The following is a 41,150-nucleotide window of genomic DNA, read 5'->3' as shown; positions in this document are numbered from 1 at the left end:
TCCCTCGTGCGCCCCGGGCCACGGCCGGCGCAGGCATTCTGATGGCATCGCCGCCGCCATTTTGGATGGTCAAATGGCAGCAGCGTAGGAGATCGTTCCACGATTTCGGCGTGGACCTGAGTTTTTACACAGCCTGGGTCGTGAGCGGGCGCGACGGCAACGTCTGCTCAAGTACGCTGCCGTCCGAAAGCGGACCGGCGGAAGTCCACCCAAGGCAGCCCTTCAAACGGCCAAGCGGGTTGAATTCAGGCCCTTGGGGCGCTGCGCGGTCCTCAGCGCTTGGCGGCGGCCGCCGGGGCGGGGCGCGCGGCCGCTCCCGCCTCCATCCAGTGGCAGACCGTGGTCGTCGGCAAGGCGGCGCATTCGTAGCTCCGGTCGCCCAGGGTCACCCGGTCGACCAAGCCGGTGATGTCGCTGCGGGTCACCAGGGTGCAGCCGAGGTGGTCCGCCTTGGGATCGGCCAGCACGGACGCGGCCGCGGCGGCGCCGTCGTGCAGCAGCATCCGGTAATTGGCCAGGGACGGGCAGCCGATCACCTGACCGGCGCCCTTCCGGTCCGGACCGGTCTTGTCGTGGGCGGCCCGGTCCTGGCCGGGCCGGGCCGGCGCCTTGGCCGCCGGCTGTCCCAGCGCCGGCATGGCCGAGAGGCCGAGCGCGAGGGTGGCGACGCGGAGGAGCATGCGTGTCATCCGCCGCCCCTAGCATGAGGCCCGGGTGGTTTCGTACCCGCCGCGTCGCCGCGCCTTGCGGTGCGGTTGCGGTCCGCCGAGAAACCGTCGAAGAAGCCGTCGATGGAATCGCCGGCGCGGGGCGTCTCGCGTGCGCCGCGGACGAACGTTTGAGGAGTGGTCATGGCGACGGCGATCGATAGCGACCAGAAGCTGCATTTGGTCTTCGGTGGTGAGTTGCAGGATCTCGACGGCGTCCAGTTCCGGGACATCAAGGGCCTCGACATCGTCGGCATCTTCCCGGACTACGCCTCCGCGCAGGCCGCCTGGCGGGCCAAGGCCCAGGCCACCGTCGACAGCGCGCAGACCCGCTACTTCGTGGTCCACCTGCACCGGCTGCTGGAGCCGCCGGCCATCTGAGCGCCCTGCCCGGACCGGCCGTTCCGGGCGCGCGCCTGTGCGGCGCGCCCGTGAAGGCATTGTGACACCTCCGGCCCGCTGCTAAGAGCCTCGCCCGTCATCAGATCGATCCGGCCCGGTGCGGGCCGGTATTCGGAGCGCGGCGCGAAGCTCGGCCGCGAGTGGGCGGACGTCATGAAATCCTCGATCAAGATCATCGCCGGCAACGCGAGCCGGCCCTTGGCCGAGGCGATCGCCGCCTATCTCGAATTGCCCCTGGCCAAGTGCATGGTCCGGCGCTTCGCCGACATGGAGATCTTCGTCGAGCTCCAGGAGAACGTGCGCGGCGAGGACGTGTTCATCGTCCAGTCGACCTCGTTCCCGGCCAACGACCACCTGATGGAATTGCTGATCATGATCGACGCCGCGCGCCGGTCCTCGGCCCGGCGCATCACGGCGGTGATCCCGTATTTCGGCTACGCCCGGCAGGACCGGCGCACCTCGGGCCGGACCCCGATCTCGGCCAAGCTGGTGGCGAACCTGATCACCGAGGCCGGGGCCGACCGGGTCCTGACCCTCGACCTCCATGCCGGCCAGATCCAGGGCTTCTTCGACATCCCCACCGACAACCTGTTCGCTGCCCCCGTGATGGTGCGCGACATCAAGGAGCGGCTGCCGAGCGCCGACCGCATGGTGGTTTCCCCCGATGTCGGCGGCGTCGTGCGCGCCCGGGCCATCGCCAAGCGGATCGACTGCCCGCTGGCCATCGTCGACAAGCGCCGCGAGCGGCCAGGCGAATCCGAGGTGATGAACATCATCGGCGAGGTCGAGGGCCGCTCCTGCATCCTGGTCGACGACATCGTCGATTCCGGCGGCACCCTGGTCAACGCCGCGGAGGCCTTGCTCAAGGCCGGCGCCAAGGACGTCTCGGCCTACATCACGCACGGCGTGCTCTCGGGGGGCGCGGTCTCGCGCATCGCCGCCTCGCGGATGAAGGAGCTGGTGATCACCGATTCGATCCAGCCGACCCAGGCCGTCAAGCTCGCCCGCAACATCCGGGTGGCGACCATCGCGCCGCTGCTGGGCGAGGCGATCGGCCGGACCGCCACGGAATCCAGCGTCTCCAGCCTGTTCGACTGACCACGGCGTGGAAGAATTCGCCGCAGTGCCGGCGGCGACATCCGGCGCTATCTCGCCGGCGCGGACGCATCGCCGATCCGGGAGGAGCGGGCACTGGGTCGGACGGCACTCATCGGCATCCACGGGCTCGCCAACAAGCCGCCCCGGGATGAGAAGGCGGCCTGGTGGCGGGCGGCGATCCTGGAGGGCCTCGCCCGCAATCTCGGGAGCGCGGCGCCCGAGGTGCCGTTCACGTTCGTCTACTGGGCGGACCTGCGCTACCCCGAGCCCCTGGCCGGCGACCGCAATCGCGAGCCCTACAGCGCCGATCCCGGTACCGGCCCGTTCCCGTCCCCGGCGCAGGATCCCGCGTCCGGCGAGCCAACCCTCACCGACCGGATCTACCGCGGCCTCTCGCATCTGCAGGAGGCCACCGGGCTCACCCCGGTCGACGACCTGATCCTGGAATACCGCCTCGACGACCTCTGGGGCTATCACGAGGACGCGGCGTTCCGGAACGCGGCCCGGGCACGCCTGCGCGAGGCCCTGGCCGAGGCGGCGGACCGCGCCGTGCTGATCGCCGCGCACTCGATGGGCGGGCTGATCGCCTACGACGTGCTGCGGGCCGCCGAGCGGGACGGAACCGCCCTGCCCCGCTGCACCCTGGTCACCCTCGGCTCGCCGCTGGGGCTCGCCGAACTGAAGCTGAAGCTCGCCGCCGAGCACGGCGACCTGCGCGTGCCGGACGCCGTCACGGCCTGGACCAACCTGATGGACCGCCAGGACATCGCCACGGTGGGCGACGACCTCGCCGCGATCTACCCGCCGAACGCCGCCGGGGTGCGGATCCGCGACGTACCGGTGATCAACGCCTACCGGCGGCCGGACGACACCGAGAACCGGCACAAATCCTACGGCTACCTGCGCACCCCGGAATTCTCGAACGCGGTGGCGGCGTTCCTGGCCGCCGAGACTTGAAAATCCCGGATTCAAAAGGTCGAGACCTTTTGCGGGTGCAGGGTGGAACCCTGCTGTCGGGCTTTGCCCGATACATCAGGGGCCAAGTCCTAGAGGTCCTGCCCCGAACCCCGCCAAAGGGCTGAGCCCCTTGGAAACCCGGTTTCGGCGCTCAGGCAGCCTTCACCTCGGCCAGGAACGCCTTGACCGCCTGGTCGAGGTCGTCCGAGCCGCGGGTGAGGTCGCGGGCGGCGGCCAGGACCTGCTCGGAGGCGAGCCCGGTCTCATCGGCGCCCTGGCGCAGGTCGGCGATGCTGCCCGACACCGCCTGCGCCCCCGAGGCGGCGCTCACCACCCCGCGCACGATCTCCTGGATCGCGGCGTTCTGCTGCTCCATGGCGGCCGCGACCCCGACCGCGATGCTGCGCATCTCCGCGATAGTCTGGCCGACCTCGCCGATCGCCGCCACGGCCTGCCGGGTCTCGCCCTGGATCCGGCCGATCTGGGCCGAGATCTCGTCGGTGGCCTTGGCGGTCTGGCCGGCCAGTTCCTTGACCTCGCTTGCCACCACCGCGAAGCCGCGTCCCGCCTCCCCGGCGCGCGCCGCCTCGATGGTGGCGTTCAACGCCAGCAGGTTGGTCTGCGCGGCGATGCCGGAAATGAGGGCGACCACGTCGCCGATCCGCTCGGTGCCGTCAGCCAGCGCCCGCACGGTCGCCTCGCCCTGGCGCGTGGTCTCGGCCGCCCGGCCGGCGATCTCCGAGGTGCGGTGCACCTGCCCGGCGATCTCCTGGACCGAGGCCGACATCTCCTCGGTGGCCGCCGCTGCGGTCTGGACGTCCGCCGAGGTTCCGGCCGCCTGGGCGGTGACCGCGCCGGAGCGCTCGGTGCCGCGGGCGGCCGTGGCGGTCATCGCCTGGGCGGTGACTTCGAGCTCGGAGGCCGCCGCCGCGAGGCCCCGGCTCAGCGCGCCCGCCCGGGTCTCGAAGGCCCGGGTCAGGCGGTCGAGGGCAGCGGCGCGGCGGGCAGCGCCCTCGGCGCCGTCGGCGGCGCGGGCATCCGTCTCGGCCTTGGCGATCAGCGCGTCCTTGAACACCTGCACGGCGCCGGCCATCGCGCCGATCTCGTTGCTGCGCCCGCGCTCCGGCACCGCGGCGCCGGTGTCGCCCGCCGCGAGGCGGTGCATGGCCCGGTTCAGGGCCAGGAGCGGCCGGGTCACCCGCCGGCCGATCAGGGCCGCCAGCAGGCCGATCAGCGCGATCACCACCAGCATCCCGGCCGCCGCCCGCCAGGCCGCGTCCCACAGGATCGCCGCGGTGTCGTCGGCATAGATGCCGGTGCCGATCACCCAGCCCCAGGGGGCGAAGCCGCGCACGTAGGACAGCTTCGGGACCGGCGCGTCGGACCCGGCCTTGGGCCAGTAATAATCGACGAAGCCTTGGCCCTGCCGCTTCACGGTCTCGACGAAGTCCACGAACAAGCGCTTGCCGGTGGGATCCTGGACGCCCGCGAGGTCCTTGCCCTCGAGCTCGGGCTTCATCGGATGGGCGACCATGCGGGGCTGCATGTCGTTGATCCAGAAATATTCCTGGCCGTCGTAGCGGAGCGTCTTCACGGCCCGGATCGCCGCGCCCTGGGCGTCGGCCCGCGACAGCCGCCCGGCCCGCTCCTCGCCCTCGAAATACGCCGCCACGCCGTAGGCCGCGTCCGTCAGGTTGCGGGTCTTGGCCATGCGGTCCTGCTCCACCTGCGATTTCAGGTTGAGCAGGCCGATGCCCGAGACCACCGCGATGCCGATCAGCGCCGTGGCCGTGATGGTGTGGAGCTTCGCCCCGATGCCGATCTTCACGAGTCCGCCCCCGGGACGAAAATTTCACGCGGAGACAGTGTGCAACGTTACCGTTACCGCGCCGTGAAGACTGCCGCGGGCCTTGCGCTTAATGGCCTGAGCCTGTCCACTTGCCGTCAATAAAGGCCGGATCCGGACATGAAGCCGGCGGGGCGACGGGGAGGAACGACATGGTGCGTGCGTCGCGGGCGTTCGCGAGTCCGGGGATCTGCCGCCGCCTCTTCCGGGGCGGGCCCGCCGCGCTGCTGCTGGCCGGCCTGGCGCTCGCCATCCCGTTTGCCGTCCCGGCGAAGGCCGACGATGCCAAGGTCCGGATCAGCCGGCAGCCCGGCTTCGTCTACCTGCCGGCGGTGCTCGCCGAGCAGCACAAGCTGATCGAGAGGCAGGCCAAGGCGGCCGGCCTCGGGGATGTCGCGGTCGAGTGGGTGAACCTGACCAGCGGCGCGGCCGGCAACGACGCGCTCCTGTCGGGCAACATCGACATCGTCGACAGCGGCTCGACCAACATGCTGCTGCTCAACGACCGCACCCGCGGCGACGTGAAGGGCCTGTGCGGGGTCGGCTCGACGCCGATGCTGCTGCTCACCCGCAACCCGGACGTGAAGACGCTCAAGGACTTCTCCGGCAAGGACAAGATCGCCCTGCCCTCCGTGAAGGTCTCGACGCAAGCCGTGCTGCTGCAGATCGCCGCCAGGAAGGCGTTCGGGCCGGACGGGGCGACCCGGCTCGACCCGCTGACCGTCCAGCTCGGCCATCCCGACGCGGTGGCGGCGCTCGCCAGCCCCCAGAACGAGGTCAACAGCCATTTCTCGCTGCCGCCGTTCCAGCAGCGCGAGCTGCAGAACCCGGCGATCCACGCGGTGCTCAACTCATATGAACTCGTCGGCGAGCCGGTGAGCAACGCGATCTTCTACGCCCGCACGGGCTGGTTCACCCGCAACCCCAAGCTCGCCGCCGCCATCGTGGCCGCCATCGACGAGGCGAATGCCGAGATCGCCAAGGATCCCCTCCAGGCGGCCAAGGATTACATCGCCGCCACCAACGACAAGACGCCCCCCGAGACCCTGGTGGCGATCATGAAGGAGCCGGGGACCACCTTCTCCACCACCCCGTACGGGATCATGCTCCAGGCCCGGCACTTCTACGCGATGAAGACCATCAAGGCCGAGCCGAAGGATTGGAAGGACACGTTCTTCCCGATCGTCCACGGGCTGCCGGGGAAGTAGGGGGCTTGCTCTTCCCCGCGCGGCCGTTGTTGCTGGTCCCGGTCCGCGCTATATTGGGGAGTGGGATCGGCGGCGGCTACCGCCGATCCCTGGCATTCACCTGCTTAGGTGTAGCCAAGCCCAGAGAGGAATGGCGAGGCGGAGCCGGAAGCTCCACTCGCCATTCGCTTTTCTGGACCATGCCAGAGAGAGGACCATTCTCTGCACTCCCGGCCGCGTCGGGCCGCGTGCGGCCTTCGCGGGTGAGGCGGTCACGCTCACATCCGGTTTGTAGCCGGGCCCAGGGCGCCGGTTAATCGGCGCCAAGCGCCCGCGAACCGCCGAACCCGCGATTGCGCCCCACCCCGGGCGGCCCTATAGTGAGCCATCCCCATTCGACAGCGTGAGACGGGACTTCCGGATCTGCATCCGGAGCCCGCGGCCCGGTGCCCGGCCCCCGTCCCGCCAGGCCGGAGCACGAGAGCACATGTCCCAGGGTCCGCTGATGCCGAAGGCGACCGCCGTCTGGCTGGTCGAGAACACCTCCCTGGCCTTCGAGCAGATCGCCGACTTCTGCAAGCTGCACCCGCTCGAGGTGAAGGGCATCGCCGACGGCGAGGTCGCGGCCGGCATCAAGGGGCTCGATCCGGTCTCCACCGGCCAGCTCACCCGCGACGAGATCGAGAAGGCCCAGAAGGCGCCGCACTACAAGCTCAAGCCCGCCGTCTCGAAGGTGAAGCTGCCGGAGGTGAAGCGCACCACCAAGGGGCCGCGCTACACCCCGCTGTCGCGCCGCCAGGACCGGCCCAACGCCATCCTGTGGCTGCTGCGCAACCACCCCGAGCTGAAGGATTCGCAGATCATCCGCCTGGTCGGCACCACCAAATCGACGATCCAGCAGATCCGCGAGCGCACCCACTGGAATTCCGGCTCGCTCCAGCCGATGGATCCGGTGACCCTGGGCCTGACCACCCAGATCAACCTCGACTTCGAGGTCCAGCGCGCGGCGGCCGACCGCCCGGCCGCGATGGCGGCCGAATCCGGCGCCTCGCTCCTGCCTACCGAAGTCTCGACGGCGCCCGAGCCCGAGGAGACGGCCGAGCATGGCGGCCGCGAGGAGCGGATCGACGCCGATTCCGTCTTCGCCAAGCTCAAGGGCCGGCATCAGGATGAGGACGACGACGCGTAGCGCGTCGGAATCGAACGGTGGTTTTCGGCCCTCGCCCGTCCCAGGCGAGGGTCGGAGCCGTCAGTCCGGCAGCGGCTTTCCGGTCGTTTCCGGCATGAACCACGGCACGATCAGCCCGATCCCGTAGACGCTCGACATCGTCAGGGCCGCCGCGGCGACGCCGCCCGAAAGGGTGACGATCTGACCGGCGATGATCGGGAAGATCCAGGCGATCAGGCGCGCCCCGTTGAACACGACGCTGGCCGCCGTCGCCCGCACCGCCGGGGTGAACAGCTCCACCAGGTAGATCGCCATCCACGAGAAGGCGAAGCCAAGGGTGAAGAACCCGTTCAGGAAGGCGAGCCCCATGAACGGCACCAGCCCGCCGGTCCAGAGATAGCAGGCGAGCGAGGTGACGATGCAGCCGGCATACGTGATCAGCAGGAAGGCGCGCCGCCCGACCGCATCGGCCACGAATCCGGAGATCAGGTAGGCGGTGATCGCCCCGACATTGTAGATGATGCCCATGCGCGGGCCCCAGACGTTGGCCGGCTCCCCGGCGGCCTTGGCCAGCCCCTCCGTGTAGGCCGGCAGCCAGGACGAGACCGCCCACCAGCCGACCGTGGTCGCGAACGACATCAGGGTGGCGAGCAGGACCCGCCGGCGGCTCTCGCGCTCCCGGAAGATCTCCGTCAGGGAGAACGGACGCCGTCCCTTCGGCTGCGGGCTCGTGGCGTCCTCGGTGGTGGCGGCCCAGCGCTGCTCCCGCAGGGCCTGCATCCACTGCTCGGATTCCTCCAGGGCCCGCCGCAGGTACAGGCAGACGAGGGCCGGAAGCGCGCCCAGCGCGAACATGATCCGCCACGAGTCCGGGCCGAGCGGGTCGAAGGCGGCCAGCAGCGCCCAGACGATCGCGGCCAGCACCGCGCCGCCGCCGAAGCCCGATTGCAGGAATCCGCAGCCCTTCGGCCGGGCCCGGTTCGGCCAGGTCTCGGCGACCAGGGCGATGCCGGTGGACCATTCGGAGCCGATGGCGAGTCCGGTGATGAACCGCAGGATCGCGAGTTGCGCGAAGCTCCCGGCAAACGCCGTCAGGCCCGTGAACAGGGCGTAGCCCAGGATGGACAGCATCATCATGCGCTTGCGGCCGATATAATCGGCCGCGATTCCGCCCATCAGCCCGCCGAGCCCCCAGCCCAGGAGGGTGATCCCGATCGCCGCCCCCACGTAGAAGGCCGGTGCCTGGGCCTGCTCGGGGGTGAGGAGCGATCCGAGGGCCGGGCGCAGCGCGTAGACCAGGGCGACCGCCTCGTAGCCGTCGAAGATCCAGCCGAGGTAGCTGCCCCAGAGGATGCGCCAGTGCCGCCTGGTCAGACCGGCGTACCAGGGAGCGCTGGCCGCATCGGGCCGCCGGACGTCGCCCGCACGCATCGTTCGTGTCCTCCCGCCGGGACCGCATCCCGGGCGGCCCCTGTCCGCTCGGTATACAGGTCGTCCGCGCCGCGTCGGCGCGCGCTGAGGCTCGGACGACACTATTCGCGTCGCGCTGCGCCATATTCGCACCACGCCGTGCGGTCTCCGGGCCGCGCCGCGGCTCAGCGGGCCGCGTCGAAGGCGGCCAGGAAGGCCGTCAGGTTCTCCGGCAGGGCCGCGCAGAGATAGCCGCCCTCCTGCACGATCGCGGTGGGCAGCCCGGCGCGCGCGATCCGCTGCGCGGCCGCCGCGAATCCCGCTCCGGTCACCGTGAGCGCGCCGATCGGGTCGTCCGCGGCGGCGTCGAGGCCCAGGGCCACCACCAGCCCCCGCGGCTTGAACGCCGCGATCGCCGCGAGCCCGGCCTCCAATGCGGCGAGCCACGGGGCGTCGCCGGAGCCCGGCGGCAGCGGCAGGTTGCGGTTGAGGCCGGCGCCCGCCCCCGCCCCGGTCTCGTCGGCATAGCCGGCATAGAACGGGAAATAGTCCGACGGGTCCGCGTGGACCGAGACCGTGAGCACGTCCCCGCGCGTATAAAAGATCCCCTGCGTGCCGTTGCCGTGGTGCACGTCGATGTCGAGAATCGCCACGGGGCCGCCCCCGGTCGCCCGCATCCGCTCCGCGGCGATCGCGCTGTTGTTGAGGAAGCAGAAGCCGCCGGCCGAATCCGCGTAGGCGTGGTGGCCGGGCGGCCGGCACAGGGCGTAGGCGTGGCCGGCCTCCAGGGCCGCGTCGGCGGTCGCGACGGCGCATTGGGCCGCGCCGTAGACCGCCGCCCAGGTCCCGGCCCGGATCGGCGTCGAGGTGTCGGCGGTGTAGAGGCCGACGCGCCCGAGCAGGCCGGCGGGCGTCCGGTGCATCTGCGGCCGGGCGAAGCTGCCGGTGAGGATCTCGTCGGCGACGCCCGGAATCTCCGCCCGGCGCGCCCAGGCCTCGGCCAGGAACGCGACGTAGCCGGGATCGTGCACCGCCCGGATCGGGTCAAGGCCGTGGTCGGCGGGCTCGGCGAGGGCGTGGCCGCCGTCCCGGGCCGCCGCGTACAGGATGGCGTAGCGCGTGGCCTGCTCGGGATGCGGGATCGGCGTGCCGCGCCGCAGGTAGAGCTCGGGATCGTGCCGGGCGGAATCGGCGGTGTGGAAGACGCGCATCGGCGCAGGTTAGGCGTGTCGGCACCGCGCGTCACCCGCCCCCGGATCGAGGCTTGACGTTCGGGTTTCCAAAGCGCTCAGCCCTTTGGCGGGGTTCAGGGCAAGATCTTTCGGATTGGCCCTTGAGACACCAGGGCTCCGCCCTGGACCCGCAAAAGGTCTCGGACCTTTTGAATCCGGGATTGTCACAGATGAGCCGTGATCGGCGCCCTCATCCGTGGCGCCTTCGTCCACGACCCGGCTCGCCAGCACGGGCGTCTCGGCCGCGATCTCGCGGAGCAGGGTCGGCACCCGGGCCCAGGGCTCGGTGACGGCGTGGGCGTCCCGCCGCCCCGCGGCCCGCTCCTGCCCGCCGGCCACGAGGATATCCGGCCAGCGCGCGCAGAACGCCTCCACGCAGGCCGGGTCGAAATGGCGGCCGCTCTCGGCCCGGATGCAGGCGAGGGCCGCCTCGAACGACATCGCCTCCTTGTAGGGCCGCTGCGTGGTCAGGGCGTCGAACACGTCCGCCACCGCGACGATCCGGGCGGACAGGGGGATCTGGGTGCCGGCCAGCCCCTTCGGATAGCCGCTGCCGTCCCATTTCTCGTGATGCGCCTCGGCAATCTCGGCGCCCAGCCGGATCAGCTCGGACGAGCTGCCGCCGAGGATGCGCTGGCCGATGGTCGCGTGGGTCTTGATCACGGCGAACTCGTCCGGGTCGAGCCGGCCGGGCTTCAGCAGGATGCCGTCCGGGATCGCCACCTTGCCGACATCGTGCAGCGGCGCGGCGAGGTACAGGTTGCGGCAGAGTTCCGCGGGCAGGCCGAGGGCCTCGGCCACGATCTGGCTGTAGCGGGCCACCCGCCAGGTGTGGTCGCCGGTGTCGTTGTCGCGATACTCCACCGCCAGCGACAGGCGGAAGATGATCTCCTCCTCGCGCTCGCGCATGTGCCGCAGGGCGGCCTCGACCTCGCCGTCGAGCCAGGCGGCCTGCTCGGCCAGCCGCCGCACCGCCTTGGCGAGGCGGATCAGGTTGCGCAGCCGCACGGTCTGCTCGACGCCCCGCATGGACTTGTCGAGGAAATCGGTCGCCCCCGCCTCCAGGGCGGCGAGCCGCACCGCGTCGGAGATGTCGCTGGTGACCATCGCGATCGGCACCTGGGCGTAGTGCGGGATGGTGCGCATGCGCTGGATGAACGCGATCCCGTCCATGGCGGGCATGTGGTAATCGACCAGCACGAGATCGAAGGCGCGCATCTGCGCCTCCACAAGAGCCGCGGCCGGATCGGCGTAGTCGGTCACGCTGACGTCGGGCTTGGCCTCCAGCATCTGGCGCAGGCGCCGGCGCATGGTCGCGCTGTCGTCAATTAGAAGCGCATCCATCATCGGGTCTCGTCTCGCTTCGCGGGCACGGGCCCGGCGCGGGAAGGGCGGGGGGTCTGCGTCGCGCCGACGGGCGCGGTCACGTTCACGGGAGCCTGACGGCGCCGAGAGCCGCATGTCTCCGAAGATCGGTCGATCGAGCTGAAAGTGGTCATGATCCGATCCGGTGACGATGGCGGGTGAAGGTACCGTCCTAGATGCGGAAGGTCTCGTCGGCGAGGTGATACATTTGGAATATTGCACGTTAAAGGGGAGTAAATGGTCTCCTGCTCGCTCGGAACGGTATTTTCGATCTGTGGAATGCACAGTATCAATTCTGTACTAGAATTCGATTTGGAATTCGTGTGTGTGATTCTGAAAAAATCGATCTTCTTGGCGCCAATATCAATCGTATCGCTCTGTAAGCATGTTTTTCGATGCCTATAGTGATGTTTCTCGGCGTGTTTCGGATCCGGCTATCCGTGGGGCTCAGGGCGACTGCGGGCGACGCATCCGGCCGGAGCCGCTGACAGGCACGTGGCGCGGCGATACCGTCCCGGGCCGTCGCCACGAGGGGACGGATGGACCGGGCGGTGTCGCCTCCGGGAGGGGCCTGCGGCGATGATGCGGTTCGATCTCACCGATCTCGGCCTGTTCCGGCACGTGGTCGAGGCCGGCTCGATCACCCACGGGGCGGCGCGGGCGAACCTCGCCCTGGCGGCCGCCTCGACGCGGATCCGGCTGATGGAGGAGACCCTCGGCGCCGCGCTCCTGACCCGCGGTCGGCAGGGCGTCAGCCCGACCCCGGCCGGGCGCACGCTCCTGGCCCATGCCCGGGAGATCCTGGCCGGCGTCGAGCGCCTGCGCGAGGAGATGGCGGTGTTCTCGGGCGGCGCGGCCGGGCAGATCCGGGTGCTCGCCAACACCAACGCGCTGACCGAATTCCTGCCCGACGCGCTCGCGGCCTTCCTGGCCGGCCATCCCGGGATCGGCGTCGAGATCGAGGAGCGCACCTCCGAGGAGATCGTCGGGCTGGTGGCCGAGGGCGCGGCCGATCTCGGCATCCTGTCCGGGACGGTCGATACCGGCTCGCTCCAGACCTTCCCGTTCCGGGAGGACCGGTTCGTGCTGGTGGCGGCCCGGGACCATCCCCTGGCGGGGCGCGCCGACATCGCCTTCGTCGAGGTGCTCGGCCACGACCTCGTCGGCCTCGACCGGCGCAGCGCCATCAGCCGGTTCCTCGTCGCCCAGGCGGTGCGCGAGGGACGGCCGATGCGCCTGCGGGTGCAGCTGCGCGGCTTCGACGCCGTCTGCCGCCTGGTCGAGGCCCGGGTCGGGCTCGCGGTGCTGCCCGAGAGCGCCGCCGCCCGGGCGGCCCAGGGCCTCGCCATCGCGGTGGTGCCGCTCTCGGATGCCTGGGCGCGGCGCGACCTGACCTTGTGCCTGCGCGACCTCGACGGCTTGCCGCCGTTCATGCGCGCCTTCGTGGCGCAGCTTCGGGCGGCGTGACGCGGCAGATCCGGATTGCGGACCGGGTTCGCGCAAGGTTCAAGAATTCAATCAGAAGATGAAACGGGTCGAGGGCTCCTGCATCGTCCTGTAAGCGTATGTTTCCAGGCACTAAAAAATTACCTACGTGCTTTACGGACTTCAAGGATGCTGCCATTTGTGCGTTTTCATGCGTTCGATTTCTGACGCTACGCGCGGGACGACCTTCCGATGACAGCAATGAGCAGCGAGGCGAAGAACTACGACGTGGCCGTGGTCGGCGCCGGGCTGGCCGGGAGTTGCCTGGCCGGGGCGCTCGCCCGCGCCGGGACCCGGGTCGCGCTGATCGACGCCCAGGCCGAACGCGGTGCGGCGCGGCGCGACTTCCGGGCGGAAAAATTCGGGGCCGAGCAGATGGCCCTGTTCGAGGGCCTCGGCTTCGGCCAGGCGCTCGCCGCCTGCACGACGGCGACCGAGGAGGTCGCGGTGGTCCGCTACGGCCGGCTCGCCTACCGGGAGGCCGCCCGGGAATGGGGCGCGCATTATCCCGTCCTGGTCGGGGCGGCCCGGGCCGCCCTGCCGGAGGGGTTGCTGACCCCGGGTCGGGTCGCCGATTTCGAGCTCGGGCCGGATCGCCAGATGCTCGCCTTGAGCGACGGCCGCCGGATCGAGGCGCGCCTCGTCGTGCTCGCCACCGGGCTCGGCCACGCGCTGCTCGCCAAGGCCGGCATCACCAAGCGGGCGCTCAGCCCGCGCCACTCCCTGGCGGTCGGCTTCGACATGGCGGCGCCGCGGGCCGCCTTCCCGTTCCCCGCGATGACCTACTTCGCCGAGGGCTTCGGCGGCCGCGACGCCTACCTGACCCTGTTCCCGATCGGGGACGTGATGCGGGCCAACCTGTTCTGCTACCGCGACCCCGGCGAGCCCTGGGTCGCGTCCCTGCGCCGGGACCCGGAAGCCGTCCTGCGGGCGATGATGCCCCACCTCGGCCGGCATTGCCCGGACCTGTCGGTGACCGGCCCCCTCGAGGTCCGGCCGATCGATCTCGCCCGGGCCGACGGTGTGGAGCGCGACGGGCTGGTGCTGATCGGCGACGCCTTCCAGACCGCCTGCCCGATCCCCGGCACCGGGATCGGCAAGCTGCTCACCGATGCCGACCGGCTCGCCCGGGTCCACGTGCCGGCCTGGCTCGCCACCCCCGGGATGGGCCGCGACAAAATCGCGGCGTTCTACGCCGATCCGGTCAAGCAGGCCTGCGACGCCCGCAGCCTGCGCGCCAGCGTCTACGCCCGCGGCCTCGCCGTGGAGACGGGGGCGCTCTGGCAGGCCCGGCGCCTGCGCAACCGCGTCGCCCGCACGGCGATCCGCCTGGTCAAGGACGGGCCGCGGGCCGCCGCGGCTCTGGCACCCGGCCTGCTGCCGATCGGACTCTGACGTTCGGCTTCGTCAGGGCTCCGCCCTGACAACCCGCCAAAGGGCTCGCCCTTTGGAAACCCGATCTCGCGCCACGGGTCTTCGTCGCGGCGCGACCATGGGGTAGCGTGGCCTTGATTCCGCCGGGGGGCGGAGGAGGGTTGCGTATGTCGATCGAGACCGTGGATGCCGCCGGAAGCCGGAGGGGCGCCGACCTTCTGCTGGACGTGCTGCGCTCGGAGGGCGTGCGCTACATCTTCGGCAATCCCGGCACCACCGAATTGCCGCTGATCGACGCGCTCACCGAGGCGCAGGACATCGGCTACATCCTCGCCCTGCAGGAGGCGACCGCGGTGGCGATGGCCGACGGCTACGCCCAGGGCGCGCGCCGGCCGGCCTTCCTCAACCTGCACACGGCCGGCGGCCTCGGCCACGGCATGGGCGCGCTGTGGAACGCCCAGGTCAGCGGCACGCCGCTGGTGGTCACGGCCGGGCAGCAGGACCTGCGCCACGCCCTGTCCGACCCGCTGCTGATGGGCGACCTCGTCGCCATCGCCGACCCGGTGGTGAAGTGGGCCCGCGAGGTCACCAGCCCGGACCAGATTCCGGTGCTCCTGCGCCGCGCCTTCCACGATTGCGGGGCCGCCCCGTCCGGCCCGGTCTTCCTGTCCCTGCCGATGGACGTGATGGAGGCGATGACCGCGACCCCGGCGGGCGAGACCTCGACCATCGATCAGCGGGCGGTGGCGGGTTCCCTCGACACGCTGGCCGAAAAACTCGCCGCCATCGCGCCCGGCCGCCTGGCCCTGATCGCCGGCGACGAGATCGACGCCTCGGACGCCTCCGCCCAGGCGGTGGCCCTCGCCGACCTGCTGGCCGCGCCGGTCTACGGCTCGTCCTGGCCGGCCCACATCCCCTTCCCCACCGCCCACCCGCTCTGGGCCGGCAACCTGCCGACCCGGGCCGACGCCATCGCCGACATCCTCGGGCGCTACGACGCGGTGTTCGCGCTCGGCGGCAAGTCGCTGATCACCATCCTCTACTCGGAGGTCTCGGCGGTGCCCGCGGGGACGCAGGTGTTCCAGCTCTCCGCGGATGTCCGCGACCTCGGGCGCACCTACGCCACCAGCCTGTCGACGGTGGGCGACATCCAGGCGTCCCTGAACGCGCTGCTGCCGCTGCTGGCCCCGCGCGTGGCCGACCGCGCCGCCGCCTACGCGGCCGTGCGCGCGCAGGCGGAGACGACCCGGGCCGAGCGGCGGGCCAAGCTCGCCGCCGCGGCCGACGCCGCCTTCGACGACCCGGTGATCGCGCCGCTCGTCGCCGCCCGCGAGGTGGCCCGGGCCGTGGGGGCGCAGACCACGATCATCGACGAGGCGCCGGCGACGCTCACGCACCTGCGGACCTTCCTCGACAGCCCCTCCACCCACCAATACGCGGCGATGCGCGGCGGCGTGCTCGGCTGGGGCATGCCGGCCGCGGTCGGCTTTTCCCTCGGCATCGACCGGGCGCCCGTGGTCTGCGTCGTCGGCGACGGCGCCGCGATGTACTCGCCCCAGGCGCTCTGGACGGCCGCGCACGAGAAACTGCCGGTCACCTTCGTGGTGATCAACAATGCCGAGTACAACATCCTGAAGAACTTCATGAAGGGCCAGGCGCACTACGCCTCGGTGCGGGCCAACCGCTTCATCGCCATGGATCTCACCGACCCGCGCGTCGACTACCTGGCGCTCGCCACCTCCATGGGGGTTCCGTCCCGGCGGGTGACCCGGGCCGCCGACATCGCCCCGGCGATCGAGGCCGGGATCCGGTCCGGCGGCGCCAACCTCGTGGAGGTGGTGGTCCGGGCGAGCTGACCGGGGGGCGCCTGGGGCATCGACGAAGCAGCCGGAATGGCTCCGAGAGCTCGGCAGCCGATTGACATCGCTCGCCGGGCCTCCAATGTCTGTATGTAACGACATACGAGGTTCAGCATGAGCATGCCGACCTTCACCAGCCGCGAATTCAATCGCGAGCCCGGTCGCATCAAGCGCGCCGCGGCGGACGGCCCCGTGATCATCACCGAGCGCGGCCGGCCGATCATGGCCGTCCTTTCCTACGACGCATACGAACGCCTGAAGGCTGCCCCCGGCAACATTCTCGATGCCCTCGACATGGAGGGAGTCGGCGCTATCGACATCGACTTCACCCGGCCAGCCACGTTCCCACGCCCGGCCACTTTCGACTGATGTACCTCCTCGACACCAACGTCCTGTCCGAGCTTCGCAAGCGGAGCAGCGGCAGGATCGATCCTCAGGTGGAGAGATGGGCTACAAAGGTCGATCCCAGCAGCCTGCATGTATCCGTCATCACGGTCATGGAACTCGAACTCGGTATTGCTCAGCTGGATCGCCGCGATCCCCGCCAAGCCGCCGCTTTGCGGCTTTGGCTGCACGATCGCGTCTTGCCGGCCTTCGCCGGACGCATCCTGCCGATCGACGCCGCTATCGCGTTGCGCTGCGCCCATCTTCACGTTCCTGATCCCAGGAGTGAGCGCGACGCTTGGATCGCAGCGACCGGCCTCGCTCACAACCTGACGATCGTCACCCGCAACAGCGCCGATTTCGCCGCGACCGGCGCAACGCTGCTCAACCCCTGGCGTGAGGGCAGTCCCCTCTGACGGAAGGGGCAACAGGCTCGGCGCGGATGTTCCTATTCCAATCCCGGCACCGGCACTCCGAAGGCGGCGGCCAGCAGCACCAGGTTGAGGCCGAGCACCAAAGCCGCCCCGGCCACGGCCGCCGCCTGGGTCAGCGGGCCGTTGGCGAAGGCCCCCATCACGCTGCGGCGGCGGGTGAACACCACCAGGCCCACCATCGGCACCGGCAGGGCGAGCGACAGCACCACCTGGGACAGGACCAGGGCCCGGGTCGGGTCGACGCCGATCGCCACAACCACGAAGGCCGGCAGCATGGTCGCGAGCCGGCGGACGAGGAGCGGGATGCGCCAGCCGGTGAAGCCCTGCATCACCATCTGGCCGGCGAGCGTCCCCACCACCGAGGACGAGATCCCGGAGGCGAGCAGCGACACCAGGAAGGCGGCCCCGGCCGCCGGCCCGAGCAGCGGGGTCAGGGTGCGGTAGGCCTGGTCGATCTCGGCGACCGCGCTGTGGCCGGCATGGAAGGCCGCCGCCGCCATGATCACCATGGCGATGTTGACGAGGCCGGCCAGCAGCAGCGCCACCACCACCTCGCGGTTCGAGTAGCGCACCAGCAGGCGCCGGTCCGAATCGGTCCGGGGGCTGCCCCGCCCCTGGGTCAGACCCGAATGCAGGAACAGCGCGTGCGGCATCACCGTGGCGCCGATGATCCCGACCGCGATGGTCAGCGCCTGCGCGTCCGGGATCTTTGGGGTGACGAGGCCCTTGGCGGCGTCCGCCCAATCCACCGGGGCGATGGCGAGCTCGACCGCATAGCAGAGGCCGATCGTGCCGACCATGACGCCGATGGCGATCTCCAGCGGCCGGAACCCCTCGTGCTCCAAGAGCAGGATCGCGTAGGTGACGATCGCGGTGACCGCCATGCCGGCCATCAGCGGCATGCCGGTGAGCAGGGACAGCCCGATCGCGCCCCCCAGAAACTCCGCGAGGTCGGTGGCCATGGCGGCGACCTCGCTGATGCCCCAGGCCGCGAACCGCCCGCTCCGGGGAACCGCATCGCGAAAATGCTCGGCGAGGTTCTTGCCGGTGACGATGCCGAGCTTGGCCGAGAGCGCCTGGAACAGCATCGCGGTGAGGTTCGCCAGCAGCACCACCCAGAGCAGGCCGTAGCCGTAGCGGGCGCCCGCCTGGATGTTGGTGGCGAAGTTGCCGGGGTCCATGTAGGCGATCGACGCCGTCACGGCGGGGCCGACGAACAGCAGGAACCGGCCCCGGCCGCCCGGCCGCCCGTCGAGGCTGTCGCGGATGGCCTGCTCCGTGCGCCGGCTCATCGCCCCCGGTGCACGACCGCGGGCCGCGCCTCCCCCGGGCGTCTGGCCCTCCGGGACCGTCGCCGCGTCCGGCGTTGCCATGCCTCACCCTTTTCTCAAAGATATAGCTTGGGCTATATTCAGGGCGCCGGCCGTGTGTTTCAAGAGGGGTCGCAAGGGGCATCGCGGGACTCCCCTCTCGGGGGCGGACTTTGCTAAACAGGGGTCGGGCGGCGCCGGGGGGCGGCGAGAGGGAGAGCCGATGCAGGAACCGTCCGAGCCGCTTGCCTCCGAGACTCAAGGCTTGCCCGAGACCGTGCTGGTCGATCCCGAGCGGCACGTGGAGAGCTTCCGCCAGGCCCGCGAGGCCCGGCGCTCCGAACTCGTGGAAGATTACGTCGAGCTGATCGACGACCTGATCGGTGACGGCGGCGAGGCGCGCCAGGTCGACATCGCCGCGCGCCTCGGCGTGGCCCAGCCCACCGTCGCCAAGATGCTCAAGCGCCTGTGCGAGGACGGCTTCGTCCAGCAGCGGCCCTATCGCGGCGTGTTCCTGACCGAGGCCGGCCGCCGGCTCGCCACCCAGGCGCGGGAGCGCCACCGCATCGTCGAGCGCTTCCTGTGCACCCTCGGCGTCAGCCCCGAGACCGCCCGGCGGGACGCCGAGGGGATCGAGCACCATGTCAGCGCCGAGACCCTGGCGGCGTTTCGCGCCTTCGTGGAGAGCCGGCAGGAGACGTGACCGGCGACCGGGCGCATTGTGTCCGACGCGGGACGGCGTATCGTGTGTGCGATGCGTGCGCCCTTGCCGAAATCGCCCCTGCCACCCATCGGCGGACTTGGTTCCGAGCCGGTCCGCGAGCTCGACCGTGTCCGGATTCTGCGGGCTGTCTCAGGCGACGACGGCGTGACGGTTCCGGCGGGTTCAACCGGCACCGTCGTGGCGATCTATGCCGATGGCGAGGCCTTCGAGGTCGAGTTCACGGACCCGGTCGACACACTTGCGACGGTCGAGGCCGACACCGTTTGCCTCGTCGAGCGGGCGGTCGTGTGACCGAGCCGGACGCTTGGCCATCCCGCTTTCACGTCGCCCCGGCCAAGGTCACCGCCTATCTGCTCAATCCGAACCATCGGGACGGCGCTGCGAAGTGCCGCTTCCTCGCCGCGTTCGGGTTCACGCCCGGCAATCCGGACGTCATGATCGGCGCGCTGCTTGATCATGGCCAGCGGCCGAATTTTCGGGGATTCCTGCCGGGCTATCGGGCTACCAAACTCGACTTCGAGGGGCCGCTTGCCGCCCGCGCCGGCGTGGATCCGCAGGTCAGAACCGTCTGGCAGGTCGATGATACCGATCCGTCCCGGACAGCCCGGTTCATAACCCTGAAGCCGCTTCCACGACCGCGACCCTGACCGTCCGTCGAACGCTTCACACCGTCGGTGCCGCCACCTTCTGGCGCAGCCCCAGGATCACCGCGCGCAGCATCTCCGCCCCCGCCTCGCCGGGATCCGGCAGGGTGCCGGAGCGGGAGGCGTAGATCCGCTCGTGCACGAAGGCGAGCTTGGCGATCACCGTCGGCGTCAGCTTGAACGGGTAGAGCGCCGGCTGGCCCATGCTGTGGGACAGGGAGTTGATCGCGTAGGTCAGCGGCAGCCAGGCCTCGATCAGCCGGTCGAGGTCCTGGGTGTCGTAGGGGTCGAAATCGATCACCGTAGGGGCCGCCGTGGCGTTGCGCAGGCGCGGGCGCACGTGCAGCTCGAAGGTCGAGGCGGTCTCAACCGTATCGACGATGTGCAGGTAATGCGCGAAGGTCTCGGCGAAATCCTCCCACGGATGGGCGGTGGCGTAGGCCGAGACGTAGGATTCCTCCCAGTCGGCCGGGGCGCCGTGGGCGTAATGGTCCTGCAGGGCCCGGACGTAGTTCAGGCTCTCGTCGCCGAACAGCGCCCGGAACGCGCCCATGGTCGGCCCGTTCATCACCAGCAGGTACCAGAAGTAGTGCCCGATCTCGTGCCGGAAGTGGCCGAGCAGGGTGCGGTAATGCTCGCCGAACAGGATCCGGCGCCGCTCGCGCTCGACGTCGTCGGCCTCGGCGATGTTCATGGTGATCAGGCCGTTGATGTGGCCCGTGAGCACCGGCGGCCCGTAGGAAAAGCTCTCGGACGGATCGACCAGGAAATCGAAGGCCAGCCCGTCCGTGTACTGGGCCCGGGTCGCCAGCGGCAGTTCGAGGCGCAGCAGCGAGTAGAACAGCCGGCGCTTGGCCGCCTCGATCTGGCGCCAGCGCGCGAGGTTCCAGGAGTGCGACAGGTCCGGCACGACCCGGTTGTGCCGGCATGCGGTACAGAAGATATCGGGGCTGTTCTCCGGCACCAGCCAGTTGCAGGCGCCCGAGAGGGCGTTGTTGCAGTAGCGGTAGCGTGGGCCGGAATCGGCGTAGGCGTGGAAGGTCTGGGCCCCGCCCATGGCCGGATGGGCCGAGAGGCCCACGGGCTCCAGGGCCGAGACCGCATGGACCGCGCGAGCATAGCCCAGCCTGCGCGCGCAGCTCTCGCAGGCGGTCGCCTCGAAGGTGACCGGCTGGTCGCAGGCTTGGCACTGGAAGAGCTTCATCGCGCGGTCCCGGGCCGGCAGCCGGCCCACCTCCCGATCAAATAGGCGCGAGCGGCAAAGTTCCGGCCAAGGTCGGCGGCGAACCACGGAAGCCGTGGTCGCCGCACGGAAATTGCTTGTGGCCCCATCCTTGGCACATAACCATGCTGGGGCCCGGGACGATCGACCCGTTGTAGCGCCCAGTATCGGCTACGAGACCGCATTCGATCTTCAGACGGAGCCATCGTGTCGATCAAAGCCGCCCTGCACCATGTCACGCATTACCGCTACGACAGGCCGATCAGCCTCGGTCCCCAGGTGGTGCGCCTGCGCCCGGCCCCGCACGCGCGCACCAAGGTGCCGGCCTACGCGCTGACGGTGACGCCCGCCAACCACTTCCTCAACTGGCAGCAGGATCCGAGCGGCAACTGGCTCGCCCGCCTGGTCTTCCCGGAGAAGACCGACGAGCTGAAGATCGAGGTCGACCTCACCGCCGAGATGGCGGTGATCAACCCGTTCGACTTCTTCGTGGAGGATTACGCGCAAGGCCGGAATTTCGCGTACGAGCCCGACCTCTCGGAGGAGCTGGCGCCCTACCTGGCCCCCGTGGACGCGGACGGGCCGGAGATCGAGGCGCTGCTCGCCCGGCTTCCCGAGGAGCAGAGCACGGTCCTGTTCCTGGTGGCGCTCAACGGCCTGATCGCCCGCGAGATCGCCTACGGCGTGCGCCTGGAGCCGGGGGTCCAGACGCCGGCCGAGACGCTGCGGCTCAAGAGCGGCTCCTGCCGGGATTCGGCCTGGCTGCTCGTGCAGGTGCTGCGCCGGATCGGGCTCGCCGCCCGCTTCGTCTCCGGCTACCTCATCCAGCTCGTGCCCGACACCACCGCGGTCGACGGCCCGGCCGGCGCATCGGCGGACTTCACCGACCTGCATGCCTGGGCCGAGGTCTATCTGCCCGGTGCCGGCTGGATCGGCATGGACGCGACCTCCGGCCTGCTCACCGGCGAGGGCCACATCCCGCTCGCCGCGACCCCGCATTACCGCTCGGCCGCGCCGATCTCGGGCGTCGCCGAGCCGGCCAAGACCGAGTTCGGCTTCGCGATGAGCATCACCCGGGTCGCCGAGACGCCCCGGATCACCAAGCCCTATTCCGAGGCGGTCTGGTCGGCCATGGACGCGCTCGGCGAGCGGATCGATGCCGACCTCGTGGCCCAGGACGTCCGGCTGACCATGGGCGGCGAGCCGACCTTCGTGTCGGTGGACGATTTCGAGGCGCCGGAATGGAACATCGCCGCGGTCGGCCCGACCAAGCGGCGGCTGGCCGATACCCTGATCCGGCGCCTGCGCGACCGCTTCGGTCCGGGCGGGCTGCTGCATTACGGCCAGGGCAAGTGGTATCCCGGCGAGAGCCTGCCGCGCTGGGCCTTCGCGCTCTACTGGCGCAAGGACGGCAAGCCGATCTGGACGGATTCGGCGCTGATCGCCCCGGAAGCGGGCGAGGGGGCCGAGGGGACCGCCACCATCGCCCAGGCCAAGGCGCTGGCCGAGACCCTGGCCCGCCGGCTCGGCCTGTCCGACTACGTCTTCCCGGCTTTCGAGGACGGCGAGCTCTGGGAGAAGAAGGCCGCGGAGCTGCCGGTCAACGTCACGCCGGCCGCCGCCAAGTCCGGCTCGGTGGAGTTCGACGCCCGGATCCGGCGCGTCTACGCCCGCGGGCTCGGGGAGCCGGCGGGCTACGTCCTGCCCCTGGCGAGCCTGCCCACCGGCAAGGACGGTGACGCCGACCGGGTCTGGATCTCGGAGAAGTGGGAGCTCCGCCGGGGCCAGGCCTTCCTGGTGCCGGGCGATTCGCCCCTGGGCTTCCGGCTGCCCCTGTCGTCCCTGCCCTACGTGCCGCCGGAGCACTATCCCTATTACCAGCCGCAGGACCCGCTGGAGGCCCGCGGCCCCCTCCCCGACGACCCGATGGCCGAGACCGTCGTCAACGGCGCCGGCGTCACCGGCGTCGCGGTGCGGACCGCGCTCGCCATCGAGCCCCGGGACGGGATCGTGCGGGTGTTCATGCCCCCGACCCAGCGCGCCGACGAGTATCTCGAACTCGCCGCCCATCTCGAGGCCGCCGCCGCTGAACTGAAGCTGCCGATCCACATCGAGGGCTACGAGCCGCCCTACGATGCGCGCATCGGCCTGATCAAGGTCACCCCCGATCCCGGGGTGATCGAGGTCAACGTCCACCCGGCCGCCTCCTGGCGCGAGGCGGTGGCGATCACCACCGACCTCTACGCCGAGGCCCGGCAGACCCGGCTCGGCGCGGAGAAGTTCATGGTCGACGGGCGCCATACCGGCACCGGCGGCGGCAACCACGTGGTCATGGGTGGCGTCACCCCGGACGATTCGCCGTTCCTGCGCCGGCCCGACCTGCTCAAGAGCCTGGTGCTCTACTGGCAGCGCCACCCGGCGCTCTCATACCTGTTCTCCGGCCTCTATATCGGCCCGACCAGCCAGGCCCCGCGCATGGACGAGGCCCGCCATGACGGGCTCTACGAATTGGAGATCGCGCTCGCCCAGATCCCGGCCGCCGACGCGCCCAACATCCCGCGCTGGCTGGTCGACCGGGTGTTCCGCAACATCCTGGTGGACGTCACCGGCAACACCCACCGGGCCGAGATCTGCATCGACAAGCTGTACTCGCCGGACGGTCCCACCGGCCGCCTCGGCCTGCTGGAGTTCCGGGCCTTCGAGATGCCCCCGGACGCCCGCATGAGCCTCGCGCAGCAATTGCTGCTGCGGGCCCTGGTGGCGTGGCTGTGGCGCGAGCCGCAGACCGGCGGTTGTGTCCGCTGGGGCACGACACTCCACGATCGCTTCATGCTGCCGCATTTCCTCTGGGCCGACTTCCTGGGGGTGCTGGAGGATCTCGGGGCGGCGGGCTACGCTTTCGATCCGGTCGCCTTCGAGGCGCAGGCCCAGTTCCGCTTCCCGGTCTTCGGCGTGGTCGAGCAGGGCGGGGTCCGGATGGAACTGCGCCAGGCGCTGGAGCCCTGGCACGTGATGGGCGAGGAAGGGACCAGCGGGGGCACCGTGCGCTTCGTCGACAGCTCGGTCGAGCGGCTTCAGGTCAAGGTCGAGGGCTTCGTGCCCGGGCGGCACGTCATCGCCTGCAACGGCCGGCGGCTGCCCATGACCGGCACCGGCCGCGCCGGCGAGGCCGTGGCCGGCTTGCGCTTCAAGGCTTGGCAGCCGGCCTCCTCCCTGCACCCGACGATTCCGGCCCACTCGCCGCTGACCTTCGACATCCTCGACGCCTGGAGCGGGCGCTCGCTCGGCGGCTGCCGCTACCACGTCGCCCATCCGGGCGGCCGGAACTACGAGACCCACCCGGTCAACGCCTACGAGGCGGAAGGGCGTCGCCTCGCCCGCTTCGAGCCGCTGGGCCACACGCCGGGCCGGATCGAGATGCCCCGCGCCGAGACGAGCGCCGAGTTCCCGCTGACCCTCGACCTGCGCACGCCGGCCCCGACATGACCGGGGCCTGGTGATGGAGGCGGCGCTCGCATCCGGCGCCGTCCGGGCCGAGGCGGCGGAGAGTTCGCGCGAGAGCCCTGGGGAGCGCATCGCGCGCTGGACCGCGGGTTACCGGCCCGTCCCCGGCCGGCCGGACGAGTTCCTGGGTGACGACGGCGCCCCGCGCGGGGCGTGGCCGCGCCTGCTCGACCATCTCGGCGCGCTGACCGAGCCGGAGATCCTGGCCCGCTTCGTCTCGGCGGAGCGGCACATCCGGGATGCCGGCATCTCCTTCCGCATCTCCGGCGACCAGCGCGAGCATCCCTGGCCGCTGGGCTGCCTGCCCCTGGTGGTCGAAGCCGCCGAGTGGCGGGATCTCAGCGCCGGCATCGTCCAGCGCGCCGGGCTGATGGAGGCGATCCTCGCCGACGCCTACGGCGAGGGCCGGCTGGTCGCGGATGGGCTGCTGCCCGCCGCGATCGTGGCCGGGACGCCCGAGTTCCTCCACCCCCTGCACGGGGTCGCGCCTCCCGGCGGCCACTATCTGAAGCTCTACGCCGCCGATATCGGCCGGGGGCCGGACGGGCGCTGGCAGGTCCTGGCCGACCGGACGCAGGCGCCCTCGGGCCTCGGCTGGGCGCTGGAGAACCGCATGGTCCTGGCCCGGACCTTCCCGGACCTGTTCCAGGACCTCCATGTCGAGCGCCTGCCGGCCTTCTTCCAGGCGTTCCGCGAGGGGCTGGCGCTGGGGGCCGAGCGCGCCGATCCGCGCATCTGCCTGCTGACCTCCGGCCCCTACAGCAGCACCTATGTCGAGCAGGCCGCGCTCGCCCGCTATCTCGGCCTGATGCTGGTGGAGGGCGACGACCTGGTCATGCGGGACGGCGCCCTGCATGTCCGCACCGTCTCCGGGCTGAAGCGGGCCGACGCCGTGTGGCGGCGGATCGATGCCGACTATCTCGATCCCCTCGAGCTCAATCCGGCCTCGCGGCTGGGCGTGCCCGGGGTGATCGAGGCCCTGCGCAACGGCTCCGTGGTGATGGCCAACATGCCGGGCTCGGGGCTGATCGAGTCCGCGGCGCTCGCCCCCTATCTCGACGGCATCGCCCGCCGGCTGCTGGGCGAGCCCCTGCGGCTCGGGCATCCCCGGGCTTGGTGGTGCGGCGACCTCGAAGGCCTGGCCCATGCTCAGGCGAATCTCGACAGCCTGACCCTGCGCCCGGCCGCCACGCCCCAGCGCGGGGCGGGCCGCGACGCGATGCTGGCCCCGCACGCCCTGGCGGCCGAGCGGGCGCGGGTCGTGGCGGCCCTGCGCGACCGGCCGTTCGACTACGTCGCCCAGGAGGCCGCGCCGCTCTCGACCATGCCGGGCTGGGAGCGCGGCGAGACCGGCCTCACCCTGGTGCCCCGCCCCTTCGTGGTGCGCGTCTTCGCAACCCGGACGCCGTCCGGCTGGCAGGTGATGCCGGGCGGCTTCTGCCGGGTCTCGGAGGGCGAGGATGTCGACCCGATCGAGATGCGGCTCGGCATCCGCTCGGCCGACCTGTGGGTGCTGTCCGAGAGCCCGGTCGAGGCGCCGCTGATCGGCTCCCACGCGGCCCCGCGGGTGCGCCGGGTCGGCGGCCACCTGCCCTCCCGGGCCGCCGACGGCCTGTTCTGGCTCGGCCGCTACCTCGAACGCGCCGAGGCCGTGATCCGGCTGGTCCTGGCCCATCTGCGCAGCGTCGGCGACGCGGTCGGGGCCGACATCTCCGGGGCCCTCGACACCCCGGCGGCCCTCGCCCTGCGGGCTCTGCTGCACGAATGGGGCGCCACCGGCGCCGCCGACCTGCCCACCGCCCGGCTCGCCCAGGAGGCGCTCACCGGGCGCGAGCGCTCGGGCTCGGCCCGCGCCCACATCGTCTCGGCCCGGCGCAACGCCGCCGCGCTGCGCGCCCGCCTCTCCGGCGAGGCCTGGCGGGTGCTGGCCGATCTGATCGAGCTCCTGTCGCTCGAGACCGAGCGGACCTTCACCGAGTCGCAGCTCGCCGGCCGCGCCGAGCGGGCGCTGAGCCAGCTGGCTGCGCTCTCCGGCCTCACCCACGAGAACATGAGCCGGGCGGAGGGCTGGCACTTCGTCGAGCTCGGCCGTCGCGTCGAGCGGGCGATCAACACCTGCACCTTCGCGCTGTCCTTCGCCAACGACGAGGCGACCCCGGGCTGCCTCGGGGTGATGCTGTCGCTGTGCGATTCGCAGATCAGCTACGGCCGGCGCTACATGCAGGGCGCGGCCCTTGACCCCGTGCGCGACATGGTGCTGCTCGACCCCTACAACCCGCGCTCGATCGCCTTCCAGGCGGAGGCGATCGCCCGGCACCTCGACGACCTTCCGGCCCTGTCGGCCGACGGCATCCCGGAGCCGCACCGCCGCATCGCCTCGCGGATCCTGGCGGAGCTGCGCAGCGGCGAGGCCGCCGATTTCGACGCCGTGCGCCTCACCGCCCTGGAGACCGACCTCGAACGCCTCGCCGACGGCATCGCGGTGCGCTACTTCCCAGCCGGGCCGAACGCGCTGCGCCCGGAAAAGCTGACGGGCCTGGCCTAATGTGGGGCGCCGCGCAATCCGGCCCGGATTCAGGGGCCTGCGTCAGGATCGCCGCAAGTCCGGTGACTCTTTCGGCCTATGATGCGTACGACAGACGTCGAAACGCGCGGCCGCCGGGATGATCTACACGCTGCGCCACCGCACCACCTACCGCTACGGCAAGCCGGTGCGCTTCGCCCGCTGCTCCCTGCGGCTGAAGCCGCAGGACGGCGAGGGCCAGAGCGTGCTGGCGAGCGCCGTGACCATCGACCCGAGCCCGACCACCGCGCTGATGCGGCGCGACTATTTCGGGATCGAGGCGGTGGCGATCACCCTGGATACGCCCCACACCACCTTCAGCGTCGAGGCGCTCTCCACCGTGCGGGTCGAGCGCCGCGCGCCGCCGGAGCCGGAATCCGGCCATCCCTGGGAGCGGGTCCGCGACGCCGTGGTGGCCGCGCGCGATCTCGGCGGCCGGGCGCCGGTCCATTTCCTGTTCCCGAGCGGCCGGGTGCCCCTCGTCCCCGAGGTGACCGACTACGCCCGGGCGAGCTTTTCGCCCGGCCGCAGCGCCTACGGGGCGGCCCACGACCTGATGCTACGCATCGGCGCCGATTTCCGGTTCGACGCTAAGGCCACGAACGTGCGCACGCCGCTCGCCGAATCCTTCGCGCTGCGGGCGGGGGTCTGCCAGGACTTCGCCCACGTGATGATCGCGGGCCTGCGCGGCATGGGCCTGCCGGCGGCCTATGTCAGCGGCTACCTGCGCACCGTGCCGCCGCCGGGCCGGCCGCGCCTGCGCGGGGCGGATGCGAGCCACGCCTGGGTGGCGGTCTGGTGCGGCGAGGGCTGGCTCGGCCTCGACCCGACCAACGGCGTGCCGGTGCGGGACGACCACATCGTGGTGGTGCGAGGCCGCGATTACGGCGACGTGGCGCCGGTGGACGGCATCGTCAGCGGCTCGGGCAAGCAGCGCCTCAAGGTCGAGGTCGACGTCATCCCCGAGACCGAGACGCAGGATTTTTCCCAGCCCGGCCTCGCCCTGGTGGGGTGAAACCACGCCCGGCCGCGTCGCCTCGCGCACCTTCGGCGATCTGTCCGGGCTGCCCGCTTCGCCTTGACGTTTCTTTTCCTGTATCTGTTACATGTAACGGATGGGGCATTGATGGTCACGTCCATCGCGCAGAGAGTCCGGAAGCGTCGGGACGCCCTGCGCGCGGCCGGGCTCCGGCCGGTGCAGATCTGGGTGCCGGACACGAGCCGGCCGGGTTTCGCCGAGGAATGCCGGCGGCAATCGCTGCTGGTGGCGGCGGCCGATGCCTCAGACCCTGAGTTGAGCGCCTTCCTCGACGCCGCCCTCGCGGATCTCGACGACCCGGCCGAGACGTGCGGCGCGGCGATCTCGTCACCGTCGCCAGGGCGGGCGATTTCGGGAAACCGCGTCCGGCCCTCGTGATCCAGTCCGACGCCTTCGCCGAGACCGGCACCGTGACGGTCCTCCTGCTGTCGGCGACTTTGGTGGACGCACCGCTGATCCGGCTGACCGTGCCGCCGACGCCGGGGAACGGCCTGAACAAGCCGTCTCAGATCCAGATCGACAAGAGCATGTCGGTGCGGCGGGAGAAGGTCGGGCCGCCGATCGGCCGCCTCGATGACGCGACCCTGCTCGCGGTGACGCGCTCCCTCGCGCTGTTCCTCGGGCTCGCGTAGTTTTGGCGACCGGATCGACCGGCCCTCACCACATCGTCTTGGCGGCTCGTTCCGGCCATTCCGCGTCGTAGGCCTGGCCGCCGACATCGCCCGCGGTGAGCGCGGCCAGGATCGCCCCGGGGCTCGGCAGGTCCGCCGGATCGACCCGGGCCTCCGGCTCCCACAGCCGGGATCGGACGATCGCCCGGGCGCATTGGAAATACGCTTCCTCGACCGTGATCACGAGGGCCGTGCGCGGTGCGTGGCCGTCCACCCGGAACGAGGCCAGGAGGTCCGGATCGGCCGAGATCACCGCCCTGCCGTTCACCCGGAAGGTCGTGCCCGAGCCCGGGATCAGAAACAGCAGCGCCACCCGCGGATCGCGCACGACGTTGCGCAGAGAGTCGATCCGGTTGTTGCCGCGCCGGTCGGGCAGGATCAGCGTGCGCGGATCGGCGACGCGGACGAAGCCCGGCCGGTCGCCTCGGGGGCTGCAATCGAGCCCTTCGGGACCGGATGTGGCCAGCACCGCGAACGGCGAGGCGGCGATCAGCACCGCGTAATCCGGCGTGATCGTATCCGTGACCTTGGCCACGGAAGCGGGCGCCAGGGACGCGGCGTAGATCGCCTCCAATTGCGCGACGGTCTCGATGATCATCGCGGCCTCACGCGACCTTGGCGGTGCCGGCCGTGAACGCGGCGTGCTCGGCCACCAGGGCGCCCGACAGGGCCGCCGCGATCAGCGCCCGGGTCTCCGCAACCCCGTAGAGGGCCACGAAGGAGCCGAAGCGCGGGCCCCGGGCCTCGCCGAACAGCACGTTGTACAGGCTCGTGAACCACGCCTGCGACACGCCGGGCCGCCCGTCCGGGCTCTTGGCCTTGCCGGACGTGTCGGGGAAGTGGCGCCGCCCGACCTCGTAGACCGCCGCCTGCAGGGCCTCCGGGTCGGTGGAGCCGGCATGGCCCTTGAGCGTCTCCGAGAGATCCGCCAGGGCCGCCCGCTCCTCGGGCGTCGGTTCCCGGTAGGTCTTGGCGGGCCGCACGAAATCCGAAAAATACTTGAGCGCGTGGACTACCAGCCGGTCGAGGCCCGGATGGGTCTGCGGCCCGGTCTGCGGCGCGTAGCGGCGGATGAAGCCCCACAGCACGGCCGGATCCTCGGTGTTGGCCACCGCGGCGAGGTTGAGCAGCATCGCGAAGGTCAGGCTCGCGCCCTCGACCCGCTCGGGCTCCGGCGGGTTGCCGGCATGCAGGTGCCAGACCGGGTTGCCCAGCCGCAGCTTCGCGTCCTGGCCGGCATAGCGGTCGAGGAAGCCGATATACTCGTCGACGTGCCGGGGAATCACGTCGAAGAACAGGCGCTTGGCCTCGCGGGGCTTGTTGTACATGAACAGGGCGAGCGATTCGGGCGTGCCGTATTTCAGCCACTCGTCGATGGTCAGCCCGTTGCCCTTCGACTTCGAGATTTTCTGGCCCTTTTCGTCGAGGAACAGCTCGTAGTTGAACCCTTCCGGCGGCTCGCCGCCGAGCGCCCGGGCGATCTTGCCCGACAGCTTGACCGAATCGATCAGGTCCTTGCCGGCCATCTCGTAATCGACCCCGAGCGCGACCCAGCGCATCGCCCAGTCGGGCTTCCATTGCAGCTTGGCGTGGCCGCCGGTCACCGGGGTCTCGTAGCGCTCGCCGGTGGCGGGATCGCGCCAGACCAGGGTGCCGGTCTCGACCCGCACCTCGTCGATCGGCACCTGCATCACGTGGCCGGTGACCGGGTGGAGCGGCAGGAACGGCGAGTAGGAGGCCGACCGTTCCGCGCGCAGCGACGGCAGCATGATCTCCATCACGGCATCGTAGCGCTCCAGCACGCGCAGAAGCGCCGCGTCGAATCGGCCCGACGTGTAGTAGTCGGTGGCGGAGGCGAATTCGTAGTCGAAGCCGAAGCTGTCCAGGAAGGCGCGCAGCCGAGCGTTGTTGGCCGCCCCGAAGGACGGGTATGCGTTCGAGAACGGGTCCGGGATCCGCGACAGCGGCTTGCCGAGATGGGCGGCCAGCATCTCGCGGTTCGGCACGTTGTCCGGGACCTTGCGCAGCCCGTCCATGTCGTCCGAGAAGGCGAGCAGCCGGGTCGGCACCGCGTCCCGGGTCAGCACCCGGAAGGCGTGACGGACCATGGAGGTGCGGGCGACCTCCCCGAAGGTGCCGATATGCGGCAGCCCCGACGGCCCGTAGCCGGTCTCGAACAGCACCTCGGTCTTCCCGGATTTCTCCAGCCGCGCGACGAGCTTGCGCGCCTCCTCGAACGGCCAGGCGGCGGCGGTGGCGGCGGCCTCGATCAGATCGGGGTCGAGAATCAGGGCAGGTGCGGCTTGCATGATTTCGGGACTGAGGGAACGCTGGAATTGCGCACCCTAGAGCGGTTCGAGCCCCAGCGGAACGGCTGCCGGTGCAATCCGGCGTCCCGGGGCGGTGCGGGCGGCTCGGAGCTTTCAGGGCTGCGGCCGCCGCGCGGTGTGATGGATACCCAGGATGACGATCTCGTTCGCCGCGACCTGATACGTGATCGCGTAGGAGTAGGGACGTGCCATGAGGCGTCGGATGCCGGGCCGGGCCGTGATGGAGCCCGCAAAGGGGTGGTGCAGCAGAAGGTCCATGGCCGCCTGAAGGCGCTGTTGCACCTTGCGCGCGCCCTGCGGGTTCCGGCGGTTAAGATAGGCGAGCACCTTGTCGAGCTGGGATGCCGCAGGTCGGGTCAGGCGCAGCTTCACAGGCCATATTTGGCCCAGATGGCGCGTACCTCCGCTTCGGTCGCGAAATCACCCCGCGCGGCTGCGGCCTCGGATTCGTCGAGTTCCGCCTCCTCTTCCGGGGTGAACTGGTAGAGGGGCGCATCCTCATGGACGAAGGCCAGCATCACACGGGCGATCGCGTCCTGCATCTCCGGGGCGAGGTCCCGCGCCTTGGCCACCGCCTTGTCGAGAAGATCCGTCATGACTCCATCCTGTCGGGGAGACCCAGCGCGGTGCAGGATCCCCGATTCCCTGTCGGCAAGAAAGCCCCTCAGAACGGGCTCACCGGGAAGAACCGCAGGTACAGCTCGGTGTATTTCCCGTCGTCCCAGACCCGCTGCAGCGCGTCGTCCAGCGCCCGGGACAGGGCCGCGTCCTCCTGGCGGGTGATCAGCCCGATACCCTCGCCGAAATAGCGGTTCTCCAGGTAATCGCCGCCGATCAGGGCGCAGCAATTCTCCGCCTCCTGGCCGCCGACATAGAGGGCGAGGTTGAGGCCGTCGGCGAACAGGTAGTCGACCTCGCCGCGCTTGAGCGCGCCCTCGGCGGCCGCGAGGTCGAGGAATTCCTTTGCGACGGCCTTCGGGAAGAAGGCCTTGAGGTAGGCGGCGTGCGCGCTGCCGCCCATCACCCCGACGCTGCGGCCGGCGAGCGTCGAGGCCGAGGGGACCGGCAGGCCCTTGTCGGTGCGGGCGGCGAAGCGCGCCGGCCAGCGGAAATACGGCCGCGTCGCGAGAAACTTCTCGCGCAACGTTGCGGTCAGCGGGATCGCAGCCGCGATCACGTCGCCCTGTCGGCCGTCCAGGGCGTCCAGCAGGGTATCGAAGCGGCGCGCCTGCACCGTGCAGGTGATCGTCAGCTTCTCGCAGACGGCGCGGGCGAGCTCGACCGCGAAGCCGGTGGGATTGCCGTCCGGGCCGGCGAAGTGCAGCGGCGGGAACTCGTCGTCGGTCAGGAATCGGACCGCCCGGCCGGTCTGGGGCGCCTCGACCCGTTCGCCGCGGCTGCGCGGATTACAGAAATCCGGGACCGTCACGGCAGGCGTCGGGGCTTGCGTCACGGTCTGCGGTGCGGCGCTGGCGGGCCCAGATCCGGCCCATAGGATCGTGGCGAGCACGGCCATCCCGAGGGACGATCGAGCCCGTCGCCCGCCCGCTCTTGACGATGGGAAAGCAGCAATGCTCCTTTCGGAGGGCGGGAACAGGGTCTGGCTCACACCCCTCCTCTACCACGTCCTGGGGCCACCGGGGGAGCGCCGACATGTCGGTGCAGCACCTGCCCACGGCCGACATCGCCCACGAGATCTCCCTGCCCCCGGAGATCGCCTTCCTGCTCGCCGAGGGGGTGGACGTTCGCCTGCTGATTCGGGCCGCCCGGGCTGCCGCCGCTGCCGGAACCGACGCGGCGACCGCGCTTCTGAATGCCGGGCTGCTGGACGAGACGGCGTATTACCGTGCCCTCGCCCGAAAACTCGGCGCCCCCTACCTCGACGGGCCGAACGCGTTCGGCCTCGGCCTGCGCTTTCCCGACAGCCTGGTCGCCGGCCTCGCGCCGCTGGCGCCCGGATCGGTCGCGCCCTGCGTGCTTGCGCCCCGCGGCCGGTTGATCGCCGACCTCCTCGATGGGCCGCACCGTGCCGTGATGCCGGCGATCACCAGCCCGACGCATCTGCGCGAGGCGGTGTTCGCGGCGATCCCCGGGGCGGTGGCGGATCACGCCGCGCAGGATCTGCGACGCCACATGCCCGAGCGGGCCGTGCCGCGCGAGCCCGCGAGCCGGTGGCTGCTGCTCCTCGTCCTCGCGTCGATCGCGGCGCTGTGCCTGTTCGCGCTGCTGCCACCGCCGCTTGCCCGTGCCGTGACCCTGGCGGGGCAGGGCCTGTTCCTGGCGATGACGACGTTCCGGCTGGCCGCTTTGATCATCGCCGCGCCCGTGGCGGCCGATGCCGTCGACCTGCTCACCGACGCCGAGCTGCCGGTCTACACGGTGCTGGTCGCCCTCCATCGTGAGGCCGCGGTGGTGCCCCGCCTGATCCGGGGGCTCATGGCCCTCGATTATCCGGCGGCCAAGCTCGACATCAAGCTCCTGATCGAGGCGGACGACCCCGAGACCGCGGCGGCCCTGGCGCGGATCGCCCTGCCCGCCCGGTTCGAGGTGATCACGGTGCCGCCGGGGGCGCCTCGCACCAAGCCGCGGGCGCTCAACGCCGCCCTCCCCCTCGCCCGCGGCGCCCTGCTCACGGTCTACGACGCCGAGGACGTGCCCGATCCCGGCCAGCCGCGGCTGGCCGCGTCGCTGTTCGCGCGGCTGCCCGAACGCACCGCCTGCCTGCAGGGCCGCCTCGTGATCGACAATGCCGGCGATTCCCGCCTGGCCCGGGCCTTCGCGCTCGAATACGCGGGCCTGTTCGATGTGCTGAACCCGGCGCTCGCGCGCCTCGATCTGCCGATCCCGCTGGGCGGTACCTCGATGCACCTGCGCACCCGGGTGCTGCGGGCGCTCCACGGCTGGGATGCGTGGAACGTCACGGAGGATGCCGATCTCGGGATGCGGCTGGCGCTCGCGGGCTACGGGGTCGGCGACCTGCCGAGCGCCACGATCGAGGAGGCGCCGGCCCGGCTCGGCCCCTGGCTGGCCCAGCGCACCCGCTGGCTGAAGGGCCTGATGCAGACCAGCCTCGCCCATGGCCGCCATCCGCTGGCCAATGCCGCCCGCCTCGGCGGCCTGGAGGCGCTGTGCGCGGCGGCGCTGGTGCCCGGCACGGTGGCCTCGGCCCTGGCCTATCCCGTCTGTCTCGCCTGTGCGGCCTGGAATTTCCTGATCCTGGAGGTCCCGGCCGCCCCGTCCTTCCCGGACAACCTCGCCGCGGGGTTCGCCATCACCCTGTTCGGCGTGGGATTCGCCGCCATGGTCCTGCCGGCCCTGATCGGCTGCGCCCGCCGCGGCTGGGGCGACCTTGCGCAGTCGGCCCCCTGGATGCCGCTCTACTTCCTGCTCGTCAGCCTGGCCGCCTGGCTGGCCCTGGCCGAGCTGGTCCATGCCCCGGTGCGCTGGAACAAGACGCAGCACGGCCTGTCCCGCACCTCGCGCAGCGGCCGATTGCCCCGGCGGGGGTCGTAAAGTGCGGATTCGGATGACACAGCCGTTGTCCGCGCGCGGAACTTTGGGAACAGTCGGCCAAGGCGGCTCGTTCGGCCCCTGCGGCACGTCGCTTTGGCGAGCCGGAGACGACTAGGACAACTCTATGGCTACCGGTACCGTGAAGTGGTTCAACGAGACCAAGGGCTACGGCTTCATCCAGCCCGATGATGGCGGCAAGGACGTGTTCGTCCACATCTCGGCGGTCGAGCGCGCAGGGATGCGCAACCTGATTGAGGGGCAGAAGATCTCCTACGACGTCGAGGCCGATCGGCGCAGCGGCAAGGAGAGCGCGGCCAACCTGAAGGCCGACTGAGCTTTCCCGATCCGGGACCGGAGCGTGGGCGCAGGCTTGCGCTTTGGCTAACCGGAGCCGCCTACCATCGGTCTCGCGAGCCAGGTTGCGTATCGGCTCGCGCCGGTGGACTCGACGACCTCCCGCTGGCCCGTGATCGATCGGGCCGCGGGGGGCTCGCGACGCTCGACATGCCCCGCGGCGCCCGGGATCTATGGGCGCGGGTTCATCAAGGTCGCGTTGCACTCATACGCCTTCCAGACCGGCAGCGAGCCCTCCCGGACGAACATGGCGAAGGCCTCGACCGCCTCCCAGCGATCGAAAGCCTGCTCGCTATCCAGGGCGCGGCCGACGATACAGGCCCCTTCGGGCGCGCCTGCACCGGGCGGGCGGCGTTCCAGCCCGAAAACCACGCCCGATCGGTCGGGCCTCAGCGCGTCCGGCAAGGCCGCGATCCGGCGCCAGAGGCAGTGCCACTGGGCGCAGGCCTCGGGGCGCTCCCGATAGATCCCGCAGGCCCGGCCGGTGTTGTGCCGGCACAGGATCCCCGCCGGCTTGTCGAGCGCCTTGATCTCCAGAACCTTGCAACAGGCCGTGCACGATCCGCAGGATCGGCCGGGGACGAGGGCGCCTGCGCCTTGCGGGGCCGTCAAGCGCAGGTAGCCGCAGCTGCGGACGTCATCGCTGATCCTGTGATGGGTCGACGCGCACGGGACCCGGCGGAAGGCCGGCCCGGGACGTTACGGTGTTGCGGCCCGTCGCCCGCGGTGGAGAATCTTGCGGATGCCCGAGAACGCCACCCTCTGGGACCTCGTATCCGACGAACGCATCGCGATCGAGGAGGTCGGCTGCGCGGTCGACATGTACCTCGCCGAACCGACCACGCAGACCCACGCGCTCGGGCCGGATCACGTCCTCGACCTGGCCGCGGCCGTCGCTGCGCATGCCTTCGCACCCGCCACGATGGTCGATGTCGAGGCCGACGAGCCGTCGCGCCGCATGGCCGTGCGATCGGCCCTGCTCATGGCACGTCCCACGGCCCGATGACGCGCCTCAGCGCCCCCTCGCGCTCGACCGCGCCTGCCCCTCTCGGAGCGGCGCAGGCCGTCAGCCCTACTCGTCGTCGTCGTCGTTGACTTCCACGAGATCGGCGGTGTTGTCGTCGTCCTCGTCGACCACGAGCGTATCGTCCTCGACCGTCTCGCCGTCATCCTCGATGTCCAGGGCGTCGTCGCCCTCGGTATCGGTGTCCTTGTCGGCCTCTTCGGCCTCGACCTCGTCGAGCGAGACGAGCTCGGGACCCTCGGCCTCGTCCTCCTCTTCGACCGGCGCCTCCTTGCGGGCCACGACCGGAGGGGCCGCCCGACCGAACGAGGTCGCGACGGCGGTGGGGACGACTTCGCCCGAGTAGGGGGAGACGACGGGATCCTTGTTGAGGTCGTAGAATTTCTTCCCCGTCGTCGGGCAGATCCGCTTTGTACCGAGATCCGGACGCGCCACTGCAACTCTCCTTAAGAACGTGTTCGATGCCGGTTTGCCGGCGTGGTTTCGAGGGGGTGTAGCACAGGAGGGCGTCTGGAGGCCCGCCCCTGCTGAAAGGGTCCCTGGTGCGTCGGACCGGATATCGGAGCCGGCACGATGCGTTAGCTTTTTGATTCCCGTTGTCTTTCCCGAAAGTCGGATGACACCTTTCGGGACGATGCTCTAGTGCCCGCGGCCGGGTCGACGACCGGCGGGACGCGCCTGTCCGGATGCCCGGGCAGCGGTGCCGTATCGGTGCGCTACCCCCAGCCCATGACAGATTGCACCGCGGAATGCCCGCAGGTGACTGGCATCCGCGCGGCAAGGCTGGCATAGGGCACTTATGTCAGACGTACCACACCCCTACTCCATCGAGGTCTCCCCCATCGCCAAGCCGGAGGGCCATTTCCAATGGGCCATCCGCCGGAGCGGCAAGCTGATCGAGCGATCCGACCGTCCGCACCGCAGCGAGGCGAAGGCGTTCGAAAGCGCCATGGAGGCGATCGAGCGCGCCATGAAGCCGGGTGCCGACGGCGGCCGTCGCTGACGCATGAGCCCGGCGGCAGCGCCTCACGATCCCTGATCCGAGGCGCGCCGAATCGGCCGCGACGCCGGCGGCTCGCCCCGTGGCGGGCTCGGCCGGCACACCTGTCCGCCCACGACGGGCGGGCAGCGTGGCGCGCGTGGCCGATCGGAGCGCGATCGGCGGTCGGAGAACCAACGGCGGCCCCGCTCGTTGTCCAACATGCCGCAGCGGAAACACCAGCCTGACTGCTCCTGTGCGACCCTGCGGGAACGGCTCGCGTTCAACATCCTGTTGGACGAGTTCGCGATCGCGGCGCTGTCCGACGCGCTGGCCCTCCTGCACGCCACCGGGGATCCGGGCGTCACGCAGATCGAGCACACGATCCGGACCCACCGCATCGCCATCCTGAAGCAGCGCGTCATCCTGGGCGCCGCGGGCATCGAACTCGAATGACCGCCGCCCCGCCCTTCGTCGTGCGCGCCAGGAAGCCGCACGGGACCGCGACGTACAATTGTCCCACGCCGGAATGGGCGCTCAAGAAGCTCGCCGACTTCCGGGCCGCGGGCCATGACAGCATCACCATCACCGGGCCGGACGGGCAGCCCCTCGCCGAGGCCGACCTCCGCGCCATGGTCGAAGGTCCCGACGGCACGGGCCGCGCTGCCGCCCGCGTCACGGCCGATCTCAAGTCCTGAGCGCGGGGTGACGGCCCGCTTCGCCTGACGCGATCCCGCGTCAGCACTCCGGCAGGTTGACCGCGAGCCCGGCCAGGCTCGTCTCCTTGTACTTGGCGCTCATCTCCTCGCCGGTCTGCCGCATCGCCGCGATGCAATTGTCCAGCGGCATGAAATGCGAGCCGTCGCCGCGCAGAGCCAGCGAGGCCGCCGCCACCGCCTTGGTGGCGCCGATCCCGTTGCGCTCGATGCAGGGCACCTGCACCAGGCCGGCGACGGGATCGCAGGTCATGCCGAGGTGATGCTCCAGGGCGATCTCGGCGGCGTTCTCGACCTGGGCGGGCGTCCCGCCGAGCACGGCGCAGAGACCCGCCGCCGCCATGGCGCTGGCCGAGCCGACCTCCCCCTGGCAGCCGGCCTCGGCCCCGGAGATCGAGGCGTTGTGCTTGATCAGGCCGCCGATCGCCGCGGCCGTCAGCAGGAATTCCGGGATCCGCCCCGGATCGGCGCCGATGCAATGATCGACGTAGTACCGGATCACCGCCGGAACGACCCCGGCGGCGCCGTTGGTCGGAGCGGTCACGACTTTGCCGCCGGCGGCGTTCTCCTCGTTGACCGCCATGGCGTAGACGCTGAGCCAGTCGGTCATGATGTGCGGCTGGGCGGTGTTGGAGCCGTGCTCGCGGTCGAGCTGGTCGCGGATGCGCTTGGCCCGGCGCTTGACCCGCAGGCCGCCGGGCAATTCGCCCTCCCGGGACAGGCCGCGCTCGACGCAGGCGTTCATGGCCCGCCAGATCCGGGCGAGGCCCGCATCGACCTCCGCCTCGGCGCGGCCGACGACCTCGTTGGCGCGCTTCATCGCGGCCACCGACAGGCCGCTCTCGCGGGCCATGCGCAGCATCGCCGCCGAGGTCTCGAACGGATAGGGCCACAGCCGCAGGTCCGCGGCCGCGCTGGGCGGCGGCAGGTCGGCCGCGCGCTGGGCCGCGGTGACGACGAAGCCGCCGCCGATCGAATAATAGGTCTCGGACAGGATCGGCGCGTCGGCCGCATCGAGGGCGGTGATCACCAGCCCATTCGCGTGCCCGGGCAGCGGCGGCCCGTAATCGAACACGATCGCGGTCGCGGGATCGAAGGCGAGGACAGGTAGTTCCGCCGGCGCGAGACGCTTCTCGGCCCGCAACGCCTCGAGCGCGCGCTCGGCGTCGTCCATGGCGATGTCGGCCGGCCGGAAGCCGAGGAGGCCGAGCGCCACCGCCCGGTCGGTGGCATGTCCCCGGCCGGTGAAGGCCAGCGAGCCGTGCAGGCTCACCCGGAGGGCCGCCGCTGCGGTGCGCGCGTCATGCCTGCGCAGGAGATCCAAAAAATCGGCGGCGGCCGTCATCGGACCCATCGTGTGGGACGAGGAGGGGCCGATTCCCGGCTTGAACACGTCGAACACGCTGAGAAACATCGGTCTGCCTGTCCCGGCCGCATGGCCCCGTCACGGCCCGCAGCGCCTCTTCCCCGAAAGCCAACGCCGTGCCATCGGCCCGACGGCCGCCCGGGTTGTCGATGCGGCGTTGGGACTAGCCTCCGTCAAGGTCGTCCGGCACCCAATGGAAGAAACGCGCCAAGCATCGACGGGGGCCCAAGGTCCGGGCCGACGCCTGCCCGGCACGCCGCACCGGAAGCCCGAGGCGAGGTGTCGGGCGCGCGGGTCGGAACCGGGCTTCCGCCGGCGTCCTACGCCTCGTCGGCGGAGGGTTCGATCGGGGCGGGATCGGGATTCCGGGTCGCCGTCGAGCGGTCGGCCGCATCCCGAGCCTCCGGGTCGAACGCCGATCGCGGATAACCGTTCGCGCCGAGGCGCTTCCGACCGGCGCGATCGCTCGCCTTCCGGTCCTTCGGAGAGGGGTGGGCGCTGCCGCTCTGATCCCGGGCCATCGCGAATTCCTGACCTCACGTCCAACCGGTGAAGCGGTCCCGGGTTCGGTGCCGGTGGGAATCGAGTGCGCGCCGCCGAAGCGGGCACCAATTCGACGGCAGCGCACGCATCACGTCGGCGACCGAGAGCCGTCTCCGATCGCGGCGCGGTCGCGACGGCTCTCGGTGTGGCCGGGGCGGAAGGCCCCGGCATGCGGTGGCTTCAGTAGCGACAGACCCGCCGCGGGCCGAACGGCGTCGGGCGGAAGAAGCAGCGGGGGCCGTAGAAGCGCGGCCGGCGGTAGATCGGGCGGCAGCGGCCGTAGGGCCCGGGGGCGAAGCCGGGACCGCACCCGTAAGCGATCGTGGTGATCGGCGCGGTGCCGGTGATGGTGTCGGCGGCCAGCGGGGCAAGGGGCGCGGCGCTGGCGGAGGCCAGGCCGAGACCGCCGGCGACGGCTGCGGCTACCGCGAGCATCTTCACGTGCATCATGGTCAGACCCTCTGTGCAAACCCGCGCCGGATCGGCCCGGCGCGAGGTGCCGGGAGATTGGTCCTGCGGCCTGAATAGCCGGTGACCTTAGCTATTACCGCCCAGAAACAAATCGATCCGCCGCCCGCGGGATCGGGTCATGGTCACGGGCCGTCCGGCTAGCCGCGCTCGGCCCCGGGGCTGGTGCCGCTCCGAGCCGCCTCCTCCGCCTCGGTGCCGGCTCGATCCATCGGCCCGTCCTGGGCCTTGACCGTGCCGGTGGCCGTGTCCAGCGGCGCGTTGGCTAGGCCGCCGCTTTCCGGCTTGCCCCAGGGCATCCGCCGAGCCTGCGTGTCGGTCGGCGCGTCAGCCATGCTGGGGTCCCTGCGCGTCGGGCGAGTCGGCCTTCGGGTTCTCCTCCGAGGAAGCCGGTGTGGTGCCGGCGGCCGGAGGGGCGGGGTGTTGCCCGGCGGCTGCCCGCGCCCGGCGCTGGGCGTCGTATTCGGTCTCGGCGAGGTCTTGCGTGTTGGCCGTCGGTCGGTCGGGCATGCGGAACTCCTTTCGGAGGCAACCGCGCGAGACGCCTTCGGTATCCGGCCGCCATGACCGGGAGCCCGTCAGAGTGCCGGCGCGGGGTGTCCGATGTTCGGCCGCAGCGGGCCGGATGCGCGCAGGAACACCGCGTCAGCGTTCTTGTGTTGACGGCCAAATCTACGGTCGCAAGGCGCAGCGATGTCGGGAACGGCCCGGAAGACCGATCCGAAACTGTGGGACACGATCAAGCACCGGGTCACCGAGTCCGACAAGGGCGGCAAGCCCTGTCAATACGCGCCGGCGGACAGTCCGGCCCGCCGGAGGCCGATCTGGAACACGCGGCTCACATATAGGCCGGCTCATACAAAGACGTCCCGGGAGGTTGTCCCGGGACGCTCCTCGACTAAGCGGCCAGTCTGATCGGGCTGGGGATGCTTAGGTCAAGCGGTATCGGCTGAGTCTGGAAGCACCGCACAGCACGCCCGATCGCCGGGCGACGTCCTCCGCACACGACGGCGCGGAGGGCGGCTTGTGAGCGGTTCTTAGTACGAGCCGAACTTGTAGTTCAGGCCGGCGCGGACGACGGCGAACTCGTCGGCGCGGCGGCCGATCGGGCTGTAATAGGCCGGGACGAGGTTGGCGGCGTTGACCACCAGGGCGCCCTGGTTGCGGTTGTTGCGGTCGAGGTTGACGTACAGGCCTTCGACCTTGAGCGTCACTGCCGAGGAGCGGAAGAAGTTCAGGAACGACTCGGTGGGGAGGGCGTACTCGATGCCG

Annotated in this window: 42 protein-coding genes and 2 pseudogenes; 24 read left to right on the top strand and 20 right to left on the bottom strand. The window is 71.0% G+C overall.

Annotated features, from left to right (window positions below; genetic code table 11):
- Positions 1–272: 272 nt before the first annotated feature.
- Positions 273–680 (bottom strand): hypothetical protein, encoded by a 408-nt coding sequence (locus MKL11_RS01595; RefSeq protein WP_243939645.1) that lies wholly within the window; start codon positions 678–680, stop codon positions 273–275.
- Between the two features lie 171 nt (positions 681–851).
- Between MKL11_RS01595 and MKL11_RS01590 the strand changes: the two genes are divergently transcribed.
- The 3 genes from MKL11_RS01590 to MKL11_RS01580 all read left to right on the top strand — a co-directional run bounded on the left by MKL11_RS01590 (position 852) and on the right by MKL11_RS01580 (position 3,164).
- Positions 852–1,088, top strand: a complete 237-nt coding sequence (locus tag MKL11_RS01590) for a DUF4170 domain-containing protein (protein WP_243939643.1) — start codon at positions 852–854, stop codon at positions 1,086–1,088.
- Between the two features lie 174 nt (positions 1,089–1,262).
- A complete protein-coding gene (locus MKL11_RS01585) occupies positions 1,263–2,207 on the top strand; it encodes a ribose-phosphate pyrophosphokinase (protein WP_058192852.1) in 945 nt (314 codons plus the stop codon).
- Between the two features lie 222 nt (positions 2,208–2,429).
- Positions 2,430–3,164: a hypothetical protein gene (locus MKL11_RS01580; protein ID WP_409565796.1), complete on the top strand. Its 735-nt coding sequence runs from the start codon at positions 2,430–2,432 to the stop codon at positions 3,162–3,164.
- A gap of 151 nt (positions 3,165–3,315) precedes the next feature.
- On the opposite strand, the gene MKL11_RS01575 is transcribed toward MKL11_RS01580, so the two are convergent.
- Complete coding sequence (locus MKL11_RS01575; RefSeq protein ID WP_243939641.1) at positions 3,316–4,992, bottom strand: methyl-accepting chemotaxis protein; 1,677 nt, start codon at positions 4,990–4,992, stop codon at positions 3,316–3,318.
- A gap of 170 nt (positions 4,993–5,162) precedes the next feature.
- On the opposite strand from MKL11_RS01575, the gene MKL11_RS01570 reads away from it, so the two are divergent.
- Together MKL11_RS01570 and MKL11_RS01565 are read left to right on the top strand one after the other, a co-directional pair.
- A complete protein-coding gene (locus tag MKL11_RS01570) occupies positions 5,163–6,218 on the top strand; it encodes an ABC transporter substrate-binding protein (protein ID WP_243939639.1) in 1,056 nt (351 codons plus the stop codon).
- A gap of 466 nt (positions 6,219–6,684) precedes the next feature.
- Positions 6,685–7,386 (top strand): DUF1013 domain-containing protein, encoded by a 702-nt coding sequence (locus MKL11_RS01565; RefSeq protein ID WP_243939637.1) that lies wholly within the window; start codon positions 6,685–6,687, stop codon positions 7,384–7,386.
- A 60-nt stretch (positions 7,387–7,446) separates the two neighbouring features.
- Here MKL11_RS01565 and MKL11_RS01560 read toward each other — a convergent pair whose 3' ends face one another.
- The 3 genes from MKL11_RS01560 to MKL11_RS01550 all read right to left on the bottom strand — a co-directional run bounded on the left by MKL11_RS01560 (position 7,447) and on the right by MKL11_RS01550 (position 11,351).
- Positions 7,447–8,796: an MFS transporter gene (locus MKL11_RS01560; RefSeq protein WP_243939635.1), complete on the bottom strand. Its 1,350-nt coding sequence runs from the start codon at positions 8,794–8,796 to the stop codon at positions 7,447–7,449.
- A gap of 164 nt (positions 8,797–8,960) precedes the next feature.
- Positions 8,961–9,986, bottom strand: a complete 1,026-nt coding sequence (locus MKL11_RS01555) for a histone deacetylase family protein (protein ID WP_243939634.1) — start codon at positions 9,984–9,986, stop codon at positions 8,961–8,963.
- Positions 9,987–9,995: 9 nt separating this feature from the next.
- Positions 9,996–11,351, bottom strand: coding sequence for an HD domain-containing phosphohydrolase (locus tag MKL11_RS01550; protein ID WP_243939653.1), 1,356 nt, complete (start codon positions 11,349–11,351; stop codon positions 9,996–9,998).
- Between the two features lie 600 nt (positions 11,352–11,951).
- Between MKL11_RS01550 and MKL11_RS01545 the strand changes: the two genes are divergently transcribed.
- The 5 genes from MKL11_RS01545 to MKL11_RS01525 all read left to right on the top strand — a co-directional run bounded on the left by MKL11_RS01545 (position 11,952) and on the right by MKL11_RS01525 (position 16,890).
- Positions 11,952–12,839: a LysR substrate-binding domain-containing protein gene (locus tag MKL11_RS01545; protein ID WP_243939633.1), complete on the top strand. Its 888-nt coding sequence runs from the start codon at positions 11,952–11,954 to the stop codon at positions 12,837–12,839.
- Positions 12,840–13,058: 219 nt separating this feature from the next.
- Positions 13,059–14,252 carry an FAD-dependent oxidoreductase gene (locus MKL11_RS01540; protein ID WP_243939632.1) on the top strand — a complete coding sequence of 398 codons (1,194 nt, stop codon included), beginning with the start codon at positions 13,059–13,061 and terminating at the stop codon, positions 14,250–14,252.
- Positions 14,253–14,398: 146 nt separating this feature from the next.
- On the top strand, positions 14,399–16,087 hold the full coding sequence (locus MKL11_RS01535; RefSeq protein ID WP_243939631.1) for a thiamine pyrophosphate-binding protein: 1,689 nt from the start codon (positions 14,399–14,401) through the stop codon (positions 16,085–16,087).
- A gap of 117 nt (positions 16,088–16,204) precedes the next feature.
- Positions 16,205–16,459: a type II toxin-antitoxin system Phd/YefM family antitoxin gene (locus MKL11_RS01530; RefSeq protein ID WP_243939629.1), complete on the top strand. Its 255-nt coding sequence runs from the start codon at positions 16,205–16,207 to the stop codon at positions 16,457–16,459.
- Positions 16,456–16,890, top strand: a complete 435-nt coding sequence (locus MKL11_RS01525) for a type II toxin-antitoxin system VapC family toxin (protein WP_243939651.1) — start codon at positions 16,456–16,458, stop codon at positions 16,888–16,890. The genes MKL11_RS01530 and MKL11_RS01525 overlap by 4 nt, the downstream gene beginning before the upstream one ends.
- Before the next feature lie 32 nt (positions 16,891–16,922).
- Here MKL11_RS01525 and MKL11_RS01520 read toward each other — a convergent pair whose 3' ends face one another.
- Positions 16,923–18,281 carry an Nramp family divalent metal transporter gene (locus tag MKL11_RS01520; protein ID WP_409565795.1) on the bottom strand — a complete coding sequence of 453 codons (1,359 nt, stop codon included), beginning with the start codon at positions 18,279–18,281 and terminating at the stop codon, positions 16,923–16,925.
- Between the two features lie 160 nt (positions 18,282–18,441).
- Between MKL11_RS01520 and mntR the strand changes: the two genes are divergently transcribed.
- From mntR to MKL11_RS01505, 3 genes are read left to right on the top strand one after another with little or no spacing between them, the layout of a single operon-like run.
- The gene (gene mntR / locus MKL11_RS01515) at positions 18,442–18,921 is read left to right on the top strand and encodes a manganese-binding transcriptional regulator MntR (protein ID WP_243939627.1); all 480 of its coding nucleotides are present in this window, start codon (positions 18,442–18,444) and stop codon (positions 18,919–18,921) included.
- A 51-nt stretch (positions 18,922–18,972) separates the two neighbouring features.
- A complete protein-coding gene (locus MKL11_RS32985) occupies positions 18,973–19,233 on the top strand; it encodes a DUF4926 domain-containing protein (RefSeq protein ID WP_279600182.1) in 261 nt (86 codons plus the stop codon).
- Positions 19,230–19,589: a DUF6883 domain-containing protein gene (locus MKL11_RS01505; RefSeq protein WP_243939623.1), complete on the top strand. Its 360-nt coding sequence runs from the start codon at positions 19,230–19,232 to the stop codon at positions 19,587–19,589. Before MKL11_RS32985 ends, MKL11_RS01505 begins: the two co-directional genes overlap by 4 nt.
- 16 nt (positions 19,590–19,605) lie before the next feature.
- Here MKL11_RS01505 and MKL11_RS01500 read toward each other — a convergent pair whose 3' ends face one another.
- Positions 19,606–20,790, bottom strand: coding sequence for a putative zinc-binding metallopeptidase (locus tag MKL11_RS01500; RefSeq protein WP_243939621.1), 1,185 nt, complete (start codon positions 20,788–20,790; stop codon positions 19,606–19,608).
- A gap of 225 nt (positions 20,791–21,015) precedes the next feature.
- On the opposite strand from MKL11_RS01500, the gene MKL11_RS01495 reads away from it, so the two are divergent.
- The 5 genes and pseudogenes from MKL11_RS01495 (at position 21,016) to MKL11_RS01475 (ending at position 28,546) form a co-directional block, all read left to right on the top strand.
- Positions 21,016–24,294, top strand: coding sequence for a DUF2126 domain-containing protein (locus tag MKL11_RS01495; protein ID WP_243939618.1), 3,279 nt, complete (start codon positions 21,016–21,018; stop codon positions 24,292–24,294).
- A 13-nt stretch (positions 24,295–24,307) separates the two neighbouring features.
- Positions 24,308–26,857, top strand: coding sequence for a circularly permuted type 2 ATP-grasp protein (locus MKL11_RS01490; RefSeq protein ID WP_243939647.1), 2,550 nt, complete (start codon positions 24,308–24,310; stop codon positions 26,855–26,857).
- 118 nt (positions 26,858–26,975) lie between these two features.
- Positions 26,976–27,890 carry a transglutaminase family protein gene (locus tag MKL11_RS01485; RefSeq protein WP_243939616.1) on the top strand — a complete coding sequence of 305 codons (915 nt, stop codon included), beginning with the start codon at positions 26,976–26,978 and terminating at the stop codon, positions 27,888–27,890.
- Between the two features lie 111 nt (positions 27,891–28,001).
- Positions 28,002–28,220 (top strand): annotated as a pseudogene (locus MKL11_RS01480) (antitoxin MazE family protein); the annotation flags it as partial.
- Between the two features lie 2 nt (positions 28,221–28,222).
- Positions 28,223–28,546: a type II toxin-antitoxin system PemK/MazF family toxin gene (locus MKL11_RS01475; RefSeq protein ID WP_243939614.1), complete on the top strand. Its 324-nt coding sequence runs from the start codon at positions 28,223–28,225 to the stop codon at positions 28,544–28,546.
- A 25-nt stretch (positions 28,547–28,571) separates the two neighbouring features.
- Here the strand turns inward: MKL11_RS01475 and MKL11_RS01470 are convergent, their stop codons facing one another.
- The 5 genes from MKL11_RS01470 to MKL11_RS01450 form a co-directional block, all read right to left on the bottom strand.
- Positions 28,572–29,183, bottom strand: a complete 612-nt coding sequence (locus MKL11_RS01470) for a pyridoxamine 5'-phosphate oxidase family protein (protein WP_243939612.1) — start codon at positions 29,181–29,183, stop codon at positions 28,572–28,574.
- A gap of 7 nt (positions 29,184–29,190) precedes the next feature.
- Positions 29,191–30,894, bottom strand: coding sequence for a lysine--tRNA ligase (locus MKL11_RS01465; protein ID WP_243939610.1), 1,704 nt, complete (start codon positions 30,892–30,894; stop codon positions 29,191–29,193).
- Positions 30,895–31,008: 114 nt separating this feature from the next.
- Complete coding sequence (locus MKL11_RS01460; RefSeq protein ID WP_243939608.1) at positions 31,009–31,287, bottom strand: type II toxin-antitoxin system RelE/ParE family toxin; 279 nt, start codon at positions 31,285–31,287, stop codon at positions 31,009–31,011.
- Positions 31,284–31,511, bottom strand: a complete 228-nt coding sequence (locus tag MKL11_RS01455; protein ID WP_243939606.1) for a hypothetical protein — start codon at positions 31,509–31,511, stop codon at positions 31,284–31,286. The genes MKL11_RS01460 and MKL11_RS01455 overlap by 4 nt, the downstream gene beginning before the upstream one ends.
- 68 nt (positions 31,512–31,579) lie before the next feature.
- On the bottom strand, positions 31,580–32,431 hold the full coding sequence (locus MKL11_RS01450) for a transporter substrate-binding domain-containing protein (protein ID WP_243939604.1): 852 nt from the start codon (positions 32,429–32,431) through the stop codon (positions 31,580–31,582).
- 137 nt (positions 32,432–32,568) lie between these two features.
- On the opposite strand from MKL11_RS01450, the gene MKL11_RS01445 reads away from it, so the two are divergent.
- Positions 32,569–34,428 carry a glycosyltransferase family 2 protein gene (locus MKL11_RS01445; RefSeq protein ID WP_243939602.1) on the top strand — a complete coding sequence of 620 codons (1,860 nt, stop codon included), beginning with the start codon at positions 32,569–32,571 and terminating at the stop codon, positions 34,426–34,428.
- 124 nt (positions 34,429–34,552) lie between these two features.
- A complete protein-coding gene (locus MKL11_RS01440; RefSeq protein WP_007563113.1) occupies positions 34,553–34,762 on the top strand; it encodes a cold-shock protein in 210 nt (69 codons plus the stop codon).
- 191 nt (positions 34,763–34,953) lie between these two features.
- Here MKL11_RS01440 and MKL11_RS01435 read toward each other — a convergent pair whose 3' ends face one another.
- Complete coding sequence (locus MKL11_RS01435) at positions 34,954–35,394, bottom strand: hypothetical protein (protein WP_243939599.1); 441 nt, start codon at positions 35,392–35,394, stop codon at positions 34,954–34,956.
- Between the two features lie 130 nt (positions 35,395–35,524).
- Here MKL11_RS01435 and MKL11_RS01430 point away from each other — a divergent pair, with 130 nt between their 5' ends.
- The gene (locus MKL11_RS01430; RefSeq protein WP_243939597.1) at positions 35,525–35,788 is read left to right on the top strand and encodes a hypothetical protein; all 264 of its coding nucleotides are present in this window, start codon (positions 35,525–35,527) and stop codon (positions 35,786–35,788) included.
- 66 nt (positions 35,789–35,854) lie between these two features.
- On the opposite strand, the gene MKL11_RS01425 is transcribed toward MKL11_RS01430, so the two are convergent.
- Positions 35,855–36,241 carry a TIGR02300 family protein gene (locus MKL11_RS01425; RefSeq protein ID WP_243939596.1) on the bottom strand — a complete coding sequence of 129 codons (387 nt, stop codon included), beginning with the start codon at positions 36,239–36,241 and terminating at the stop codon, positions 35,855–35,857.
- 364 nt (positions 36,242–36,605) lie between these two features.
- On the opposite strand from MKL11_RS01425, the gene MKL11_RS01420 reads away from it, so the two are divergent.
- From MKL11_RS01420 to MKL11_RS01410, 3 genes are all read left to right on the top strand, one after another.
- Positions 36,606–36,809, top strand: coding sequence for a hypothetical protein (locus MKL11_RS01420; RefSeq protein WP_058192874.1), 204 nt, complete (start codon positions 36,606–36,608; stop codon positions 36,807–36,809).
- A 198-nt stretch (positions 36,810–37,007) separates the two neighbouring features.
- Positions 37,008–37,241: a hypothetical protein gene (locus tag MKL11_RS01415; RefSeq protein ID WP_243939595.1), complete on the top strand. Its 234-nt coding sequence runs from the start codon at positions 37,008–37,010 to the stop codon at positions 37,239–37,241.
- Positions 37,238–37,483, top strand: a complete 246-nt coding sequence (locus MKL11_RS01410) for a hypothetical protein (RefSeq protein ID WP_243939594.1) — start codon at positions 37,238–37,240, stop codon at positions 37,481–37,483. The genes MKL11_RS01415 and MKL11_RS01410 overlap by 4 nt, the downstream gene beginning before the upstream one ends.
- Before the next feature lie 40 nt (positions 37,484–37,523).
- On the opposite strand, the gene MKL11_RS01405 is transcribed toward MKL11_RS01410, so the two are convergent.
- The 6 genes and pseudogenes from MKL11_RS01405 to MKL11_RS01380 all read right to left on the bottom strand — a co-directional run.
- Complete coding sequence (locus MKL11_RS01405) at positions 37,524–38,915, bottom strand: L-serine ammonia-lyase (protein ID WP_243939593.1); 1,392 nt, start codon at positions 38,913–38,915, stop codon at positions 37,524–37,526.
- Between the two features lie 272 nt (positions 38,916–39,187).
- A complete protein-coding gene (locus MKL11_RS01400; protein WP_243939592.1) occupies positions 39,188–39,388 on the bottom strand; it encodes a hypothetical protein in 201 nt (66 codons plus the stop codon).
- 202 nt (positions 39,389–39,590) lie between these two features.
- A complete protein-coding gene (locus MKL11_RS01395; protein ID WP_243939591.1) occupies positions 39,591–39,860 on the bottom strand; it encodes a GCG_CRPN prefix-to-repeats domain-containing protein in 270 nt (89 codons plus the stop codon).
- Positions 39,861–40,018: 158 nt separating this feature from the next.
- Positions 40,019–40,213: a hypothetical protein gene (locus MKL11_RS01390; RefSeq protein WP_243939590.1), complete on the bottom strand. Its 195-nt coding sequence runs from the start codon at positions 40,211–40,213 to the stop codon at positions 40,019–40,021.
- Positions 40,206–40,388 (bottom strand): hypothetical protein, encoded by a 183-nt coding sequence (locus MKL11_RS01385; RefSeq protein WP_243939589.1) that lies wholly within the window; start codon positions 40,386–40,388, stop codon positions 40,206–40,208. Before MKL11_RS01385 ends, MKL11_RS01390 begins: the two co-directional genes overlap by 8 nt.
- Positions 40,389–40,915: 527 nt before the next feature.
- Positions 40,916–41,150: pseudogene (locus MKL11_RS01380) on the bottom strand (porin family protein); the annotation flags it as partial.

The sequence above is a fragment of the Methylobacterium sp. J-077 genome (genome assembly GCF_022829365.1).
Lineage (GTDB): Bacteria > Pseudomonadota > Alphaproteobacteria > Rhizobiales > Beijerinckiaceae > Methylobacterium.
This window is presented reverse-complemented; position numbering and strand designations above follow the sequence as displayed.

What these genes read in the sequence shown, in the direction of transcription:
- MKL11_RS01595 (WP_243939645.1), bottom strand. Translation starts at nt 680, where the DNA reads ATGCTCCTCCGCGTCGCCACCCTCGCGCTCGGCCTCTCGGCCATGCCG.
- MKL11_RS01590 (WP_243939643.1), top strand. Translation starts at nt 852, where the DNA reads ATGGCGACGGCGATCGATAGCGACCAGAAGCTGCATTTGGTCTTCGGT.
- MKL11_RS01585 (WP_058192852.1), top strand. Translation starts at nt 1,263, where the DNA reads ATGAAATCCTCGATCAAGATCATCGCCGGCAACGCGAGCCGGCCCTTG.
- MKL11_RS01570 (WP_243939639.1), top strand. Translation starts at nt 5,163, where the DNA reads ATGGTGCGTGCGTCGCGGGCGTTCGCGAGTCCGGGGATCTGCCGCCGC.
- MKL11_RS01565 (WP_243939637.1), top strand. Translation starts at nt 6,685, where the DNA reads ATGTCCCAGGGTCCGCTGATGCCGAAGGCGACCGCCGTCTGGCTGGTC.
- MKL11_RS01560 (WP_243939635.1), bottom strand. Translation starts at nt 8,796, where the DNA reads ATGCGTGCGGGCGACGTCCGGCGGCCCGATGCGGCCAGCGCTCCCTGG.
- MKL11_RS01555 (WP_243939634.1), bottom strand. Translation starts at nt 9,986, where the DNA reads ATGCGCGTCTTCCACACCGCCGATTCCGCCCGGCACGATCCCGAGCTC.
- MKL11_RS01550 (WP_243939653.1), bottom strand. Translation starts at nt 11,351, where the DNA reads ATGGATGCGCTTCTAATTGACGACAGCGCGACCATGCGCCGGCGCCTG.
- MKL11_RS01545 (WP_243939633.1), top strand. Translation starts at nt 11,952, where the DNA reads ATGATGCGGTTCGATCTCACCGATCTCGGCCTGTTCCGGCACGTGGTC.
- MKL11_RS01540 (WP_243939632.1), top strand. Translation starts at nt 13,059, where the DNA reads ATGAGCAGCGAGGCGAAGAACTACGACGTGGCCGTGGTCGGCGCCGGG.
- MKL11_RS01535 (WP_243939631.1), top strand. Translation starts at nt 14,399, where the DNA reads ATGTCGATCGAGACCGTGGATGCCGCCGGAAGCCGGAGGGGCGCCGAC.
- MKL11_RS01530 (WP_243939629.1), top strand. Translation starts at nt 16,205, where the DNA reads ATGAGCATGCCGACCTTCACCAGCCGCGAATTCAATCGCGAGCCCGGT.
- MKL11_RS01520 (WP_409565795.1), bottom strand. Translation starts at nt 18,281, where the DNA reads ATGGCAACGCCGGACGCGGCGACGGTCCCGGAGGGCCAGACGCCCGGG.
- mntR (WP_243939627.1), top strand. Translation starts at nt 18,442, where the DNA reads ATGCAGGAACCGTCCGAGCCGCTTGCCTCCGAGACTCAAGGCTTGCCC.
- MKL11_RS32985 (WP_279600182.1), top strand. Translation starts at nt 18,973, where the DNA reads ATGCGTGCGCCCTTGCCGAAATCGCCCCTGCCACCCATCGGCGGACTT.
- MKL11_RS01500 (WP_243939621.1), bottom strand. Translation starts at nt 20,790, where the DNA reads ATGAAGCTCTTCCAGTGCCAAGCCTGCGACCAGCCGGTCACCTTCGAG.
- MKL11_RS01490 (WP_243939647.1), top strand. Translation starts at nt 24,308, where the DNA reads ATGGAGGCGGCGCTCGCATCCGGCGCCGTCCGGGCCGAGGCGGCGGAG.
- MKL11_RS01485 (WP_243939616.1), top strand. Translation starts at nt 26,976, where the DNA reads ATGATCTACACGCTGCGCCACCGCACCACCTACCGCTACGGCAAGCCG.
- MKL11_RS01470 (WP_243939612.1), bottom strand. Translation starts at nt 29,183, where the DNA reads ATGATCATCGAGACCGTCGCGCAATTGGAGGCGATCTACGCCGCGTCC.
- MKL11_RS01465 (WP_243939610.1), bottom strand. Translation starts at nt 30,894, where the DNA reads ATGCAAGCCGCACCTGCCCTGATTCTCGACCCCGATCTGATCGAGGCC.
- MKL11_RS01455 (WP_243939606.1), bottom strand. Translation starts at nt 31,511, where the DNA reads ATGACGGATCTTCTCGACAAGGCGGTGGCCAAGGCGCGGGACCTCGCC.
- MKL11_RS01450 (WP_243939604.1), bottom strand. Translation starts at nt 32,431, where the DNA reads ATGGCCGTGCTCGCCACGATCCTATGGGCCGGATCTGGGCCCGCCAGC.
- MKL11_RS01445 (WP_243939602.1), top strand. Translation starts at nt 32,569, where the DNA reads ATGTCGGTGCAGCACCTGCCCACGGCCGACATCGCCCACGAGATCTCC.
- MKL11_RS01440 (WP_007563113.1), top strand. Translation starts at nt 34,553, where the DNA reads ATGGCTACCGGTACCGTGAAGTGGTTCAACGAGACCAAGGGCTACGGC.
- MKL11_RS01430 (WP_243939597.1), top strand. Translation starts at nt 35,525, where the DNA reads ATGCCCGAGAACGCCACCCTCTGGGACCTCGTATCCGACGAACGCATC.
- MKL11_RS01420 (WP_058192874.1), top strand. Translation starts at nt 36,606, where the DNA reads ATGTCAGACGTACCACACCCCTACTCCATCGAGGTCTCCCCCATCGCC.
- MKL11_RS01415 (WP_243939595.1), top strand. Translation starts at nt 37,008, where the DNA reads ATGCCGCAGCGGAAACACCAGCCTGACTGCTCCTGTGCGACCCTGCGG.
- MKL11_RS01410 (WP_243939594.1), top strand. Translation starts at nt 37,238, where the DNA reads ATGACCGCCGCCCCGCCCTTCGTCGTGCGCGCCAGGAAGCCGCACGGG.
- MKL11_RS01405 (WP_243939593.1), bottom strand. Translation starts at nt 38,915, where the DNA reads ATGTTTCTCAGCGTGTTCGACGTGTTCAAGCCGGGAATCGGCCCCTCC.
- MKL11_RS01400 (WP_243939592.1), bottom strand. Translation starts at nt 39,388, where the DNA reads ATGGCCCGGGATCAGAGCGGCAGCGCCCACCCCTCTCCGAAGGACCGG.
- MKL11_RS01395 (WP_243939591.1), bottom strand. Translation starts at nt 39,860, where the DNA reads ATGATGCACGTGAAGATGCTCGCGGTAGCCGCAGCCGTCGCCGGCGGT.
- MKL11_RS01390 (WP_243939590.1), bottom strand. Translation starts at nt 40,213, where the DNA reads ATGGCTGACGCGCCGACCGACACGCAGGCTCGGCGGATGCCCTGGGGC.
- MKL11_RS01385 (WP_243939589.1), bottom strand. Translation starts at nt 40,388, where the DNA reads ATGCCCGACCGACCGACGGCCAACACGCAAGACCTCGCCGAGACCGAA.